The organism is Flavobacterium lindanitolerans (genome assembly GCF_002846575.1).
Lineage (GTDB): Bacteria > Bacteroidota > Bacteroidia > Flavobacteriales > Flavobacteriaceae > Flavobacterium > Flavobacterium lindanitolerans.
The window spans coordinates 1,786,149-1,843,819 of the sequence record NZ_PJND01000007.1 but is presented as its reverse complement, the minus strand read 5'-3'; the positions used below and the strand labels follow the sequence as shown (position 1 = coordinate 1,843,819).

Sequence of the window (57,671 nt, the reverse complement as noted above, 5' to 3'; positions counted from 1 at the left end):
CCTTCTGTGAGATATACTTACGACAATAAAAACCATCCTTTAAAAAATGTTACCGGATATAATAAGCTATCCCTGTATCATTATTTTTACAATTCGGTACATTTTAATGGCTTTACGACTAATGTGGGAAGCTCAAAAAACTGCATCAGCAACAGCCTTATTCAAGACCCGAGTGTAGTTGAAGTTATGAATACGTACGAATACAACGAAAACGGATTCCCGAAAGCCATCAACAAAGACAGCAATAGCGCTGCCGATTATTTATTCTATTAATCCTCTTATAAACACTTACCAGCAGCTATAGGTTTCATCTTATAGCTGCTTTTTATTTTAAAAAAAGAAGTTACTATCCATATATACAAATTCAATAGTAATAAAATTTGCGGCTCTGCGTCTTTGCGCGAAATAGTTTGCTCGCAAAGCCACAAAGCCAATAAAATATTTCCCAACTTATAAAATATCCGCGTTAAAATTTTACAGTTATTTACTGATTTCGCATTTATCAATCTTTTAATTACCAATTCCTTAAATCAAACGTTTTCGTTTTCTCTAAATTCTTTAATTCGTTATCGTTTTCATATATTTGCAATCCTTACAAACAAGAATAAACAAACAAATTTTTTTCGAAAATGTCAGATAAAGCTAAGATTTCTTATACAATTACGGACGAAGCTCCGATGCTTGCTACCCACTCATTCTTACCAATCGTAAAGGCCTTCACTGCTCCGGCAGGAATTACTGTTGAAACCAAAGATATTTCACTGGCCGGAAGAATCATCGCCAACCTTTCAGACTTTCTTACACCGGAACAGAAAATCAATGATAATCTTGCCGACCTTGGAAAACTGGCCACAACACCAGAAGCAAACATTATCAAATTACCTAACATTTCAGCTTCGGTTCCTCAATTGAAAGAAGCCATCAAAGAATTACAGGCACAAGGATATAACCTTCCTGAATTTCCTGAAAACCCTCAGACAGACGAAGAAAAAGCTATCAAGGCTAAATATGCTAAAGTACTTGGTTCTGCTGTAAACCCGGTTCTCCGTGAAGGAAACTCTGACAGAAGAGCTCCAAAAGCAGTAAAGAATTATGCTAAAAAACACCCGCATTCTATGGGTGCCTGGAGCGCAGATTCAAAAACCCACGTAGCCAGCATGAGCGAAGGTGATTTTTATGGAAGTGAAAAATCCGTAACTATCAAGGATTCCGATACTTTCAAAATTGAATTCGTAGGTAATGACGGCACTACAAAATTATTAAAAGACACTTCTCCGCTAAAAGCCGGAGAAATTATCGATAGCTCAGTAATGAGCATGAAAGCATTAAAAAGCTTTATCTCTAAAGAAATTGAAGATACCAAAGCAAAAGGTGTTTTATTTTCTGTACACTTAAAGGCAACGATGATGAAGGTTTCTGACCCGATTATCTTCGGAGCCATCGTAGATGTTTTCTTTGCTCCTGTTTTTGAAAAATACAAAGACCTGTTTGCAGAACTTGGCATCGATACTAAAAACGGATTGGGTGATGTATACGCAAAAATTGCCGGACATCCGAAACAGGCAGAAATAGAAGCCGCCCTGAATGCAGTTTATGAAAACGGGCCTGCTATTGCTATGGTAAATTCTGATAAAGGAATTACCAACCTGCACGTTCCTTCTGACGTAATCGTTGACGCCTCTATGCCGGCTATGATTCGTACTTCAGGACAAATGTGGAACAAAGACGGAAAAGGACAGGACACAAAAGCAATCATTCCGGACCGTTCTTATGCCGGTGTTTATGTTGCTACTATCGACTTCTGCAAGAAAAACGGGGCTTTTGACCCAAGAACAATGGGAAGCGTTCCAAACGTAGGTTTGATGGCACAGGCCGCAGAAGAATATGGTTCGCATGACAAGACTTTCCAGATGACAGCAGATGGAACCGTAAAAGTCATTAACTCAAAAGGAGAAATCCTGACAGAACAAAAAGTAGAAAAAGGCGATATTTTCAGAATGTGCCAGGTAAAAGACGCTCCAATTCAGGACTGGGTAAAACTGGCTGTAAACAGAGCCAGATTATCTGACACTCCTGCTATTTTCTGGTTGGATGAAAACAGAGCCCATGACAGACAGTTAATCGAAAAAGTAAAACTTTACTTAAAAGACCACGATACAAACGGATTGGACATTAAAATTATGAATCCGGTTGAAGCAACGAAACTTTCTTTGGAAAGAATCAAGGACGGAAAAGACACAATTTCTGTAACTGGAAATGTTTTGCGTGATTACCTGACTGACTTATTCCCTATTCTTGAACTTGGAACTTCAGCCAAAATGCTTTCTATCGTTCCGTTGATGAATGGTGGCGGTTTATTTGAAACCGGAGCCGGAGGTTCTGCACCAAAACACGTAGAACAATTCATCGAAGAAGGCTACCTGCGTTGGGATTCTCTTGGGGAAGTTTTGGCTCTTGGAGCTTCTTTGGAACACTTAGGACAAACCCTGAACAACTCCAAAGCATTGGTTCTTTCTGAAACTTTAGACCAGGCTACAGAGAAATTCCTAGACAATGACAAATCACCAGCGCGAAAAGTAGGACAGATTGACAACAGAGGTTCGCACTTTTACATTGCCTTATACTGGGCGCAAGCTTTAGCAGCTCAGAATAAAGATGCTGAATTGAAGGCAACCTTTACTGAAATAGCTAAAGAACTTACTGATAACGAAGCTAAAATCAATGAAGAATTAATTGGCGCTCAAGGAAAACACCAGGAAATTGGCGGTTATTACAAGCCTGATTTTAATTTGACCGACAAAGCCATGAGACCAAGCGAAACATTAAATAAAGCATTGGCTAAACTGGCTTAATCTTTTTAACTTATTTTATAAAAAAAGACGACTGTAAACGGTCGTCTTTTTTATATTTTTACGTTTCAATCATTTATCCGTAATTCATAATTCGCAATTCATAATTAAAAAATGTCAAGCCACCATATTGTCCGAGACGACCAGGAACCTGCTTTAATCATTGCCAATGGAGCTTCATGCAGCAGTGAACTAATGGGGCAATTGTTAGAATGGTCACCTTTAGTCATTGTTTTGGATTCTGCCATAGAAAGAGTATTGCCATTAGGCATTAAAGTCGATGTGCTGTTAGGCGATTTTGACAACGGTTTGGATATCGAATATTACAAGGCTCTGCAATTTCCGTTAGAAATCGTGTATGCACCCGACCAGGAAAAAACAGATTTGGAAAAGGCTTTCGACTATTTGGTCGAAAAAGGACACAAAGCCGTAAATGTTATATGGGCTACCGGACGCAGGGCCGACCATACCATCACTAATATGACCAATATTGTACGTTTTCAAGACAAGTTGAAAATCGTTATTCTTGACGACCATTCTAAAATTTTCCAATTGCCAAAACGATACGAAAAATGGTACCCTAAAGGGTTTCCTATTTCAATTATTCCGGTAGGAACTGTTCACGGCATCACGTCAACCAATCTCGACTACCTCCTACACGACGAAACCCTGACCATGGGCTATAGAACCGGAAGCAGTAACCATGCCGCGCAAGATGGCATAGTAACTATTGAGCACAAAGAAGGAGATTTATTATTAATGGAATGTTTTGATTAAGTATTAAAACCAAATCTCATACGATATGACCAACCCGGCTATAAAAATAAAAAGTTCTGAAATTCTTTCAGACAACTGGTACATCCTCAAAAAGATTGTCTTTGATTACCAAAAAAAAGACGGCAGTTGGGAAACCCAATCCAGAGAAGTCTACGACCGTGGTAATGGCGCTACTATTCTTCTTTACAACAAAACACAAAAAACGGTCATCCTTATCCGCCAGTTCCGTATGCCTACTTTTGTAAACGGTAATGAAAAAGGAATGATCATAGAAGCCTGTGCCGGGCTTCTGGAAGAAGAAAATCCTGAAGAATGCATCAAACGTGAAACCGAAGAAGAAACCGGATACAGCCTGACACAGGTTCGAAAAGTTTTTCAGGCCTATATGTCACCCGGCTCCGTTACAGAAATCATCTACTTCTTTGTAGCCGAGTATTCAAAAGACATGAAAGTAAGCGAAGGTGGCGGGCTTTCTACCGAGCATGAAAATATTGATGTTCTTGAAATTCCTTTTGAAAAAGCCATGCAAATGATTGAAACCGGAGAAATAAAAGATGCCAAAACCATCATGCTTTTGCAATATGCAAAAATCAACAACCTGCTGGAATAGGTACTTTTTATAAAGACATAACTTTTAAGGTTTCCTAAAGTTTTTTTCCTTTTTTCCTTTGTAACTTTGTTACTTAAACTTCAATCTCCACATGAAATTTCAAGTCGTATCTGATTACAAACCTACCGGCGACCAGCCACAAGCCATTGAAAAATTAAGCAAGGGTATTAAGGACGGAGAGCGCTTCCAGACGCTATTGGGAGTCACAGGTTCAGGAAAAACGTTTACGATGGCAAACGTTATTCAGGAAGTACAAAGACCCACACTTGTGTTGGCTCATAACAAGACACTTGCAGCCCAGCTCTATTCCGAGTTCAAGCAGTTTTTCCCAAACAATGCAGTAGAATATTTTGTTTCTTACTACGACTATTATCAACCGGAAGCTTTTATTCCTGTAACAGGTACTTATATTGAAAAAGACCTTTCCATTAATGAGGAATTGGAAAAAATGCGATTGAGTACTACCTCTTCCCTGCTTTCCGGACGCAGAGACGTTTTGGTTGTTTCTTCTGTTTCCTGCCTGTATGGTATTGGTAACCCTGTGGAATTCCAAAAAAATGTCGTTTCTTTAGAAAAAAACCAGGTAATTTCCAGAACAAAACTATTGCACAAATTAGTGCAGGCATTGTATGCCCGAACTGAAGCCGAATTCAATCCCGGCTCTTTTCGCATCAAAGGCGATACGGTAGAAGTATTTCCAAGTTATGGAGACGAACCTTTCAGAATACATTTTTTTGGTGATGAAATTGAAGAAATTGAAGCCTTTGACCCAAAAACCTCGATGGTATTGGAAAAATACACCAATCTGAATATTTATCCGGCCAATATGTTTGTGACTTCTCCCGAAGTACTGAACGGCGCTATCTGGGAAATTCAGCAAGATTTGGTAAAACAGGTAGATTATTTCAAAGAAATAGGAAAACATCTTGAAGCAAAACGTTTGGAAGAACGGACCAACTTCGACCTCGAAATGATTCGTGAATTAGGCTATTGTTCCGGTATTGAAAATTATTCGAGATATCTTGACGGCCGACTTCCGGGCACAAGACCTTTCTGTCTTTTGGATTATTTCCCGAAAGACTATCTTATGGTGGTAGACGAAAGCCACGTTACCGTTTCGCAGGTTCACGCCATGTATGGCGGTGACCGCTCCAGAAAAGAAAATCTGGTGGAATACGGCTTCCGACTTCCTGCTGCTATGGACAACCGTCCTCTGAAGTTTGAAGAATTTGAAGCCATGCAGAATCAGGTTATTTACGTATCTGCAACTCCGGCTGATTATGAATTGGAAAAATCAGAAGGTGTTTATGTCGAACAGATTATTCGCCCGACAGGATTACTGGACCCTATAATTGAAGTACGCCCAAGCCTGAACCAGATTGACGACCTTATTGAAGAAATACAACAGCGCGTTGAACTGGACGAAAGGGTTTTGGTGACCACACTTACAAAAAGAATGGCTGAGGAACTCACAAAATACCTTGCCAAAGTAGCCATTCGCTGTCGTTATATTCACTCTGAAGTAGACACACTGGAACGTGTAGAAATCATGCAGGATTTGCGAAAAGGACTTTTTGATGTGTTAATTGGTGTCAACCTGCTAAGGGAAGGATTAGACCTTCCGGAAGTATCACTGGTGGCCATTTTGGATGCCGACAAGGAAGGTTTTTTAAGAAATACACGTTCGCTCACCCAAACCGTAGGAAGAGCAGCAAGAAATATCAACGGAAAAGCCATTATGTATGCCGACAAGATTACAGCCAGTATGCAAAAAACCATTGACCAGACCAATTACAGAAGGGAAAAACAGATTAATTACAATAAAGAACACAATCTGGTACCAAAAGCCCTGAACAAGAAAATCGACAGTACCTTAGCCCGAAACTCCGTTTCCACCCAATATTTTGAAAAGCAGGCCATGAAAGCTGCCGAACCGGAAAGTCAATACCTTACAAAACCAGAAATTGAGAAAAAAATCCGTGAGGCCAGAAAAGCGATGGAAAAAGCAGCAAAAGATTTGGATTTTATGCAGGCGGCGAAATACAGAGATGAAATAAAGGCCTTGCAGGAAAAGATATAAGCTAATTCAACTGTTCCTTAAAAATTTCAATCAACATTTCAGGGTCTATCATTCCGTTTGGAGATTCCTCCATTGCTTTTAGAATTCTTTTAATAGCAAAAGGATTTAATCCCATATTCACACCCATCTGTTTGATGGCTATTACTTCTTTTTCATGCAATACGCCATCACAGTGCATCAATAAAGCCAGTCTGTAAAATTGCTGGATTCGTTGCTGTTCTGATTTTATAGGAAGCGCTTTTAATTCCTCATGGAAAAGATTTTTAAAGTCCTCACTTTTGACTTTTAGTTCCTGAGCAACAATACTTAAAAATTGATATTCTCTATCATGGAGTTTTCCGTCCACAATAGCAAAGGCAATCATTTCAGCAAGAAGGCTTAACTTTTGTTCGTAGGTGTTCATTAAATCCTTATTTTTAGCTAAAATATTCTTTTTTGTCCATCCCTAAAATTATTCCTTTGAGATATTTATTCACAATTTTCCTGTTCTGTCTTTTTCTGAATCTAAAAGCACAGGAAAGTACGGCCTCATCACAGGTCAGCACTTTTGAGATAGAAGCGCCCCAATTAAAAACCATAAAGAAAATATGGGTTTATCTTCCAAAGAACTACTTGACTTCCACTAAAAAATATCCTGTAATCTATATGCACGATGCACAAAACCTGTTTGATGCCAAAACTTCTTTTGCTGGCGAATGGAATGTTGACGAAACATTGGACAGCCTCAAAGCCCAGGTTATTGTTATTGGCATTGAACATGGAAACGAAAAACGGGTGGACGAACTCACACCTTTTCCAAATAAAAAACATGGTGGCGGCAAAGCTGATGATTATCTGGATTTTATTGTAAACACACTAAAACCCTATGTTGATAAAAATTACAGGACTAAAACCAATGCCAGCAATACTGTAATTTTCGGGAGTTCTTTAGGAGGGTTTGTTTCGTATTATGCCGTATTAAAATATCCGGAAGTTTTTGGAAAAGCGGGTGTTTTCTCACCTTCATTTTGGTTTTCAGACGAAATATACACCCTGACTGAAAAATCAGAAAAAATCAAAGCTAAAATCTATTTCCTGTATGGCGATTCCGAAAGTGACGATATGGTTATTGATGCCCAAAAAATAAAAAAACTTTTGGACCATAACAGGTGTTACTGCCTGAAGCTGGACAAAACCGTTATTGTAAAAGGCGGGCAACATGGCGAAAAATTATGGCGTGAAGGATTTGCGAAAGCTGTTTTGTGGTTGTTGTAAATAACCTTACCCTGGCAGGGTTTTAAACCCTGCCAGGGTAAGGTTATTAAAAATATAATCTATCTTTGCAACAAATCAAGGATATGAACAACAACGATATTTTCAAAAAGCTTCGCGTAGCTTTACAGCTTCGTGATGACCAGATAGTAGACATACTACAATTGGTAGATTTCAGAATCTCCAAAGCCGAATTAGGCGCTTTTTTCAGGGCACATGACCATCCAAACTATATGGAATGCGGGGACCAGGTACTACGCAATTTTCTAAACGGCCTGATTATTCATTTGCGCGGAACAAAAGAAAATCCTACCAACGCCATGGATGTAATCAATAAAAACAAGGCGCAGTTAAAATCGGCTACCAAAAAGGTTACTCCAAAAGAAACTCCCAAAAAACTAATTGTAAAATCTCCTGCAAAAAACTTTAAACCTAAAAAAGTTGAAAGCAAGTTCAATCCTGTAGAAAAAGTAAAATTCAACAACGGTAAAAACAAAAAAGCATAAGTTGATTGATTTTCTAACGATAGAATATCTTAAATCCGGAAATAACAGACAGCGGGAAGCCTATCAGACCTTAATGCAGCATGCGGTTCTTGAAAAACTTTCAGAGTTTAGTCCAGTACTGGTAGGAACGATTCCAATATCTATTGATATTTCCTCAAGCGATTTGGATATTGCCTGTTGTTGGACTAACAAAAATGCTTTCCATAATCATATTAAAGATACTTTTGGGAATAAAGCCGGGTTTCAAATTTCTGAAACCATAATCAATGGTCATGAAACGATAATCTCCAGCTTTACCCTGGACAATTTCGAAATAGAAATTTTTGGACAGGCTGTAGCTGTAGAAAAACAACATGGTTACCGCCATATGCTCATAGAACACACCATTTTAGAACAGCGAGGAGAAGAATTCCGTAAAAAAGTACTTGCACTAAAAGAACGGGGCTATAAGACTGAACCTGCTTTTGCACTGCTCTTAGGCTTACAGGGAAATCCCTATGAAGCATTGCTTCAACTGGAATAAAACAAAAAATCCTAATCTTTCGATTAGGATTTTTTTATTGGATAAAAATAGATTATTAGCTAAGTGCAGCCTTTACCTGGTCTGCTGCTTCCTGGAATTGTACTGCAGATAAAATCGGCATTCCAGAGTTGTCAATCATTTCTTTAGCAAGTTCTGCGTTAGTTCCCTGCAAACGAACAATGATTGGCACATTAATGCTGTCTCCCATGTTTTTGTAGGCATCAATAACACCTTGAGCAACACGGTCACAACGAACGATTCCTCCAAAAATGTTAATCAGGATAGCTTTTACGTTTGGATCTTTAAGGATAATTCTGAAAGCCAATTCCACACGTTTAGCATCAGCAGTTCCTCCTACATCAAGGAAGTTAGCCGGCTCAAAACCTGCGTATTTAATCAAGTCCATTGTTGCCATAGCAAGACCGGCACCGTTAACCATACAGCCTACAGTTCCGTCAAGGTCAACATAATTAAGACCAGCCGCTTTTGCTTCAACCTCGATAGGATTTTCTTCACGGATATCGCGCATTTCTGCCAAAGCCGGGTGTCTGTACAATGCATTGTCATCTAAATTAACTTTTGCATCAACAGCAATAATTTTGTTGTCAGATGTTTTTAAAACCGGGTTGATTTCAAACATAGAAGCGTCTGAACCAACATAAGCTTTGTATAGAGAATCTACAAACTGAACCATTTCTTTAAAAGCATTTCCGGAAAGCCCAAGATTAAATGCAATTCTTCTTGCCTGGAAAGCCTGCAATCCTACAGTAGGATCGATTTCTTCAGTAAAAATCAAATGAGGTGTTTTTTCAGCAACTTCTTCAATGTCCATTCCACCTTCAGTAGAATACATAATCATGTTACGGCCTTTACCTCTATTCAATAAAACTGACATATAGAATTCTGAAGTTTCGCTTTCACCAGGATAGTAAACATCCTCAGCAACCAAAACCTTGTGTACTTTTTTTCCCTCAGCAGAAGTTTGAGGAGTAATCAATTGCATTCCTATGATTTGTTCTGCCAACTCTTCTACCTGCTGTAAATTTTTAGCCAATTTCACACCTCCACCTTTTCCTCTTCCACCTGCGTGAACCTGAGCTTTAATCACGTGCCATCCCGTTCCTGTTTCAGCTGTTAACTGCTTTGCAACCGCAACAGCTTCCTGAGGATTATTGGCAACATAACCACGTTGAACTTTCACGCCGTAGCTGGCTAATATTTCTTTTCCTTGGTATTCGTGTATATCCATATTGAAGTTTTTTGACTTTTTAAAAGTGCCACAAAAATACAATTTTCATCTAATCAGCGAAAGAATTATTTCTTTTATTTGATACCTGTATGCCTATTTTGATATAACTTTTTTGTCTATTAACGAACTTCCGCTATTCCATATTTTTAATTAAAAACACAAATCAGAAGCAACTTTTTTATTTTTTTAACATCTTTATTATACATCAAAAACAAAAAAATCACTTATCAAAACAAATAATCATGAAAACACTTCAACTCTTAAGCCTGTTTGCAATGATACTGTTATCTGGTTGCAATAATGATGACGACAATACGAATGATACTTCATTACAAGGAACATGGAAATTGATAGAAGTCAATGGTACCATTGCCGGAATCAGGCATCAGTTTGAGCCGGGAACCATACAATGGAACTTTAATATATCCAACCATACTTTCACAGTCGTAAACAACAATACAGACGATTCCAAACAGGACGTTTTTGAGTCAGGCAATTACGGTTATTTTATCGAAAGCCATGATGTATCTCCGGGAACGTGTAACAAAAATATATTCCTTGAAGGAGTAAATTATGGTTGCTATTCTACAACCGCCGCCTCATTACAGATTAACCAGGGTGAAGCAGATGGATTAATTCTTAAATTTATTCGTTAAAAAACATTTATTTCAAATCATTAAAAGTTTAAAATAAAACAATTTGTTGTTTTTTGTTAATATTAGTTATTATTTTGCCTCATAAAGAATTAGATTATAGTTTTGCATATAAAGAATTAATGTTATGCAAACGAAAGATTTACTGCAATTATCAGAAGAATTCGGAAGTCCGCTGTATGTATATGATGCTGCAAAAATCCAGTCTCAATATACACGACTGACGGATGCATTTTCAAAGGTTGGAAGCCTGCGTATAAATTATGCTGTAAAAGCATTATCAAACATATCAATCCTAAAACTTCTAAAAGAAATGGGGTCAGGTCTGGACACCGTTTCCATTCAGGAAGTGCAGTTGGGATTGCATGCCGGGTTTTCGCCGGACAAAATCATCTACACTCCTAATGGTGTTTCCTTTGAAGAAATTGAAGAAGCGGCCCACCTTGGCGTTCAGATTAATATCGACAACTTATCGGTGCTGGAACATTTTGGAGCAAAATATCCATCAATCCCTGTATGCATCAGAATCAATCCGCATGTCATGGCTGGTGGAAATGCCAATATTTCTGTAGGACATATTGACAGCAAGTTTGGAATTTCGGTACATCAAATGCCTCACCTGTTACGAATTGTCGAAAACACGGGTATGAACATCAATGGAATTCACATGCACACCGGTTCCGATATTCTGGATATTGAGGTATTTCTGTATGCAGCCGAAATACTTTTTGATACGGCAAAACATTTCGGCAATCTGGAATTTCTTGATTTCGGCAGCGGTTTCAAGGTACCCTACAAAAAAGACGATATCGAAACCAATATTGAAGAGCTGGGCAAAAAATTAAGCAAGCGCTTTAATGCCTTCTGTAAGGAATATGGCCGTGATTTGACCCTTGCATTCGAACCCGGTAAATTTCTGGTTAGCGAAGCCGGTTTCTTCCTCGCAAAAGTAAATGTGGTAAAACAAACAACTTCTACTGTTTTTGCCGGAATCGATAGCGGGTTTAACCATTTGATAAGACCTATGTTTTACGGTTCGCAGCACCATATCGAAAACATTTCCAACCCGAAAGGTAAAGAACGCTTTTATTCTGTCGTTGGTTATATATGCGAAACAGACACCTTTGCCAACAATCGAAGAATTGCCGAAATCAAAGAAGGTGATGTACTGTGTTTCAGGAATGCGGGCGCCTATTGCTTTTCGATGTCATCCAATTATAATTCAAGGTTTAAACCTGCCGAAGTCTTATGGTATGAAGGGAAAGGGCATCTAATCAGAGAAAGAGAAAATTTTGAAGATTTAATAAGAAATCAGGTTGTCATGGAGTTTGACAAAAGCTACGAACTGGTTTCTAAAAATTAGTTAGGTTAAGTATATTTTGAGGAGAGGTCCCATAGCTTTTGCTTGGGGCTTTTTTTTTACAAAAGTTTCACAGATAAAATAACAAATAGTTAATCGCTGTAAAATGATTGTTCATTATCTTTGGGCTTCACAAAGATTTTACCACATGGATAGAAGGAAATTTTTCAAAAACGGTTCACTTTTTACAATCGGAACTGCAGTTTTGAATCCCTTTCAGGGCAACGCCAATGTTTTGGATTTTGAAACGATTAATAAAAATAAAAAAGCCAAAAATATTATTTTACTGGTTAGCGATGGAATGAGTACCGGAACACTTAATATGGCCGACTTATTCCTAAACCGAAAATATGGAAAAGGTTCCAATTGGATTCAATTATATAAAGACAATCGGGTTTCAAGAGCTTTAATGGACACGGCTTCTGCCAGTTCAATTGTTACGGATTCTGCAGCAGCCAGTTCCTCCTGGGGCGGCGGTTTTCGCGTAAACAATGGATCGTTGAATGTTGGCCCTGACGGGAAACCACACTTACCTATCTGGCAAAAATTCAAAAAAAGCGGAAAAATGGCCGGATGCGTCACCACAGTTCCAATCACCCATGCCACTCCTGCCGGATTTTGCGTCAACAGCAAGAGCAGAAACAGCCAGGATGATATAGCGGAAATTTATCTTGAGTTAGGATTTGATATTATGATGGGCGGTGGTAAAAATTATTTTTCACCACAAACGAGAAAAGATAAAAAAGACATGTTTGCCGCATTCGAGGCAAAAGGTTATCAGATTGCCAAAACACGTTCGGAAATGTTCAATACCTCAAATGACAAACCGGTATTAGGCGTTTTTTCTGATGATGCGCTTCCTTATTCTGTAGACCGAAATAGCAATGACGATTTAAAGAAAACAGTTCCTACCCTAGCCGAAATGGCCCAAAAGGCAATTGACCGTATGAAAGGTCACAAAAACGGATTCGTACTTCAGATTGAGGGAGGAAAAGTGGATTGGGCTGCCCATGCCAATGATATTGCAGCTTTGATAAACGACCAGATTGCTTTTGACGAAGCCGTAAAGGTTGCTATAGACTTTGCCGAAAAAGACAAAGAAACCCTGGTTATCATTACAACCGACCACGGAAATGCCAATCCGGGAGTTATCTACGGAAAGAATGCCAATGATAATTTTGACAGCATTCAAAAGTACACACAAACTAACGAATGGATACTGAACCAGATAAGCCCGAATTTTTCGATTTCGCAGGTAAAAGAAGTTATTGAAAAAGCAAACGGGCATACTCCTTCTGACGAAGAAGCCAAAACAATACTTAGCTATTATGACGGATTGCACAAAGAAGAAGGACTCTACAATTATAAAAAACTGCCTTACAAGGCTTATTCTGAAATGCAGCAAAAAACAAATTCTGTGGGCTGGATTAGTATGGACCACTCCGCTGATTATGTTGAATTGGCTATGTTTGGTCCTGGAAGCGAGCTTCTAAAGCCTTTTGTCAAAAACACAGACCTGCATTATTTAATGCTTCAGGCGGCAGAGGTTGAGAATAAGTTTTAAACCCTCATGAATTTAGAATTTACTTTTTATAAAAATCCTGTCTTGATAATCGGACAGGATTTTTTCTTATCTTCATTTATATTGTCTCTAAATTAATCAGAAAGAAAACAGGATAATAAAACCATAAACTTGACAATGGAGCAAAAGAAAAACCAACAAAGACCCACACCATTTGAACAAACCTATTTTCATGGAACAAAGGCAGACTTAAAAATTGGCGACCTGATTAAAGTAGGCTATACTTCAAACTACGGACAACAGAAAAATGCAAAATACATTTTTTTATCCGCAACATTGGATGCTGCAATCTGGGGTGCCGAACTAGCTTTTGGTGAAGGGCAGGAAAGAATTTATTTGGTAGAGCCTACTGGTGAAATAGAAGATGACCCGGATTTGACTGATAAAAAATTCCCGGGAAATCCAACAAAATCATATCGTTCAACTCAACCTTTCAAGGTGGTTGGAGAAGTAACCATTTGGCAAGGACACCCGGCAGACCAGGTTAAGACAATGAAAGACCATCTCGAAAAATTAAAAGCACAAGGTGTCAATTCATTAAATGACTAATAACAACTTTAAAATTTATGGGCTGGTGTGGACTAAGACAAAAATGAATATGACATCGGATTCAGATTCTACATAAAACATTGAAATATAAGGAATTGCTGCAGAAACAGCAAAAAAGCGTCTTGATTTTGGCTTTTATATTTCTGGAATAGAAAAAATAGTTGGGTAAGCCCTGAAAGACACTTTCGGTTCAATAAAAGTTCTTGAAAAAATTGGTATGACATTTAAGAAATTTTTTATTTTGAAGAACGAGAAGGGTAATTTACGAGCCAGCAAAAAAATGATAACTAAACACGTTTTGCATTAGGGCAAATCTGTAAGGTCTAACGGTAGACTTTCAATTAACAAATATCTCAAAATCTAATCTTGACTGAAAAAATAGAACATCCACAAATAGCATAAAAGCCAGAAAGCCATGAATAGTATTACAATTCCTGATGCATTACTTATAGACACCTCTCTACCCGTCCAGATTTTTGATTATTCCTCATCCCGGAAAATTTCCAAACAACAAATCATACTCAACCAAAACACTTTCAGTTTTCTGTTGGAAGGTTATAAAGACGTTATATTCGACAATTCCTCTTTATCGATAAACAACTCGAAATTTGTTTTGATGAAATCCGGGCACTGCCTCATGACCGAACAATTATCTGACAGGAATAATTACAGAAGTCTGCTGTTTTTCTTTTCGGACACTGCTCTTTCAAAATTTATAGAAAGTATAGAATTCACCAATACAGATTTCCAGAAAAACAGCTCCGTACATGCTTTTGAATACGATGAATTTATCAGGAACTTTATACAAAGTCTTACTGTCATCTTAAAACTTTCAGGTAAAATAAGGAACAATCTGCTGGAGGTTAAATTTCAGGAAATAATGCTATATCTCACAGAATTACACGGCACCCATTTTCTGAATTCCCTTATTTCAAATAATAATGATAGTACCCGAAAATTTATCCGCACCATAGAAAGTAACCAACTCAACAAACTAACCTTAAAAGAACTGGCCTTTTTATGTAATATGAGTATTTCTACTTTCAAACGCGAATTTGAAAAACAGTACGCACAATCGCCCGTAAAATGGTTTCAGAATAAAAGGCTTGAATATGCCCATCACCTGATTAGCAAAGAACACAAAAGTGCAACCGAAATCTATTTTGAAGTGGGCTACGAGAACTTATCCAGTTTTATTCAGGCCTATAAAATAAAATATGGAACCACGCCGGGGCAGCATCATAAAAGTTGAACTTCCGGCAACAGTTTTTGAACATCTCTCTAAGCTCCTCCTTTATTGCGAAAACTAACTTTGTTAAAATTTTAAAATCGTAATAAAATGAAAAAATTAAACTTTATTCTGGTAGTTTCCCTGCTGTTCTCAGTAACACTTTTTGCACAAAAAACATTTACCTTATCCAGTAAAGATCTTGGAGGAGAAGCTACAAAAATACAAGAGTTTGGTGGTTTTGGCTGTTCCGGAGACAACCAATCACCTCAATTATCATGGAAAAACGCACCCGAGGGAACAAAAAGTTTTGCCATTACCATGTATGATCCCGATGCGCCGACGGGAAGCGGATTCTGGCATTGGGTTGTATTTGACATTCCTGCAAGTACAAAAGAACTTGTGACCAATGCGGGCGTACAATTGAACTTGGCCCCAAAAGGAGCTATCCAAAGTATTACAGACTACGGCATCAAAGGATTCGGAGGTCCCTGTCCACCAAAAGGACACGGATTTCACCAATACATTATAACTGTATATGCCTTAAAAACCGATAAATTAGGACTGGACGAAAATACAAATCCGGCAGTAGTCGGTTTTAACCTTTGGAACCAGACATTAGCCAAAGCAAGTATAGTGGCTTATTATAAAAGATAAAATCTGATTGTGATATAAAGGTGCTGTCACAACAATCGGGACAGCACCGTTTTATTCAGGTTATCCAGCCAATTTATATTCAGGAATGTTTTTTGAAACGTGACTTTTTTTTTCGGGTTTATGTTAATTGATTATCTTTATCCTATAAAAATCTTCCAACTATATCGTATACTATGGAACTAGAAAAAGTATTCCGAAATAATGAAAAATGGATTGCTGAAAAATTGCAAAAAGATCCGGACTATTTCATAAACTTATCAAAGGGACAAAATCCGGATATTCTCTACATTGGATGTTCTGACAGTCGTGTTACTGCAGAAGATTTGATGGGTGTTTCTCCCGGAGAAGTTTTTGTACATAGAAATATCGCCAATATGGTAATCAGTATTGACCTCAACGTAATGTCTGTATTGAATTATGCCGTAAATTACTTGCATGTCAACCATGTTGTGGTTTGCGGGCATTATTTCTGCGGAGGAGTAAAAGCAGCCATGCAGGCTGAAGATTTGGGTGTACTCAATCCTTGGCTGCGAAATATACGCGATGTATACAGACTGCATAAAAATGAACTGAATGCTATTGAAGATGAAACTGCAAAATACAACAGGCTGGTCGAATTAAATGTACAGGAGCAGTGTGTTAATTTGGTTAAAACTGCCGAAGTGCAAAAAGCATACAACGAAAGAGGGCTTCAGATTCACGGTTGGGTTTTTGACATTCACTCCGGAAAACTGATTGACCTGAAACTGGATATTGACCGCATCATGAAAAACATCATGGAGATCTATAATCTTGGTCATGATTAAAAACAATGACTATCGGGAAGTTATACCAAAAAGGTAACGTTTAACGATTCTACTATTAACTTTGTGGCTCTGCGCCTTTGCGTGAAATAGTTGCTCGCAAAGACGCAGAGCCGCAAAGAAAGAAAACATAAACCTTGGTTTATTTTTTGGTGTAAAGTTCAGATAATCAATTAAAAAAGAATCCCTTTGCTCTGCAAAGGGATTCTTTTATAAAGAAACAGCTTCCTGTTTTGCTTTTTCAAATTCTGAAACCATATTCTGGACAATTTCTTTTACGGGTTTTATATCGTGAATCAGTCCTGAAATTTGGCCAATTTCAAGTTCGCCTTCCACTAAATCGCCTTCAAACATTCCTCTTTTAGCGCGGGCTCTTCCCAACAAAACTTTCAAATCATCTGTAGTCGGACATTTGGCGTAAAGCTCCTGAATATCCTGATAGAATTTATTTTTGATTAGTCGTACCGGTGCCAGTTCTTTCAAAGTTACCTGGGTTCCGCCTTCTTCCAAATCAACAATTGTCTGTTTAAAATCAGCATGTGACGAACTTTCGATTGATGCGGCAAAACGGCTTCCCACCTGAACGCCATCGGCACCCAAAACCATCGCCGCCAGCATTCCTCTTCCGGTTGCAATTCCTCCGGCCGCTATCAATGGAATTTGTATTTTTTCGCGAACCATCGGAATGAGAGTTAATGTAGTCGTTTCTTCCCTTCCATTATGTCCGCCAGCCTCAAAACCTTCAGCAACAACAGCATCAACACCTGCTTCCTGCGCTTTCAGGGCAAATTTTGAACTGCTGACAACATGAACGACTGTGATTCCTTTTTCTTTTAAAAAAGCAGTCCATGTTTTAGGATTTCCTGCAGAAGTAAAAACGATTTTTACGCCTTCTTCTACAATAATATTCATGATTTCTTCAATATTGGGATACAACATTGGAACGTTGACACCAAAAGGCTTATCTGTCGCCTTTTTACATTTCTGGATGTGTTCCCGAAGGACATCCGGATACATTGACCCTGCTCCTATTAATCCCAAGCCTCCGGCATTACTAACCGCACTTGCTAACTTATAACCGCTGTTCCATATCATGCCTCCCTGAACTATTGGATACTGAATATTGAAAAGCTGTGTAATCTTATTCATTTAATTTAGTTATGGTTTATTATTTGTTTTGTTTTTAAAGATACTATTTAACAGCCAATTTTCCTGTTTTATAATTATTGCCCGCTTTGATTTTATACCAATAGATACCCGATTGCAGGTTTTCTACAGAAAAAACCGGGTTTTCTCTTTTAATTTTACTATTCATTATTTCTTGTCCTAACTGGTTGTAAATAAAAATCCGGACTTCTTCATAAGATTCCGGAATAACCAGATTGACAACAGAATTAGCCGGGTTTGGATATACTAAAAATGAGTTTTCAGAAAAAACAGGAGTGTCTAAAGCATTAGCTAATGCCCTGCTAAAATCAGGAATTCCATAACCAAATTGATTGTTGGGCGTATTATATAAATGGGCCGACTGTTTGATTAGCTGTATAATTTCCGCATTTGTTTTATCTGGAAAAGCCTGCCATAAACAAGCTACCATACCTGAAATTATAGGCGACGAAAAAGAGGTTCCGTTAGCAGTAACAATATTTCCAAATGTATCAGAAACCACAGCCTGCTGTCCTTGTGCCATTATATCGGGTTTAACCCTGCCATCAAATGAAGGCCCGATAGAACTGAAACCGGCATAACTACTATCCGGCGCTACAGCACCTACAGCCAGCGCATTAACCGCATCCGCCGGAGCCGAAATATTAGGATTAGCCCCTGCTCCTGAATTGCCTGCCGAAACAACACAAATCATTCCCTTTGAAAAAGCAATATCTGCACCACGTGAAATAAAGGCTGTTGTGCCATTCATGTCAGCATATTCATAACTATAACCCGGGTTGTTATATATGAAATATCCCAGCGAAGTATTAATGATATCAACACCAAGGCTGTCTGCCATTTCAGCAGCTTCAACCCAATACGATTCCTCAACCGGATTTTCATCCGAAATATCCTCTGTTATAAAAAGATAATACGAAGCATCCGGCCCGGTTCCAACTAATTGATTTTCAACATAACCGCCCATAGTCGCAAGTACTAAGGTACCGTGTGTTCCACCTGTATAAAAATTCGTATTTCTGTTTACAAAATCGTAACCACCTAAAATTTTATTATTGGTAATAAGTCGTTGGAAAGGTTGGGCAGTATTTACATTGGGAAAACCGGCATCCATAACAGCGATTATTTTTCCGTTTCCGGTAAAATCCTGCTGGTGTAACTGATTGCCTTTTAGCATCTGAATCTGGTTGGCCGATGTTCCATATCCGAAACTTACCTGAGTTTCTAAATTTTTATTCCCATTTGCCAATTGCGACTGATGCATGGCACGGCCCGCAGTATTCAAAGTTGGATTGGCAAACTGGATATGGTCGACAAAAGTAAGATTTTCGAGGTTTTGAATGGCTTCTACCGTACCTCTGATATGCAATGCATTCATCCATTTTGATTTGGCCTTGACTGTAATTCCTGCCGAAGCCGTCACCTGATTAATATACGATACGGAAATAGGGACATCCTTTTCGTCTAATGCAATATTCTGTCTTGTTCTTCTGTCAAGTGCTCGCTGCGAAAGCATCTCCAGCGGGTTTGCCATGTAGTGAGCGGCATCAGGCTTATCTGTAAAATAAACCCAGGCATCTTCCTGAGCCACAGCCCAGAAACCTGACAACAAGACTATTAAAAAAGTAATTTTTTTCATAAGTTATTGAATTGGCTGTCCAAACTTAAACAAATTGCCGCTATCGTCAATAATATAAAATTCCCGCATTCCCCAAGGCTGGTTTTTAAGTGCTATCTTATCTCCAAGAATTTTTTTATACCGTTCAAAAACAGCTTCAATATCATTTACCCGAATGTAGCAGCTTGAATTTTCCGGAACTATTTTTTCATTGCATTTCCAAAGGTGTATTTCATTATCATCCCATAAAAAAATTAAAAGGTCTTCATATTCACCAACTAATTTACCGCCTAAAATTTCCTGATAAAATTGTTTGGATTTTTCAAAGTCTAAAGAAGGTAGCTGGGGAATAATTTGGGTTATTTTTGAATTCAAACCAATATTTTTTAGATATGAATGTCAAATTTACGAAAATGAAATTTTATAAAACACTTTAAAGCTGACTATTTAAAGCCTTTTACATCTAATTCAACGCCTTGAAAATCAATTAAATATAAAATATTTTATTTTTTATTAGGTTTTTAAAAAATTTATACTCTAAATTTGCAACCAAGTTCTTTAAAAGATTATTCTTATCCAGAAAGACCGAGGGAATTGACCCTATGACGTCTTGGCAACCTGTCCTTTTGAGGATAAGGTGCCACATTCAACCCTTGCTTTGGCAGGGAAAGATAAGCTTAGAAAATAGTACATAATAACTCGAGATATTATTTGCTCTTCTGACTTATCGGAGGAGCATTTTTATTTTATGCCCTTTCCGATATCTGGTTTCGAATATTTTTTTAAAAGCGAAAAAATATTAAATCTTAAAAACGAATCAAGATGAAAGAGCAAACTCAAATTTTAAACTACATTCCGGTTGATAAACTAACAGGTTCCATTTCGGTGCCAATTTACCAGACTTCTACTTTTGTTCAGGATGCTCCAGGCGTTCACAAAGGTTTCGACTATGCCAGAAGCAATAATCCTACACGAAAAGTTCTTGAAGACCTGGTAGCCAAACTGGAGAACGGAACCAACGGTTATGCTTTTTCCAGCGGATTAGCTGCGATAGATGCAGTAGTGAAATTACTATCGGCCGGAGACGAAATCATAGCCGTAGATGATATTTACGGAGGTGCTTTTCGCCTGTTTACCCATGTGTATGAAAAATTCGGGATACAGGTAACGTATGTTGATGCAACCGATGCAAAGAACGTTGCTGAGGCCATCAGTGACAAGACAGCCCTGATATGGATTGAATCTCCGACCAATCCAACATTAAAGATTTCAGATTTGCGTGCTATTGGGAAAATTGCAAAAGAAAACAACATCCTGTTCTGCGTAGACAATACCTTTGCCTCTCCTATCGCCCAAAAACCAATTGATTTTGGTGCCGACTTAATTGTTCACAGTGCTACAAAATATATTTCAGGGCACAGTGACCTGATAGCCGGTCTGGTCATTACTGCTACGGAAGAATTAGGTGCTAAAATTAAATTCATCCAAAATGCTTCCGGTGCTATTTTAGGTCCGTTTGACAGCTGGCTGGTTATTCGCGGTATTGAAACCCTTAATTTAAGAATCAGGCAGCATGCTGAAAATGCACAAAAAATTGCCGAATTCCTGACTACTGAAAAACTGGTCCGTAATGTTTATTATCCGGGCTTGAAAACCCACCGCAATCATGAAATTGCCAAAAGTCAGCAGAAATATTTTGGAGGTGTTGTGACTTTTGATTTGGTTATTGACGATAAGGAACTGGCTTCAAGAATTGTATCAGGAACGAAATTATTCCAATTGGCTGAAAGTTTAGGTGGTGTGAAAAGCCTGTGTTGCCTTCCATGTGAAATGACTCATAAATCAATTCCTGCTGAAAAAAGATACCAGTCTGGCGTGACCGACAGCCTAATCCGACTTTCTGTGGGTTTGGAAGATGCTGATGATTTAATTGCCGACATAAAACAGGCATTGGAAAATGCTGTGAAGGAAAATGCTACTGTTGAATTCCATAAAAATTAATTGTACGAACAATGTCAAGAAAAAAATTAAATATAGGATTATTTGGATTCGGATGTGTGGGTTTCGGATTGTATGAAGTTTTGCAGAAAACACCGGGGTTAAAAGCAGACATCAGAAAAATCTGTGTCAAGGATAAAAACAAACCACGCGAAATTGCAGCCGAAAACTTCACTTTCGATAAAAATGATATTTTCAATGACCCGAAAATCAATGTTATCGTCGAACTTATTGACGATGCAGATGCGGCTTATGAAATCGTTACAACTGCTTTAAAAAGTGGAAAAGCAGTAGTTTCTGCCAACAAAAAAATGATTGCAGAGCATTTTGAAGAATTGTTGGAATTGCAGCGAAAACACAAGGTTCCCTTACTTTATGAAGCTGCCTGTTGTGCCAGTATGCCTATTATCCGGAATTTAGAAGAATACTATGATAATGACCTTTTGGAATCTATACAGGGTATTGTGAATGGTTCAACCAACTATATACTTACCAAGACTTTTAAAGAGAACTTATCGTATGAGGAAGCTTTAAAAGAAGCCCAGGAAAAAGGATTTGCAGAAAGCAACCCTATTTTAGATACCGGCGGTTTTGATGCCAAATACAAACTGTTGATTCTTTTGGCTCATTCTTTCGGATATATTGCCAGACCTGAAAATCTCCTGAATATCGGGATTGATAATATTGGCGGCTTGGAATTGAAATATGCCCGTGAAAAAGGATTAAAAATCAAATTAGTTGCGCAGGCTTTTAAAAATACGGACGGAAACATTACTGCTTTCGTTATTCCGAAATTTGTGGATTCTGCAGACCGTCTGTTTAATGTTGATGATGTTTTTAATGGTGTGATTACTAAAACCAGTTTTGCAGACGAACAGTTTTTTGTGGGCAAAGGTGCCGGAGCACATCCAACGGCTTCGGCCGTATTGAGTGACATTTCTGCCTTGAGTTATGATTACCAGTACGAATATAAAAAAATTGCGCAACAGGAAGATTACAGCCTGTCTGACGACGTTAATCTGAAAGTTTTCCTAAGGCACCAGATAGAAGATGCGGTTACTTTAAAGAAACATTTTTCTGCTATAGACGAATCCTATCTGAATCATGAATCCGGTTATATTACAGGTACTATTTCTTTGGAAAAACTAAGAAATATCCATTTTGATGAGAGTATCGACAAGTCTTTTGTGCTGTTGGATATTGCTTAATTAGCTGTTTAGTTTTTGTTCGTTATATATTTTGTTCAAAAAAACCCGACAAGTGATTGTCGGGTTTTTATTTTATGATAGATTATAACTTTTTATAATAATCGAAAAGTTTACGCTAAAAAACTTAGCAACTTTGTCCCTCAGAACCTTAACACCTCATTAATCAACTTCGTATTTTAGAACGCGGATGAACACCGATTAAAATAATTACGCGGATTTTGGGAAATCTGAACCAAATGGAAGCAATTCCAAAAAGCCTGTTTTCAATGATTTCTCTTTTGCATACAAAAGCACGAGACTTAGCACCTTAGGAGCTTAGTACCTCAGAACCAACACCTCATTAAATCAACTTCGTATTTTAGAACGCGGATGAACACGGATTAAAATAATTACGCGGATTTGGGAAATCTGAACGAAATGGAAGCAATTCCAAAAAGCCTGTTTTCAATGATTTCTCTTTTGCATACAAAAGCACGAGACTTAGCACCTTAGGAGCTTAGTACCTCAGAAACTTAGGCTATTACCCCAGAACCAATCAATTCCTCTCCTAAATGCCAGGAAACAAATTGTCCTTCTGTAATGGCTGACTGGGCTTCTTCGAAAGCAACATACAGTCCGTTTTCAAACTGATACAATGTGGCTTTTTGCAATGGCTGTCTGTAACGGATTCTCGCCATTACTTCCATTGTTTCGCCGTCTTTCAATGCCAAATCTTCCCGTATCCAATGCACTTCAGAACGCTCTACAAAAAGTGCCTTTTTATAAAGACCCGGATGGTGATTTCCTTGTCCGGTGTAGATGATGTTATTTTCCACATCGGTTTCAATAATGAAAAGAGGCTCTACAGTTCCGCCTACATTCAGTCCTTTACGTTGCCCTTTTGTAAAATAATGGGCTCCCTGGTGTTTTCCAACTACTTTACCCATTTCCGGGGCATAAGGAATGGATGCCGCTTCATGAGCAAGTTCTTCCTGTAATGAATTAAACCCCGTTTTTTCTTTTTTATAGATTTCCTGATCGGCTCCAATTTCAAAAATCAATCCGTCTTTTGGCTGTAATTTTTGCTGAAGGAATTCCGGCAGGCGTACTTTCCCGATAAAACATAATCCTTGCGAATCTTTCTTTTCTGCTGTAACCAGTTCCATTTTGGCTGCAATTTCCCTAACCTCAGGTTTGGTCAATTCTCCAATAGGAAATAAAGATTTGGCCAATTGTTCCTGTGAAAGCTGACAAAGAAAATAGGATTGGTCTTTATTACCATCAACCCCGGCGAGTAATTGATATACCGGCTTACCATCCACTTCAATTTCTCCTTTTCTGCAATAGTGTCCGGTTGCCACATAATCGGCTCCAAGGCTCAGGGCAATTTTCATAAAGACATCAAACTTAATTTCACGGTTGCATAACACATCCGGATTGGGTGTCCTTCCTTTTTCATATTCGCGGAACATATAGTCCACGATTTTCTCCTGATATTGCTCGCTTAAATCAATTGTTTGAAAAGGAATGCCTAATTTCTCAGCTACCAGAAGTGCATCATTGCTATCTTCCAGCCAAGGACATTCGTTAGAAATAGTTACAGAATCGTCATGCCAGTTTTTCATGAAAAGGCCAATGACTTCATAGCCCTGCTCCTTAAGCAAATAAGCAGCGACACTGGAATCAACACCTCCGGAAAGACCTACTACGACACGTTTCATTTTCTTTATTATTTAATTCAAAAATATTTGACGCTGCAAAAGTACGCCAAAATAGAATAGTTTTTATATGCTCTGCATTTGTTTAATTTATAAACACATTTGAGAAATTTATCTGTTTGCAGGAGCATTTTGCGGCAATTTTCGGGCTCCTTTGTTTTTACTATTGATTTTGAATTTTTCCTTAACCGGTTTATTCGGGTTTTCTTCCTTGACCAATTTTCCGTTTTCGTAATATTTCCAGATACCGGATTTTTTACCATTTTTAAATTGTCCTTTTATAGTTTTTCCCGCATCATCATTATAAGTAACAGCTCCGTCAAATTCTCCGTTTTTGTAGATGGCATCCTCTAAAACGACTCCTCTTTCACTATACTTTTTATAAGGTCCGTTTTTGATTCCATCCTTATAGTTAGCTTCTTCGGCTATTTTTCCACTTTTGTAAAAAACTTTTCTAATGCCATTTAATTTTCCTTTGGAGTAGTTTTCAACTGTCATTATTTCTTTTGACTCCAAATGATAGTATTTCCATTCGCCTTCATAAAGTTTGTTTACTTCTTTTCCTTCACTTACTTTATTCCCTTTTTGGTCAAAGAATGTAGTATAAGCACTTCCGTCTTTTGCCGTAAAATCTCTGGTAGCTATAACTTTTAGTTCTTTAGTATCGTCAAAGAACTTAAAAACACCGGTTTCTTTTCCGTGTTCGAAAATTCCTTCATAGCGAGGTCTTTGGGATTCTGCATAAGTTCCTTTCCAAAGTCCGTGGCGCAAGCCTTTTTCGTCGAACTTATTAGTTTCCTGTGCAAATGCAGCCTGGAATATTGATAAAAATAGAATAAATGTTATGACAGGTAATTTCATACAATAGTGGTTTTATTATTCTTGTTAACTAAAAATATCAGTTTTTATTGCCGTGGTCTTCACTTCAAAAAGCCTGCCGAAACATTTGTGTCACAGACTGTGTCAGAATTTAAAAAAGCACCCTAATTGAGTGCTTTTTATTTTTTATTTCTTTTTTCTCTCGTCGAGTGATTTTTTCTTATCCTCCAGAGCTTTGTTTTTTTGCTTTTGCTGTTCCTGCGCCTGCTCCATCATTTCCTGCATTTTTTGCTGGAATTTGCTTTTAGGCTTTTCTTTGGTTTTATTCTCCTGAATTCTTGCATGGATTTTTTCATCATTAATGATGTAATTCTTAATTACCAGCATGATTCCAATTGTAATAGTGTTGGAGACAAAATAGTACAAACTCAATCCGGAAGCATTGTTGTTAAAGAAAATCATCATCATCAATGGCGACAGATAAATCATCATTTTCATGATTTTGCTCATATCCGGCATACCTTCCTGTGGTGGTGCACTCATTGTCTGGTCACCTGTTGTCATCTTCATGTAGAAGAAGATAGCAATTGCTGCCAAAATCGGGAACAAACTGATGTGGTTTCCGTAAAAACCTGAGATTACCGGAATGTGCTGCTTCCAAGAGAAAATAGCATCGAAAGAAGACAAATCTTCAGCCCAAAGGAAGCTTTTCTGTCTCAGTTCAATAGCCGAAGGGAAAAACTGGAATAAGGCATAGAATACAGGAATCTGCATTAAAGCCGGGAGACATCCCGCCATAGGATTGACGCCTGCCTTGTTGTACAGTTTCATGGTCTCCTGTTGTTTCTTCATCGGATCTTTTTTGAACTTCTCGTTCAATTCCATAATTTCCGGACGAAGTACTTTCATTTTTGCCTGTGACAGGTATGACTTATAGGTTACCGGTGACATTACCAAACGTACCAGAATAGTAAATACGATAATTGCGATTCCGTGTGATAAGAAAAGGCTCAGGAAATCATAAACCGGAATGAAAATCCAACGGTTAATCCAACCAAAGATTCCCCATCCTAAAGAAATCACTTCGTCAAGATTTTTGTCGTATTTGTTTAAGATTTTATAATCGGCTGGTCCGTAGTACCAGTTCATATTGTAATTCACTTCTCCACCTTTGAAAGCCAAAGGAACAGTAGCTTTAAACGATTTTGTGAAGATGGTGTCCTTCTCAATATCTTTTACCAGATTATCTGATTTCAACTCTGCTACCTTAAATGGTGTATCTGTCAAAAGAATTGAGGTAAAGAAATGTTGCTTGAATGCAATATAGGTTACGTCTTTAGCTTCGGTGTTGCTGGAAGATTGTCCTAAATAGTCGTCTTTTCCATTTTCATATTCGTACACCAATTCTGTATAACGGTTTTCATACGAAATACTCTTTTCGCTTCTGTAGGTCTTCATGGTCCATTCCAAAGGAAGCGGATTGGAAGTCAGCAGTACTTTGCTCAAACCTTGTGTTCTGATAGAGAAGTCAAGCATGTATTCTTTTGGCTTCAATACATAACGGTATTCCAGATATTGCTCCGGACCTGCTTTTAAACGCATGGTCAACACCTGGTTTTCACCTTCTTTGGTAAGAGCCGGCTCAAAATAAAGGTCTTTTGTATTTAAAACAAGATTGCCTTGTGTTTTAAGCTCGATATTTAATTTGGCATTATTGTCTTTAATTATTTTTACCAGTTCACCGGAACCTTTGCTAACGGCTTCGAAATTTTTCATTTCTGCACCAACAATATAACCTCCTTTGTTAGAAAAAGTAAGTTTTACCAAATCATTTTCTAAAGTCTGGATTTCCTGTTTTGCTGACGGAAGTGTTGCAGCATAAGCAAAACTGCCTAAAGAGCTTTTCAATTTTTCCAATTGAAGCGAATCTTTTGCCGTAGTATCAACTGCGGTTAATGCGGCTTCTTTTTCAGATGTTTTTGCTGCTGCTTTTTGTTTTTCTGCCTCAATTTTGGCTTTCGCATCAATTTCTTTTTGTGAAGGCTTATTGATATACATTACGCCCAACAAAAGCATAAAAATCAACAAGAAGCCAATAATTGAATTACGGTCAAACTTTTTTTCTTCCATTGTATTCTAAATAATTAATTTAATTACGCATCTAACGCGTGAGTTCTTTACTGAAGTTGCCTTCAAATACTATTTATTTTTATGTGTTACGGCCGCTTTTACAAAACTCACAAATAACGGATGTGGCTGTGCGACTGTACTCTTATATTCCGGATGGTACTGTACTCCGATAAAAAACGGATGTTTCTCAATCTCGATGATTTCCACCAAGTTCGTATCCGGATTTATACCCGATGCTTTTAATCCGGCATTTTCCAATTCTTCCAAATATTCGCCGTTAAATTCATAACGGTGGCGGTGACGCTCCTGAATCTGGTTTTTACCATAAATCTTTGAAGCCAGAGTATCCGGTTTTATTTCACATTTCCATGCTCCCAGACGCATTGTTCCACCTTTATCAGTAATCGTTTTCTGTTCTTCCATCAGATTGATTACCGGATGTGCTGTTCCCGCATTCATTTCTGTTGAATTGGCATCTGAATACCCCAAAACATTTCTTGAATATTCAATTACAGCCATTTGCATTCCTAAACAGATTCCAAAAAACGGAATATTATTTTCTCTTGCATAACGAACCGTATCAATCTTTCCTTCAATTCCTCTTTCACCAAAGCCCGGCGCTACAAGAATACCGTCTAAATCCCTTAGCTTGTCGGCAATATTTTTCTCATCTACATATTCAGAGTGAATGCTCACTACATTGACTTTGGTTTCATTGGCAGCTCCTGCATGAATAAAGGCTTCTAAAATGGATTTATAAGAATCCTGCAATTCAACATATTTCCCAACCAAACCGATATTTACGATGTGTTTCGGATTTTTCAGTTTTTGCAGGAACTCGTTCCATTGTTTCAAATCCGGAGTTGCTTTTTCCGGCAAATCCAATTTTTTCAACGCTACTTTGTCAAGACCTTCTTCCAACATCAGGTTTGGAACATCGTAAATTGTTGAAGCATCAATCGATTGGATTACGGCTTCTCTTTTTACGTTACAGAATAAAGCCAGTTTCTGACGCAATTCATCAGAAAGTTCATGTTCTGTTCTGCAAACCAAAATATCGGCTTTAATTCCGCTTTCCATCAATGCCTTAACAGAATGCTGTGTCGGTTTCGTTTTTAGCTCACCTGCCGCTGCCAAATAAGGCACTAATGTCAGGTGAATTACAATTCCATTGTTTTCACCCAATTCCCAAACCAGTTGACGAACGGACTCAATATAAGGAAGTGACTCAATATCGCCAACAGTACCTCCAATTTCAGTAATCACTATGTCAAATTCGCCAGTTTTTCCAAGCAGCTGCATTCGCTCCTTGATTTCATTGGTGATATGCGGAACCACCTGAACGGTTTTGCCTAAAAACTCTCCTCTTCGCTCTTTTTCAATTACAGAAAGATAAACCCTTCCTGTAGTCACATTATTTGCCTGCGAAGTAGGAACGTTTAAGAAACGTTCGTAGTGTCCAAGATCCAAATCGGTCTCGGCTCCATCATCCGTCACATAACATTCTCCGTGCTCATAGGGATTCAAAGTTCCCGGATCCACATTAATGTAAGGATCAAATTTCTGGATTGTCGTTCGATAACCTCTGGCCTGTAATAATTTTGCTAGAGACGCAGCAATAATCCCCTTTCCTAAAGAAGAAGTCACACCGCCTGTAACAAAAATATATTTTGTCTGATTCATTGTGCTGTTGTTTGTCGTTGTAGTTGTGTAAAAAAACGTGGCAAAAGTACAAATTATTAATTGATAATTGAGAAGCGGGAGCCTACATTATTTTTTTTGAAAAAATTTAGTGGCTGTTTGGTTGGCAAAAAAGATTTTACATTAATTTATTTTAAATAAATTCAATTTTGTTAAAATAATTTGTATTTTAGTCTATAATCAACCAAATAAAAATTATTATGACAGAAGTATCAAAATTAAATCGATTTCTTGGGATCTTTATTGACGGTATTATTGCGTACATCCCAATGTTTGTGTTTTCTTTTATAGCGGTTCTTGCCGGTATTGGGATAATCTCCTACATAGGATGGCTACTTGGCATTGGCTATTACCTGTTAAGAGATGCGCTCCCGGGCGGGCAAAGCATTGGCAAAAAGCTGATAAAGTATGCAGCCGTTAAACAAGATGGTTCTTCTTTAGAAGGAGACTATGCTACCAGCGCCACAAGAAATATAACTTTATTTATTCCGTTACTTGATGCTATTCTGGTGCTTATCGATAAGCCAAGACTGGGTGACGACTTAGCAAAAACAAGAGTGGTCAACAAATAATTTTTAAACAAAAGATAAAGCCTGTGAAATTTCACAGGCTTTTTTTGTTGCTGCCAACTCAAGGTTTGGCGTATTGTTTCTTTATATTTCTGACGAGTTCTTCCAATCCGTTTAATTTCAATTCATAAACCAATTGCAATTGCTGTCCTAACTCTCCTTTTGGAAAACCTTTATTGCTGTACCAAACAACATAGTATTCCGGCAAATCTATCAGATACCGGCCTTCATACTTTCCGAAAGGCATTTTGGTATGGGCTAATTTTATGAGAAGCTTTTTCTGTTCGTCCATTTATTTGGAAAAATAGATTCTGACTCCAATCCAAAACACAAGAGAAATTATACTTAGTGTCAGGATTCTGCCACCTTGTTTCCTGTCGGATTCGATATAATTATAAACACGGTCGCCGTTTGGGAGTGTTTTTCTATGGGTTTTCAAATACCATCCTATAAAAATCCCCATAAATCCGCCTAAAAAAGCCATGATATAGCCAATGATAATCCAGGTAGTCTGACGTTCTTCCGGCTTAGCCAAATCTTCCAATCGTTGCTTTCTGTGCCTTTCTATTTCTTCCGGGGCTATTTCATGTCCTCTTTCCTTAAGAATCTTTTGGGCCAGCAAATAATCCAGGTGGCTCCATTCATCTTTCTTAACGATGATTTCTTTTAGCTCTTCATCTGTAAAATCATGCAGATAATGGTCTGAACCAATAGTTTCTACCAGATTAGACGAAAGCTGTAGCAAAAGAACATCGGCTTTTTCAAAATCTTCCTTTTGCAGTTTTATCAGGTAATCCTTTGTCAGTTCTGAACCTCCAAAATTACCATCCAAACCGGAAGAAACATCTTCAATGCGGTACTCTATCTTGCTTTCTTTTAAAAAATTAGCCAGTTCGACAGCATCTTCTTTAAGATTGAATTTCTGAAAAGTAATGAATTGAGAATTTTCCAATGATTATTTCCAGTTAAAGGTGATTACTTTTTCGATATCCGGATTCAGGCTAAGAATAACCGGGCAATTCATTGCTGTTCTTTCCAATATAGTCCTGGTTTTATCATCGGCTGCAACCGACATATTCATCACGATTTCAATCTTCGCAATTTTTCTTGGTTCTGCCTGCATGATTTTGGTTACTTCAACAGTCGAACCTATCAGGTTTATGTCCATATCTTTTGATTTGATTGCCATAATCGAAATCATACAGCTACCCAACGCATTGGCCAGTAAATCTGTAGGGGAAAAAGCTTCACCTTTTCCATGGTTATCGGTTGGCGCATCGGAAAGAATTTCGGTTCCTGATTGCAGATGTACGGAAGAAGTTCTTAAATCTCCCAGGTATGTTACTTTTGATGTCATTATTTTGCTTCTTTAACAGACAGGTCTTCATCATAATAAAGAATGTAAACACCTTTATTAGAGTAGCCTCCCGCCGGATTTCTATTATAGTTGAATTTATTTTCTACTTGTTCTGTAGCCACATCATAGATGGTTTCTTCAAAGCTTTTTTCTTGCGAAAGTCGCAACATGGCATCAAATGTAACATCAAAACCACGGGTTGCATACTGGTTTGGCAGGATGTTGTTTTTCTTTTTGTACATTTTCGCAAAAATCAATGCTTCGGGCGTATCATTTTCACGTGTCACGGCAGGATACATCATTTTTAGCTTAGCAAGATTGGAAACTAAAATTTCATCAGAATCCAGGGCTTCATTCGATTCCAAAATAACCAATTGCAACTGGTATTCGGATTGCGCTGCCAACAAGGCTGTAATTGTAGACTTAATCATCCAGATACTAGCCGTTTCCATAACAACATAGTTCATCTGATTTGGTTTAAGCAATGATTTCAGGCTTTCTGCAGACAATCCTCCTTTATCGGTAAAAGTAGCAAATCGGACATTGCCATAGTTGTCTGAAATATATTTTCTGGTCGTTGCTTTTTTAGGGTCGACAACGGCCACTATATTACCATTTTTGCTGTTCATGTAATCAAACATCGCATTTCTCAGATATTCCGGCGTTGGCATTGACTGGTATAGGTTGCTATACAGTTTGGCACTATCTTTTGATAATGGTGAAATTACAGGAACATTGCTTTGGTTCAGCATTTCTGCCGTTTTTTCGGCATGTGCCTGATAAAATGGCCCGATTACCACATCCGCTTTCGTTAGATTATTCTGTACAAAAGTGCTTGAAATATTGGATGTATTTTTATTTTCCTGTGAGTCAAAAATCTTTACGTCAATATTCAGTCCTAATGTTTTTGCAGAGTCAATAGCCATCAAAGCTCCTGAGTAAAAATCGAGAGTCATATTTAAGAATCCGTCTTTCTTAAGTCTTGTCTGAACAGTTGATGTCGAATCTCCACTTATTTTTGCCAGGTTAAAAGGCAGCAACAATACCAATTCCTTTCTATCTTTTTTCGAAAGTGTTTTAGTCAAATCCGTAAAATTTTTAGTCGAAGCGCCTGATACCGGCAACGTATTAGGAACTTTCAGCATCATTCCAACTTTTACGCCATCTTTCAGTTCCGGATTCAAATCAATCAACTCGTTTTGGCTTAAGCCAAATTGTCTGGAAAGGCTGTAAAGTGTTTCTTTAGGTTTTACTTCATATTTGTCGAAATTTGAATCTGCGGTTTCCTGTTTTGGAGCTTCCTGTCTGGTTTCCGATTTTTTATCAGCAGTTTCCACTTTTGAAGGATTACCTTTAATAATCAATACCTGCCCTATTTTCAAACCTTCTTTGATTTCAGGATTTCTCTTTTCCAATTCTTCAAGAGTAATTCCGTATTTTTTAGCAATAGAATATTTTGTTTCTTTTGGCTGTACTTCGTGAGTAAAATCCTGTACCGTATTTTTGAGCTCTTTCTTTTCTTCTTTTTCAGCTTTCTTTTCTGCCTTCTCCGCTTTTCTTTCCTCTTTCTTAGTAGGCTTTGTTTCTTGTGGTGGAGCTTGTTGCTCTTTTTTAGGTATTGTAAGAACCTGACCTATTTTTAGCCCGTTTTTTATTTCCGGATTTGCTTTTTCTAAATCAGAAACAGAAATATTGTACTGCTTCGCAAGACCGTAAACGGTTTCTTTTGGAGCAACGGTATGTGTTCCGTTTTTCTTTTGGGATGGCGTATCTGTAACTTTTTGCTCTTTAACCGGAATCTTAACCGTTCCTTTGGAAGGAATCAACAAAACCGAATTTTCCTTTAGGCCATTTCTCGCATCAGGATTAAGCGTGTAAATATCCAGAGGTGTAACTTTATATTTCTGCGCAATCTGTGTTACTGTTTCACCGCTCAACACCGTGTGTTTCACATTTTGCTGTGCCTTTGCTGTAAAGGACACTAAAAACATTAATACAAGTACATAAAAAAACTGCTTCATTTTATTCTTTCTTTAAAGGCTATATAAGTTTTATAAGCTATTAAGTCGTTACTAATTTAGAGAAAAGCAACGACTTAATTAATTTAATTTTTCAATTTCTTATTCCCACTCAATTGTGGCAGGCGGTTTTGAGCTGATGTCGTATACAACTCTGTTCACACCTTTTACTTTGTTTATAATTTCGTTTGAAATCGTCATCAAAAATTCATACGGTAAGTGTACCCAGTCTGCCGTCATTCCGTCTGTTGATTCAACTGCTCTCAGGGCAACTACTTTTTCATAGGTTCTTTCATCTCCCATGACACCTACGCTGTTTACAGGAAGCAGAATTGCGCCTGCCTGCCAAACCTTGTCATATAACCCATGTGATTTCAATCCTTCAATAAAGATAGAGTCTACTTCCTGAAGGATTCTCACCTTTTCCGGAGTGATATCGCCTAAGATTCGGATGGATAATCCCGGTCCGGGAAAAGGATGCCTTCCTAATAATTCCGGAGAGATTCCCAATGTAGCACCTACTCGTCTTACTTCATCTTTGAAAAGCATACGCAATGGCTCTACAACTTTTAGTTTCATGAAATCCGGCAAACCTCCCACATTGTGATGGGATTTAATGGTTGCCGATGGTCCTTTCACAGAAACCGACTCGATTACATCAGGATAAATAGTTCCCTGGGCAAGCCATTTCACGTCTTCCAATTGATGAGATTCGTCGTCAAAAACTTCAATGAACACACGTCCGATTGTTTTTCTTTTTGTTTCAGGGTCTTCTATTCCTGCCAACTCACCCAAAAAACGTGCCGAAGCATCTACTCCCTTAACATTGAGTCCCATTCCTTTGTATTGTTCCAGGACGTTTTCGAATTCATTTTTGCGCAATAATCCGTTATTTACAAAAATACAGTATAGGTTTTCACCAATGGCCTTGTTTAACAAAACTGCCGCTACGGTAGAATCAACACCACCTGATAAACCAAGAACTACTTTATCGTTTTTGATTTTTTCCTGAAGTTCGGCTACGATTTCTTCAACAAATGCATTTGGCGTGAAGTTTTGAGGCACTTTTGCAATCTTAACCAAGAAGTTTTCTAAAATCTGTTTTCCATCGGTTGAGTGGTATACTTCCGGGTGGAATTGAATAGCATAAGTCGTTTCTCCTTCTATTCTATAGGCCGCATTTTCTACATCTTTGGTACTTGCCAGCCTTACGCCATTTTCAGGCATTTTTTTGATAGTATCGCTATGGCTCATCCAAACCTGGCTGTTAAGATGTACATCATCAAAGAAATCTTCATCGTCTTTGATAAAAGTCAGATTGGCTCTTCCGTATTCACGAATATTGGAAGGTGCTACTTCACCTCCTGAAAAGTGGGCAAGATATTGTGCTCCATAACAAACGGCAAGCATTGGCAGTTTACCTCTGATTTGTGACAGGTCAGGATGCGGTGCATCTTCTGCTCTTACAGAAAAAGGACTTCCTGATAAAATTACAGCTTTATAACTGGATAAATCACTCGGAAAATGATTGTATGGGAATATTTCGCAGAAGATATTTAATTCGCGAACCCTTCTCGCAATCAGTTGTGTGTATTGCGATCCGAAATCTAAAATAAGTACGTTGTGTTGCATGCGCAAAAATACTATTACTATTTGAAATTAAAAACGCATCGGCAAAAAAACAAAAAAGTTTTTTTGTAGTATTGCATTACTGTTTACAACCAATTTTTTAATCAGGCACTTGTTTTTTGTCTTTTTATAATACCAGAAATTGTTCCGGTTGCTAAATGAACGAACCCATGAACATGGAATCAACAGGTATTCAAAATCATTTATCTTCTTTTTTCAAATGGATAATAATCTGTTTGCTTACAGGAATACTTTCAGGATTAGCTTCGGCCCTCTTTCTTTTCTTGCTTGAATGGGCTACTTCTTACAGAGAAAATAATTATTGGATTATTTCCTTATTGCCTGTTGGAGGCCTGATGATAGGGCTTCTGTATTACTATTATGGCAAAGAAGCAGTAAAAGGAAACAATCTGATTTTAGAGGAATATGATAATCCGAAGAAAACCATTCCTTTTATAATGGCACCACTGGTGTTAGCAGGAACCATCATCACACATCTTTTTGGCGGTTCTGCCGGACGTGAAGGAACTGCCGTTCAAATGGGCGGTGCCCTATCCGACCAGTTTACACTTCTGTTTAAATTACAGCCTGAAGAACGAAAAACGATATTAATAATAGGAATAAGTGCGGGATTTGCTTCCATTTTTGGAACACCATTGGCCGGAGCCCTCTTTGCTCTTGAGGTTTTGTATTTCAGCAAAATACGAATCAACAGCATCGTTCCATCTTTTATGACCGCCTACATTGCTTATTATACGGTAGAGCTATTGCCTGTAAAACACACCCACTATTCCATTCCTTTTGTTCCGGAGCTTACTGCCATGAATTTATTTTGGATAGTTCCTGCCGGCATTCTTTTTGGACTCGCAGCTATGCTATTTTCAAGAACAACTCATTTTTGGGGACGCCTTTTTTCGAAATACATTCCATATCCACCTTTAAGACCATTTGTGGGTGGAATTATCCTTGCGATTGTTATTTTCAGCTTCCATACTACAAAATTTATCGGATTGGGGATACCTGCCATTGTGGATTCTTTCCAAAACCAGAGTGACAATTTTGATTTTTTACTTAAAATACTTTTTACCGGATTTACGTTAGGCGCCGGATTTAAAGGAGGCGAAGTGACACCTTTGTTTTTTGTTGGTGCAACCTTAGGGAGTGCACTTTCAGGTTTGATTCCGCTGCCTGTGGCACTTTTGGCGGGTATGGGTTTTGTTGCTGTTTTTTCGGGCGCCACACATACGCCTGTTGCCTGTAGCATCATGGGAATGGAACTCTTTGGAGTAGATTGTGGAATTTATGTCGCATTGGCCTGCCTGGTGGCTTATTTCTGTTCAGGTTCTGTAGGAATCTATCACTCTCAAATCGTTAAAGGACCAAAACATATTGTTTATCAGAAAATCAGGCGAAAAGACCTGAAAGATTTATAATGCATTTGTATTACTACATTCCTTAATTTTATTAATTATTATAGCAAAAAAATGTAATTTCGCAATCTATGAAAGAAGAAGATATTAAAGGGATACAGGAATTATTGGTATCGCCTAAAAAGATTGCAATTATTCCGCACCGAAGTCCAGATGGTGATGCTATGGGGTCTACCCTTGGATTATGCCACCTGCTAAAAAAACTAGGCCATGATGCCGTAGTGATTGCTCCAAATGAATTTCCTGAATTTCTGGCCTGGCTGCCCGGTTCTGAAGCCGTACTGATTTATGAAAAAGACAAAACAAATGTTACAACAGTTCTCCAAAAAGCAGAATTAGTCTTTACGTTAGATTTCAATGCACTTCACAGAACGGGAGAAATGGAAAGCGTATTATCGAAGTTAACAGTGCCGTTTATTATGATAGACCATCATCAGAAACCGGACAATTATGCGATTTATACTTATTCTGATACAAATTTCGGATCTACTTGCGAGATGATTTATAATTTCATCTTGTTTTTAGGCCATAAAAACCTGATTGACAAAACTATTGCTTCCTGCCTGTATACGGGAATAGTAACAGATTCCGGTTCTTTCCGTTTCCCTTCAACAACCAGTATGACCCATCGCGTTGTGGCTGAGTTGCTGGATATTGGCGTAGAAAACGGAGACATCCACAATTCATTGTTTGACAACAATTCTTATCACAGGCTTCAGCTTTTGGGAAGAGCATTGCAAAATATGAAGGTGCTGCCGGAATACAAAACCTCCTACATCAAACTGACACAGCAGGAACTCGATGAGTTTCATTATGTGAAAGGTGACACGGAAGGCATTGTAAACTATGGACTGACCATACGTGGAATTATTTTCACAGCCATATTTATCGAAAATAAAGAAGAAGGAATTATTAAGATTTCATTCCGTTCGCAGGGCAACTTTGATGTCAACCAATTTGCCCGCGACTATTTTAACGGTGGAGGGCATATTAATGCGGCTGGAGGAAAATCAACCCTATCTTTAGACGAAACCGTAAAACAATTTGAATCTATTTTACCAAAACAAAATTTTAATGTGTAGGCCTATGAAATTTTTCAAGCTTATTTTGGGTATTACAGCCGGGGCTCTACTGGTTACGGGCTGTACACAACAACAGGCCAGAAAGCCTATTTCGAATTCATCAGGAACTTTTATGAAAGAATCTGTTGAGCGAAACAAAAAACTGATTGCCGGTGAGGAAGCCGAAATCGAAGCCGTTATCAAAAAAGATACGGCAGCCAAATATATAGCCACAGCAAAAGGTTATTGGTATAAATACGATTTAAAAAGTACGTTGACCGATACGCTGACTCCAAAAAAAGGAGATGTTGCTTATTTTGATTATGAAGTCAAAGACCTGAACGGCAACATGATTTATACAGAATTAGAACTTCGTCCACAGGTATATCGTGTCGATAAGCAAAATATCATGATGGGAATGCGTGACGGTATCAAGCTGATGAAAAAAGGGGAAAAACTGACTTTCCTTTTTCCTTCGCATATGGGCTATGGCTATCATGGCGATAACAGGAGAATTGGCCACAACCAGCCTTTGATGGTTACAATTACCCTAAAGGACATCAAACCGGAAAAAGACGCTAAGGCAACTGCTAAAGATGCAAAAACGACGGTCCCACTAACTACCGAGACTCCAAAAACAACAGAAACAATCAAACAATAAACCGACTATTCACTATGAAGAAAATAACAAGTTTACTTTTAAGCCTTAGTGTTTTATTTTTATCCTGCGACAAGTCTAACAGCAATCTGCCTGATGGTATGTATGCTGAAATCGAAACAGACAAAGGAACCATTATGGTGGAACTGGAGTATAAAAAAACACCTGTTACGGTTGCTAATTTTGTATCGCTTGCCGAAGGAAAAAATCCTGTAGTAAATGAAAAATACAAAGGAAAACCCTTCTATGACGGATTAAAATTTCACAGGGTGATTCCTAATTTTATGATACAGGGTGGTGACCCCGACGGAAATGGTTCCGGAGGACCGGGTTACCGTTTTCAAGATGAAATTGTTCCGGAACTAAAACATGACAAAGGTGGTGTGCTGTCTATGGCAAACGGAGGTAAGGCTACAAACGGAAGTCAGTTTTTCATCACACACCAGGCCACACCATGGCTTGATGGCATCCATACTATTTTTGGCCATGTCATGGGTAACGGAATGGAAGTTGTGAATGCTATACAACAAGACGATGTTATTAAAAAAATAACCATTATCCGTAAGGGTCAGGATGCCAAAAAGTTTGATGCTCCTAAAATTTTTAAAGATGGTTTTGACAAACAAACTGAAGAGCTAAAAAAACTTGAAGAAGAGCAATTAAAGATGAGGGAGAAGTATTCTGCTGTCATTAAAGAAAAGGAGGCTCAATTCCAACAGTTAAAAGCGCAATCAACCAAAACCCAATCCGGATTACAATATAAAATAATTACCAAAGGAAAAGGCAAAAAGCCTGTAGCCGGAACTCCGGTTTCTATTAACTATGCCGGTTACTTTGAAAATGGTGATTTGTTTGACACCAATATCGAAAGTATCGCTACAATTTTCGGGAAATTAGACCCTAACAGAGCTGCTGCGAAGGCTTATTCTCCAATTCCCTTCACTATTGGAATGAAAGAAGGCATGATTCCGGGCTTTATTGAGGGCATTGAACAATTATCGCCTGGAGATAAAGCAGTTATCTTTATCCCTTCTTATCTTGCCTATGGAGAAAGAGGGGCTGGTGGTGTTATTCCTCCAAATGCTAATATTATTTTTGAAATTGAAATGCTGGGAGCTACTCCTGCAAACTAATAGATTCTTAAAAACAGTATAGAAAACTTAATCTGATACACAATGAAATTAAAATTTATTTGCTTATTGTTTCTGGCCATGACAACTGGTCTTAGCGCCCAGACAAAATCAGCCGCTCCAAAGAAAGCCGCAACAACTAAAAAAGCAGGAGCTACGGCTCAAGACGCGGGCATTTATGCTCAGATAGAAACAAACAAAGGAAGAATAGTCGTGAAGTTGGAATACCAAAAGACACCTATCACAGTGGCCAACTTTATCTCACTTGCAGAGGGAACCAACAATGCCGTAAGCGCAAAATATAAAGGAAAACCTTTCTATACGGGAATTAAATTCCACAGAGTAATTAAAGATTTTATGATTCAGGCCGGTGACCCGGACGGTAATGGTTCCGGCGGTCCGGGCTATCGTTTTGCAGATGAAATTGTTCCGGAATTGAAACATGATTCAGGCGGTGTACTTTCTATGGCTAATGCCGGGGTTGGCACCAACGGAAGCCAGTTTTTTATCACTCATAAAGATACTCCGTGGCTTGACGGAAAACATACTGTTTTTGGTAAAGTAGTCAGCGGTATGGATGTGGTAAATGCTATTGAGCAGAATGATGTAATCATGGAAGTAAAAATCATCCGCAATGGTGCCGAAGCTAAAAAATTCGATGCTGCAAAAGTTTTTAATGATTACTTTGTTAACAAGGATGAAAATGAGAAAAAACAGCTTGCTGCCGAAGCCGAGAAAAAAAGAGCATTGGAAGCTGAGTATGCTCCTGTAAAGGCTAAAAAAGTTGCTGAATTTGCAGCTATGAAAGCTACTGCCAAAAAAACAGAATCAGGTTTACAGTATGCCATTACACATAAAGGAACCGGAACCAAACCTACATCAGGAACAGTTTACGTTGGTTATGCAGGTTATCTGGAAGACGGAAGCCTGTTTGACAGCAGTAATGCAGAAATATCAAAAGCATTCGGAAAATATGACGCTAACCGCGATGCACAAGGCGGCTACCAGCCATTTCCTTTTGACATTACAAACAAAGGAGGCCTGATTCCTGGTTTCCTTGAAGGAATTAACCTTATGTCATTTGGAGATAAGGCTACGTTCTTCATCCCGTCTAATCTCGGTTATGGCGAAAGAGGTGCTGGCAACGTAATTCCACCAAACTCCAACATTATTTTTGAAGTAGAGCTTTTGGAAGCACCAAAACAATAATTAGCTTTTAAATACAATACAAAAAAAGGGATTTTCTAAATGAAAATCCCTTTTTTTATTTTTTGAACTTCCATTCAAATTCATCCTTGTCATTGATGATGGCTCCAATTTCTACCTTTACCACCTCATCAAATTCAGCTTGCAGTATTGTCCAGTTAGCTTCGTTAAAAAAGTTTTCCAGCGTGTCAAATTCTTCCTTTTCCCATTTTGCCCATCCGGCAGTTTCAAGTTCTTTTTGTACTTGAGCAATTGGACGGCCTATAATTTTTTTATCGAAAAGCAAAACTTCGGGATTGGATGTGATAAGATAGCCCAACCTGAAATCTTCATCCTTGTAAAAAGTCAGTCGGATTTTCTGCTTGTTGTACTGTAGTATTCTATTACCATCTTCATCTGTAGAAGTCTTATCGGGTTTGCCGTATACTTCTTCTACATCTTTTTGCAACATCCCGAAGACCAGTTTGTCTATTCCTGTTTTTGGATTGATTTTCATATTTTATTTGTTATTTATTTTATCAAGCAGCCTTTGTCTGGCTCCTTCCTCCCATTCGTTTTTCAGTATGCTCAAAATTATGGAATCGCGTCTGTCATCGCTATTGAGTTTGGGCATATGGCTTCGCAATATTCCCTCTACCTGGCAGCCAATACTTTTCATTGCCGCTATGCTTTTGGCATTATTACTGTCTGCCCTGAATTCGACCCTTTCCATTTTCAAAACCTCAAAAGCAAATTGCAACATCAGGAATTTGCAGTGTTTGTTGAGTCCGGTGCCCTGAAAATCTTTCCCATACCATGTATATCCCAGCTGCAGGCTGCTAAACGGAAAATTAATATCATAAAAGCGTGTGCTTCCGGCGTAGCGCCCTGTTTTCTTGTCTATAACGATAAAAGGAAATTCTGTCTTGTTTTCGCGAGCTTGTATTGCCAGGTTGATGTAGTTTTTCAGATTTTCACTTCCACTAGCCGCTATGCTTGAAAATGTCCAGATTTCAGGCTCATTGAGTGCAAAATAGAGCAGGTTTTCAAAATCCGAATGTTGCAACGGGCGCAACAAAACGATATCATCTTCCAAAACAAGGTTTTGTGAAAAGTCAAATTCTTTAATTAATGCCATAAAAATTATACGATTTAGGGTTGCATTTAGGCGTAAAAAAGCTTCGTGAAGATATAAAATATTAATAGGTATTTTTTACTGATTCCAATAAATTATTGCAGTCGCTTTTTCATTCAAAAGAAAACATTTTAGTTTATTACAGAAACATCTGCAAAAGCATCTAAAGACATTGTAAACATTAAATAAATTAACAAATAAACCTTTTGAAACAGTCCTTTTTGTAATTTACTTATAATAAAAATAAATTAATTTGTTTATTTATAAATTATTTTTTGTAGTATTGTATCACTCTCACGCCAAAATAACTAATTAAAAACCAAACAGTATGAAACAAAGAGCTAAACTTTTAAAGAGTCTCCTTTTTATTTGGAGCATGTTGTTATTAAGTTGTCAGACAGACGAAACTCAGGAAATTTCCGGTGAAAATAATTCTGTTTCGCCTATAGTCAGCAAACCATTTACCGATTTTAAAAAACTTCCTGATTTACTTTCGGAAGCGCTCCCGGGCGACCTGCTTAGGGCAGCAAGAAACAGTAATCCTAACGCTGATTCTAACTATCAATTTGAAATCGACAGTACGTCTGTAACACAAATCACGAACAATGGCATTGAGTATTATACAATGGCTGTTACCCGTGAAACAACCGAAGAAGGAACATTTGAAAATCTTGTTGTTTTTAATATCGGAAATGAGAAAAAAGCAGTACTTATAAAATATAAGCCTGACGATTCTTACCTTTCCCGCTATAAGGCTGATCCTCAAACCCAGTTTACCGGTAAATTCAACATGACAGAGATAAGCAGGACTTCTTTTCTTTCCAGAAGTGCTACTGCAACTAAATGTTTTATAAGCACCCAACTATATTGTACCAATAATAACCCGCCAACCTTAGCCGGCCAGGGCTGTTATAAAAACAAAGACGGCGGAGCCCATGTGAAATCGGTAATATCAATTAATTGCTTCGAAGTGGTCATGAATAACCCTGAGCCCTATCTTGAGAACAAATTCGTTCTTGAACCCGTTACCGATGCCGGCGGTGGAAATCCTGACATTGCAATTCCTATAGCTACCCAACCGATTTTTCTCGGAAATATTCAATTTAATTTTATAAGACGTTTAACTCCGGAACAAAAAGACTGGTGGGACAGTCCTGCTAACAATAAAGCCGTAGTATCAATTCTTAACCATCTAAACCAAAACACATTTGACGGGACTATTAATCCCGAAGCAATGGTATTTGCCAAGAAATTAATTGATTATTCTATTGCAAACGGACTCTCATTCGAATTTGACGGCAGAATAGAACCGTCCGGTACCAGAACAATAAATAGCCTGGAAGAACTGGCTGAATCTTTAAACCAACTGGAAATAAATTCAGTTGAAATGGAACAGCAACCTAATATAAGCAATACTTTTTTAGGCAGCTACAAATTCAAAATCAATCTTTTTACAGGATTAAGATTGAATGTGAAATTTTCTGTTTCCAGACAACAACGACATACCGTTACCAATGTAACTTCTGAAGAATATGGTGCATCACTTGGAGAATGGAGCCAAAGCGACTATTTCGTTGATATACTGCCCAACGGAAACATTAAAGTTGAAGTTATCGGCTCTATGAAATATGATTATTCTATAGAAGGCTGGGGAATCAAAGTCTTCAAAGGAATACGTCTGACCTTAATCCTGAATCCGATGGATGCCACTATCGTAAGCTCATCATGGCGTTACAATTAACATTAAAAATCCAACTATGAAACAACAGGTCTTTGAAACAGAAACAGTATACAATCTGCCTTTTATTTTAGGCACTTTGTGGGAAGTAATCAGCCTTCTTTTTCTTGCCGTAATTATTTATTTTATAATAAAACTGTATCGGAAATTAATTAAGTTTTTAGATAGAAACACTCCTGATTAATCAATTATACTTAACTAAAAACGGCGGGAAATTCCCGTCGTTTTTTATTTAACTCTCTCACTTTAATCACTTTCTGTTGCGATTTTGTATAAATAAAAATAAAATTTATTACTTTAGAAAGGTAAATCATTGATTTTCAAATCTAAACAGCAACACTTAACAACAGAGATATGAAAACTTTTCTATTTACTTTATTCGCAACAGCAATTGCCCCTTTTGCTTTTGCACAAGAGCCGGACAAGGCGTTGATTCGTGTAAGATATGCCTTTTCACATGTACGGGATACTACAAACAGGGAAAATTATTATCGGGAAAACATGATGCTGATAGCCGGTAAAAATGCTTCTGTATATTTAAGTTATGATAAAATAATACAGGATATAGAAGCCAAAGAAGTGTTTGAAAAACAAAAACGTCAGCAGGCTAATGTAGAAACTCCCACATTTGTTTCTCCGCCCAAAAAAAGACAATTCAATAGCATGGAGATTTTCTATTTTGCCAATCGGCATAAGTTTATAATAAAAGAACAATTGGTGGCCTTTTATCTTACAGAAGAAAAAGTAGAAAAAATCGACTGGAAAATCTCAACCGATACCCGTATTATTGAAGGCCTGAATTGCAAAAAAGCAACAGGCTATTTTAGAGGCAGGAACTGGACAGCCTGGTTTGCGGAAGAGTTACCTTTTTCAACCGGGCCATGGAAACTGGTAGGATTGCCCGGACTAATTGTTGAAGCTTATGATGAGGATGCAGAGGTGAGTTTTATCTTTTTAGGATTGGAGAAAATTGACGAAAAGGCAAAACCGGTTCGAAACCCATCAAATGATTATACCATCAGAAAAATAGGAAGCAGCAATGTCCTTTCAGAAACTGAAATTCAATTGCCTCCGGATGCTATTAAAGCAACTCCGGAAGAAATAAAGAAATTAAAGGAAACCCGCGATAAGGACCCAAAGAAATTCCTGCAAACCCAAATGGAATTAGTAGGACTTGGCAGCCTCAAACAAATTTCGCCTGGCAAAAACACTGGCATTCCTGCACAAATGCCCGTATTTAACAATCCGATAGAGCGTCCAAAATCTCTACATCCTTACCCATGATGATTTTTGATGGAATGGCTACAATGAAAACAATAGTTCTTCTCCTACTTTTATTTTCATGCTCCAATCTTGCTGCTCAAGACCTGAGCAACGTACTCTTGTATGAACAGCGTTTTTTTGACAGTGACACCTGCTGCTGGAGAAAACTTGCCAATACTAAAGAATATGAAAAAGCGGGCAATATGATTGTTTCGTATCTTAAAAACAATAAAACCCATACTAACAGTCAATCCTTACAATGGCATGCCGGGCAAATGTTTGCAAAGGCGCAAAATGATAAACAGGCCATATTTTATTTTAAAAAAACCTATAACTTTTTATACCGGTTGTTTGGAGGTGACGAGGGAAAAGCATGGTATTTCTATGCAAAGGGAACTGTTGCTTTTATAAAACGGGATAAAGAAAAACTACAAAAGATGATACAGGAATGGGATAAAAATCTTCCAAAAGACAGGAATTATGATGCCTTAGTACAGCTTTATGAAAATTGGGATAAAAAATATTTAGAGGCGACGGAGTGATGAAGTTATAAAGTTGGAAAGTCATAAAGTCATAAAGTTGCAAGGTTAGATGGCTGAAAGTAGTATTTACGATACACATTCCTATCTGATAATTTTAGGATTTTACAGCCAATAATTTGCCTTATATTTGTGAGAAAGCAAAATTATAACTGATGAAAAACACTTTCTTAAAACAATCAATCTTATTATTTTTTATGCTATTTGCTGTTGCTTCATTTGGACAGGAAGGCAAGAAAAACCAAAAAGCAGTTATCAAAACCAGTATTCATTGCGACCATTGTAAGGAATGTGAAACCTGCGGGTCAAAATTTCAATCCAATATGCTAAAGATAAAAGGCGTACGAATGTATGAACTGGATGAAAAAAACAGTACACTTACGGTGTATTATAATGCTACAAAAACGGATTTACAGACTATTAAAACGGCCATCTCTAAATTAGGCTATGATGCAGACGATATCAAAGCTGATGCAGTTGCTTATGAAAGCTTAGACAATTGCTGTAAAAAAGCTTAACAAACTTAGTATGGATACAAAAAACAAAGAACATTGGGAGGCCGTCTATCAGAATAAAGGCCCGGAAGAAGTAAGCTGGACACAAGAAATTCCAAAAACTTCATTGAATTTTATCCATTCTTTTAATTTAAATAAATCCGCTAAAATCATTGATATTGGCGGTGGCGATAGCAAATTGGTTGACTTTTTACTCGATGAAGGTTTTGAAAATATCAGCGTACTGGACATTTCTGCAAAAGCACTGGAAAAAGCAAAATTACGTTTGGGGAATAGGTCAGAAAAAGTAAACTGGATTGTAAGCGACATATTGGATTTTAAACCCGATACTACCTTTGATGTGTGGCATGACAGGGCTGCATTTCATTTCCTCAATACAAAAGAACAGGTAGGAAAGTATATCGAAATCGCCCAAAGTGCCGTTTCCGGATACCTTACAATTGGTACTTTTTCTGAAAACGGACCAAAAAAATGCAGTGGCCTTGATATAAAACAATATAGTGAAGAAACCCTGCATGCTGTATTAGAAAACAGATTTGAAAAATTACACTGTATTTACGAAGACCACAAAACACCTTTTAATACTACACAAAATTTCTTATTCTGTAGTTTTAAGAGAAATAGGAATTGAGTATGACAGCGAAACCAGATAATATAGACGAGTATATTGCGACTTTCCCACATGACGTACAAAAGATTCTGGAAGAAGTTCGCTCCACCATACAAAAGGCTGCCCCTGAAGCCACCGAAGCGATTAAATATGCTATTCCTACTTTTGTACTAAATGGTAATCTTGTGCATTTTGCTGCTTTTAAAAACCATATTGGTTTCTATCCGGCACCGGAAGGTATGGAAGAATTTGACAGAGAACTCACTGCTTACAAAAAAGGGAAAGGTTCTGTACAGTTTCCTTTTGATCAACCCATACCACTCGACTTGATTGCAAGAATCACCGCATTTAGAGTAAAACAGAATTCTGAAAAAAAGAAATAATATAATGATGCAATTCCAGACGCTTGAAAAAAGCAGTACAGAAGAAATTCTGGAAGTTTTCAATAGTTCATTTTCAGATTATATTGTTCCTTTTCGGCTGACCTTACCACAATTAGAAGGGAAAATCACCAATGACAGTGTTCGTCTGGAATTGTCTGTCGGAGCTTTTGAAGCCGGCAAATTAGTCGGGTTTATACTCCATGGTTATGATAAGATTAATGGGGAAACTGTGGTTTACAATGCCGGAACGGGAATCATACCTGAAAAAAGAGGAAATGGACTCACTGCCCAACTTTACGAATATATTCTCCCTTTTCTAAAGACTGAAAATACAGACATTGTCAGACTTGAGGTACTTACGGAAAATATTCCCGCGCTAAAAACCTATGAAAAAACAGGTTTTAAGATAGTCCGAAATCTCGATTGTTATAAAACATCACTACAAATAGAAGGTCAAGACAAAGACTATGACATTAGAGAGCTAAAATCGTTTGACTGGCAAAACATGAGACTGTTTTGGGATTGGGAACCTTCATGGCAAAATTTAATCACTGCAGTAGAAAATTTAAAAGAATCCAATCATTCGGTTGGAATTTTTGACGAGGAACAATTACTCGGTTATCTGATTTATAATCCTGCTGCGAAAAGAGTACAGCAGTTTGCTATTAAAAAAGAATTCCGTAGAAAAGGATTGGCAGGGCAGCTTTTCGGCTATATTGCTTCTAATTTTGGTAACGAAATAGCATTAATCAATATCGATGGTAATTCTAAAGAAACCGCGGCTTTTTTGGAATCTTTGGGATTCGAAAAATTTATAAGCCAATATGAAATGGAATTAAAATTAGATGGCTTGCGGGAAGTTTATACAGGATAGTAAAGTTTAGTATTTCTATTGGAAACGAGGAAAATAAACTTATTGAAATAAAAAAACTCCCGAACAGCGGGAGTTTTTTATACTAGGACTTTGATTAATATTCAAAAGTTCCGAATTCACTTTTTATTGTCAGCTTCTTGTTTTCTGAGGCTTCAACCCTACCTACAATCTGCGCTTCTATGTTAAACGACCCGGAAATTGCTATGATTTCATTGGCTATTTCCTGTGGCACGTAGATTTCCATCCTGTGTCCGCAATTGAATACCTGATACATTTCTTTCCAGTCTGTCTTTGATTGTTCCTGAATAAGCCTGAAAAGTGGCGGTATCGGGAATAAATTGTCTTTTATCACATGTACGTTATCAACAAAATGTAAAACTTTGGTCTGAGCACCTCCGCTGCAATGAACCATTCCGTGGATTTGTTCAGGAGAATAGGTATCCAGGATTTTTTTGATAACAGGCGCATAGGTTCTTGTTGGAGAAAGTACCAGTTTTCCGGCATCAATTGGAGCGCCTTTAACTTCGTCTGTTAGTTTCACATTACCGGAATATACCAAATCTGCCGGTACAGAAGCGTCAAAACTTTCAGGATATTTCTGAGCAAGATAGTTATGGAATACATCATGACGCGCTGATGTCAATCCGTTACTGCCCATTCCTCCGTTATACGATTTTTCATAAGTTGCCTGACCAAAAGAAGCCAAACCAACAATCACATCGCCTGGTTTGATATTGGCATTATCAACTACTTTATCTCTTCTAATTCTTGCCGTTACGGTAGAATCGACAATTATGGTACGTACCAAATCACCTACATCTGCCGTTTCGCCACCTGTTGAATGAATGGTAACACCAAAAGATTTTAACTCTTCAATAAGTTCTTCAGTTCCGTTAATGATGGCAGAAATTACTTCGGCCGGAATGAGGTTTTTGTTCCTCCCAATAGTGGAAGACAGCAATATATTGTCTGTAGCGCCAACGCACAACAAATCGTCAATATTCATAATGAGGGCATCTTGAGAAATGCCTTTCCAAACAGACAAATCGCCCGTTTCTTTCCAGTACAAATAAGCTAAAGATGATTTTGTTCCTGCTCCGTCTGCATGCATAATGAGGCAGTAGTCTTCGTCATTGGTTAAGTAATCCGGAACAATTTTGCAGAAAGCTTTTGGAAATAATCCTTTGTCTATGTTTTTAATTGCGTTATGGACATCTTCTTTTGAAGCAGAAACTCCTCGCAAATTATAGCGTTTGCTGGTATCAGAACTCATAAAAATAGGTTGTGTTGTTGTGCCGCAAAGATAATCAGTTTTTTTGAGTTTCAATTGGCAGACAGTCATAGATTTTCAAGCTACCTGCTTTTGCAAAACATGGGCTAATTCTCTATGATTTCAATTTCAACACGTCGGTTTGCAGCCCTTTCTTCCTCACTTTTTTCCGGAATGGCAAAAAGCGGTTCGGTTACTCCAAATCCTTTATAGGTCACCCTATCTTTATCAATTCCGTTCATTTCCAAGAATCTGGCAATGGCTTTGGCTCTTTTGGTCGAAAGGTCCTGTTTGTCGTTTTGCATACAGCAAATATGCCCCTGAATCTGTATTTTCATCTGCGGATTTCTTTTCATGACTTCCAGCAATTCATACATTTTGGGTCTTGAGTCATTAGTAATAGCAAATGTGTTCAACTGAAAATTAAGGTTCTCCAGTTTTATTTTTTCGCCGGGTTTTGCAACCGTCAGTTTTTCCATAAAGGCAACATCAAAAACCAATTCACTGGTAGTGCCATTAGGATTCTGTAGGGTCATCTTTTGCGGATATTTAGGCATTTCCCTCTGTTTTTTCACCACGGGTTCTTCCTTAATTCCAAGAATTTCGTTTTCTCGTGGCAGGTCTTTAGCCAAAAGGAAATAAATGGTAACCTTTCTGTTTTCGGATTTTATTTTTGATTGCCTGTGTCTTTCTCCAAAGCTTCTGGTCTTGAAATCATCCCTGATTTTAAGTTTTCCGTTTATTACGCCATAAATAAAATCGACTCTTTTTTGCGCAAGCGTGTCGTTAAAAGCTGTGGTTCCGTCTTCATCAGTATAACCATTGATTGCTACAATTTTGACCTCTTTATTGGTATTGATAAAATTTTGCAGCCTTTCGTTTTCCTGTTTTTTGAGTTCATATTTATTACTGTCAAAATAGACTGAAAATTCTTCCTGTGCCTGTGCTACTAACGAAAAAAATAAAAAAAAGATATATAGAGCCGTATTTTTCATGGACTGGAGTTTATAAATAAAAACGAAGTAACAAATTATTTATTACATAGGAAAATCTGCCGGAACATCCAATATTGCTACTTACTGTCAAGTATTACAATCTCTACTCTCCTGTTTTCATTGCGCTCCTGCTCATTCCTTTCCGGTATCTGGTGAATGGGCCTTGAACTGCCAAATCCTTTATATTGCAGCCTGTCTTTACTGATGCCGTTTTCAATCAGGAAATTATAAATTGCCCTTGCCCTTATGGTGGCGATGTTTTCTAAATCTGTTCCCAACTGACAGCATATATGCCCTTGTATTTCTATTTTCAAATCGGGTCTTTCAACCATTACACTTAGCAATTCCTTTAATATAGGTTCAGATGATGGCACTATAACTCCGGAACGGTTGTAAAAATTAAGATTTTTTAGCGTGAACTTATCACCGGTTTTTAAGTTTTTTGTTTCTTCTGAAAGATTCTCTTTTGCAACGGGCTCTTCTTTTTTAGCCGGAATAGTATAATAAACTACTGCTTTACGGTTGGCTGATGCCAAACCAGGCTGGGTCAACCGTTTTCCAAAACCTTTTATTTCAGCTTTCCCGCTTATTTTTATATTGCTACTTTTAAGTTTTTCCAAAACATAATTAGCCCGTTTTACAGAAAGCACATCATTATACTCCAGACTGCCAACCGAGTCGCAATAGCCATAAATTTTTTCAACTTCTGCTGTAGGATTATCACTTATCCATTCTTGCAATTTGGTCGTTGAGGCGGTATTCGTTTCTGAAATATCAAAATCAAAAAACACTTGGAATTGTTGTTCCTGAGCATATAGGAGTACAGAAAACAATAAGAGGAAAGTTGTGGTAAATTTTTGCTTCACGTTATATTTTTTTAAATTAAACGGAAGATTCAGAATTTTATTACGATTAAATAAAAAGTGAGACAGCTTTCGCTATCTCACCAGTTTTAGAATTAATTTGCTGGGAAAAATTAGAATTTAGGTTCACCCGGTAAAGGGCTTGTATTTCAAACTCAAATCCTAAAGCAAATTAAAATATTTATTTACGATGGGGGTAAATAAATAAGTATAAGTACAAAACTTATGGGGTAAAGTTCTATCGAACGAACTCTTATTTTCATCACTAATTTAAGTTAAAACAGTATAGTTTTTCAGAATTTTGGCGGATAATCGATTAAATGCAATATTCTTAGCCAAAACACTTTACCTACTTATTTTACTCCCAATCCGGCATTGAGGCATTCGTAAATAGCGTGGTCCTTGAGGCTACTATGCCAATCAGGTATTTCTGTATATTCCTCGCACTAATAAAATCATTTGAGGTGTTTACAAAAATTACTTCCGCTTCATTAGGCGAATATCTGGCATCAATGTCTACCGTTCCGGCCGGTTTTTCGGTATTGATTTCTGCGGTTGTATTGGTACTGAAAGTATGCTGGAAAATTCGCGTATCCAATTGCCTGTAGTCCGGATTTTCAAAACCGGAAATATCCCGGGTAAAAAGTAATTTTTGTCCTGTGATTGAAAAATTAAGACTTCCAACAGCTCCATTCACTCCCGAAATAACCAGGTCTGTAATGCTACCTTCGGACGTAATCACATATATTTCGGCATTATAACCGCTGGCATCATTAACCTTTAAGGCAATTTTTGAGCCATCATAACTCCAATCACATTCTGAAATAAATTTACCATTTGGCGTATGGAAGATTTCAGTCAGCCCGCTCCCATTACTGTTTATCCTATACAGTTTGTCAAAACTCGGATAGATAATCTGACTACCGCTGGTGTTCCATGAAAAATTGATAAACTCAGGATTAAATCCTGCAACGGGCACTGAATTTGTCACTTTGAATACTCCCGAACCATCCGGATTCATGATATAAATATGGTTTTGGGCTCCGTTGGAACGGATAAAAGCTATTTTATTCGATTGGTTGTTTTTTCTGGGTCTCCAGCTATTGGTTTCTGAACTCGTCAGTTGTATCTGATTGCCGGAATTGTCACCTGCATATATAACATTATTCTCGCTAAGCTTTTTGACAAAGAGGAAACGGGTATCCGGAAAAGAAGTTGTCGTGAATGTTCGTACCGTACTCATAACAGGAGCATTTACTCCGTCAGAAGCTGAAACCTGCCAAAAATATTTGGTTCCGAAAGCAAGATTTTGCAAAGTAAAAGTTGGCGTACTGATATCCGAATAAACTACCACATCATCTGTAGCATCGTTTCTGAGTATGACTTCATAGGTGAGCGAATCCTGTTCAGGGTCTGTAGCCGTCCAGGTCAAAACAACCTGGCGGTTCTGGTTGACCGCATTGTCAGCCGGAAGTGTTAATGTTGGAGCAATGGGCGGGCGGTTGCCGCTCGTGGAGACAGACAATTCAAAAACGATTTCTGTTGTACTATTGTTCACAACATTTGCTGCTTCAAACTTGGTCAGATAGCCGTCTTTTTGAGCCTGAAAAGAATATTGGCCTACTACAACTTTAGGAACTGTAAACCTTCCGTCTTCATCTGTAAAAACAATACTTGATGTTGGATTGGAGAAAACTTTTGCATTCGCCAAAGGCTCAAACGTATTGGCTACGACTACTCTTCCTGTAACGGTTCCGAAATCTTCTCCATCGACTTTTTCCTCACTGCACGATAGCAGCAGAAGCAAAAGAACAAATCCTGATTTTATAAGAATATTTTTCATGACTTTAAAGATTAAAAATTATTGCTTCAGCGGATTTTGGGCTTCTTCAATGATGTATTTCTCATAGATTTTCTGATTTTTTCTTGGGAAATAATATGTCAGCCCTAACCCAAACCGGAAATAATAATCATCGCGCACGCCTCTTTCCAAATAATCTATAGTGTCGCTAAAGTTGAGATTGTGTTCGGCATACACTTTTATTCCGATTGTTTTGGAAGCCAGATATTCCAGTCCGGCACCGTATTGCACTTTTGCATGCGTATTTTCGAAAAGACGGTTGGCTCCAAATCCGACACCTCCAAAAACATACGGACTCAGTTGTTCTTTAGGCAGTAAAATCAGTTCGGCATTCAGGTCAAAAGTCAGATAGCCTACATCCAGACGGTCTTTGTTTGCCAGGTTAATAACATTTGTGGAACCGCTAAGGTTAAAACCCGGAGTGAAAAAATATTTCAATGCCCCACGACCCATCGGACGAAGTAATGATTTGTCATAATCGCCATCAATAAGCGTGGCTCCTCCCGCTAATTCTATCGCAAACCGTGACCTTCTTTCTGTTTTGTATCTTCCGTAGATTCCGGTAGCATCTGCCACTTCTTTTTCCATTTCATATTTTGAAATAAGCGAATCTACTTCTTCTTTACTGGCATCTGCTTCCCAAATTTTATCCTGAATTCCTTCCAGTACCAAAGACTGTACTGCTTTTTCAATAGCTTCTGTCACAGCCATCTGTACAGGTTCGTTTGTAGAATATCCTGTTTCGACTTCGAGCAATCTTTTAAATTTGACATATCTGAAAAAGCTCTGGTCAATGGCCTGCGACAAAATAGTCTTGGAAACATATACTGATTTCAGGATTTTTCCGCTTGCCGTAGAAATCATCCTAAGGTAAATGGTCACACGGTCCTGCCTGTATTTTGTAGAACCTCCTACTCCAAAATATCTTGCCCCGAAACCTCCCGTTATGATGTTCGTATCATAGGAAACAATACCTCCTTCTAACAAAACTCCTGCATACAAAAGCGGCGTTAGCTGTTCTGTTGAATTTGGATTTTTAGAATATTCCTGCCTCGTAGAGCGAATCAGGTTTCTTTCCTGCAAAAGATTTCCAATGTTTTCGCGCTCAATCGGAACAAACCATTTGGAATCTTCCAAAGCCTTGATTAATATAGAGGTCGCTCCCTGAGTTACGGCAGTACTGAAGGTACTTCCGTTATCCGAAGCTTTATATTGTCCTGTTTGGTCCCTAAATTTATAAATCCCAACTACCACGGGTTCTTTAGGTTTTGGCAATTCCCTTAAAAGTGTTGTTGCCGAGGTGATTTCTCCCAACGATGCTTTTTCAATCTTCAATGGCTGATTGTAATAAGCGCCACATCCGGAGAGCAACAGCATCAGGACTATCGCAAAGTAATATCTGATCTGCATATTATGATTTTGGGATGATAACTTGTGTTTGTTCTCCTGTATTTGTATCCAGGATAGTTACGGTCAATCCGTTTTCTGACGGAAAAATTTCAACAGACAGGCTGCCAAAAGTGTAGCTCCCTTCTGAAATTCCGTTATTTCCAAATTGTTGTGTGAACAGGGATCTGGAAACCAAATTCAGCAATTGTGAGTTCAGGTTTTCAGTAAAACTCTCCAGTTCGGTTTTTGTTTTGGTCGTGACCGTATTATCTTTTAGTTTGTTTTGGGCTTCGGCTGAACTCAGAAGCCACTGGTAGTTAAAAGTATCTCCTCCAAAATTTGGGTTTCTGGGCTTGTAGACCAGATCCTGAGCATTTGCTGCATAGGCCAGCAAAATGATAATTGCAGTTGCTAGAGGTTTCATAATTAATAGAATAAGATTAATACTGAGTGAGATATCGGTTTTGCTTTTCCAGATTTTTCAGATAAGCAGAAGTAACATTTACAGCATCTTCGGCTACGAGACTTAAAAATTCTTCATCGGGATTTACTAAAAACTCATAAATGGGATTAGTATCTATGCTGATCGTAATTTTTGTATTTCTGGCAAAACTCAATTCTTCAGTTATGGTAACAATCTTTTTGGAATTGATTTTCAGATCGCTATACTTAAAAAAATATAAGTCATAAAAATCTTTACCTGCTTTGGTTTTGGTATCATCGGTTACTATCCCGGACAATTCAAAACCGTCTACAGGAACTATTCCTTCATCCTTTTTTTCTTCACCAATGACAATCCTGTCTTTTCCCACCAGTTTTTTATCACTATCATAAAAAAGGAGCATGACAATAACTTCATCATTCTCATTGACATTGATTTGGGTTGATGACAGCTTTTTTGTCTCGTTCGGATCTAAAGTAAAAAGCCCTTCCTGAGCATTATTGGATTGATTGCTGTTTATCTTATTCTTTCTTATTACTGATAATTTATACGATAGGCTTTGAACGATATCGGTTAAATTTTCCGCAGTACCGGTAATCTTTATATTTCCTTCAATTTCTTCCAGGTGTATTTTTGCCTTGACCTGGCTGTTCGTCAGTTGCGAATAGGCGGCAGGAGCAAAAAGCATCAGCATGAAAAAACTATAGGAAAGATATTTTGGCATGGTTTATTGGTTTATTATAATTACCGAAGAACCATTTCCGGACTGTGTGACTTTCATGTCTTTTGAAAGGGAATTGGTTCCATAATTTTGTATGTTCTGATTATTACCTTGCTGGATCATCTGCGTATTCACATCATATTTCGTGTAATAGGTAAAATCCTGAATACCGTTATTTTTCCCGGATTGTATGATATTCTGTGTTATTGTGTTGGCCTGCTTAGAGAGCGAAATAGCATTATCATCACCGTTTTGAAGTACAGAAACATTGACTTCATTCGCTTTTAAGTTTGCATTGAACAAATTGTAATCTCCTATTTGCCGGACCAGAATATCTCCTTTCTGAAACAAGGAATTGGCATACTGTTTTGGATTCATGCTTGAAACCACAAACAGGGTCTCTTCCTTCGAATCAAAGACAGAAGAACTGTATTGATCGAAGCCCGGGTTTTCTTCTTCCTGTGCCAAAGCAACCTGAGAAAAAAGTACCAGGAGCAATAGCTTAAAAAATAAGGGTTTCATAATCTTTTGTTTTATAAAAAATGGGGCTACCTGAACCGGCTGCCCCATTTTTATTCTTCAACTAGTTCGATTGAGTAACGTTGTTGATGTTAGAGTTTCCTTTTTGAACGTTCATGCTGGTTTGGTTGTTACCGCTTTGCATTACGTTAGAATAGTTAAAGTTTCCTATTTGAAGTGTGTTGTCTAAATGACCAAATCCGTTTTGAGTAGTCAGAGCGTCATTTTCCTTACCATATTGATAGTGGCTTGCCTTATTGGCACCGGAAGCAGCTACAGCATTGCTTGTTTGAGTAATTTTAGAGTCGTTCATTTCACCACCCTGGCTAGTGTAGGCAATGTTGAAATCTCCATTTTGAGTTTGTAAAGCATCATTATATCCGTGTGGCATAAATGGCACAGCAACAGCACTTACAAATCCTAATGCTTCTGCACTGAACGGAGCTCCGGATGGCATTTCGTTTCCGCTGGTGCCCTGGTCAATAGTAGCTTTGTTGTTGTTTCCTGTCTGAACCTGTTTTGCCCAATCATGACCGTTTCCGGCAACAGGGTTTAGCTGATCCTGCCAGATAGTAGCCTGGTTGCTGTTTCCTGTCTGAACCTGATAAGCTTCATTGTAAAGATTGTTTTGTGATACAAAAGCGTTGTTTGAGTTTCCAACTTGTTTTACGTCTGCTTTGTTATGATTGGAAGCAGAAGAAAGGTTTGGATTAATTCCTTGTGTAACATTAGAAACGTTGTTGTTTCCTTGTTGTCTTACATCCGAATCCTGATACGATCCTTTTTGATTAACAGCCGAGTTGTTGGATCCGCCCAACTGCAAAACATTGCTGTCATTAAATTGTGCAAAAGAAACTGCACTTACCAGCATCACTGAGATGCTCAAAATCACTTTTTTCATAATAAAAATATTTAATTGGTTATAATTACAATTTAATATTTGGGGGACGAAAAAAGTCTTAGAGGGAAGCTGCTAACAGCTTGTGAATGAAGTATTTTTGGATTACAATTGTGGTATCTTGCTTTTCAAAGTTATTTCTTTTTTCTAAAAAGCAATACGGGAAACCGTAAAAATTACATACTAATTCTTATTTTTCTATGAATTGTTTAAAAAATCGGATGAAATGCATGATTTTTAATTTATACCGTCAAAATTAATTATCAAATTCATATTTACAGGCTATTTATTTAACTTTTTAGTAAGATTAAGAGTTCAATTTATTTTTCACCAAAAATAATATGTAGAATTTTTCTTCTACTTAAAATAGAATATCGTCTGAATTTCAATTATTACCCTCCTATGTAATAGCTAAAAAAAATACCTGCCATTGGGCAGGTACTTTTCAGGTGTTGTGTTGTTGTTTGTAGTATATTATTTTGTAAATAATAATTCTCTGTATTTGGTTAATGTCCAGATTTCATCATCTACCAAAAGCTCCAGCTTGTCGCAGTGCTTTCTGATAATTTCAAAATAAGGCTTCACCTTGTTGCAGTAGGCAAAAGCCATTTTTTCTGTATCAGAAAGGTTATTGGCTTTTTTACGTTCCTGAGTCATTTCTTCTACCTTAGTATTGATTGCTTCGATGTGTCCGGAAATTTCTTTGATTAATGCAATCTGTTCTTTTGCGATGGTTTCATATTCTTTACCAAAGATGTCTTTCAAACCTCTTACATTTTCAATCAAAAGGTTTTGGTAACGGATTGCCGTTGGCACCACGTGATTTCTGGCAATATCTCCAAGAACTCTTCCTTCAATCTGGATTTTCTTAGTATATTCTTCCATTTCGATTTCATAGCGAGCCTCTACTTCCACATGGTTCATTACTCCTAATTCGCCAAACAATTCGATAGCTTTTTTAGAAACTTTTGCTTTTAAAGCCTCAGGAGTCGTTTTATGGTTGCTCAATCCTCTTTTAGCCGCTTCTTTCTGCCAGGCATCGCTATAACCGTCGCCTTCAAAAAGGATGTTTTTTGTTTCTTTGATGTATTCTCTCAAAACATTGAAGATAGCATCGTCTTTCTTCATGTCCTTCCCTTCAATCAAGGCATCAACTTCTTTCTTGAAATCGATAAGCTGTTTTGCTACGATAGAGTTTAGTGTAGTCATAGCATTGGCACAGTTTGCAGTTGAACCTACAGCCCTGAACTCGAATTTATTTCCTGTAAATGCAAACGGAGAAGTTCTGTTTCTGTCTGTATTGTCAAGCAATACATCCGGAATTTTTCCTACTACATTTAATTTAAGGTCTGTTTTTTCTTCAGGAGATAATTTTCCGTTTGATACGCCTTCCAATTCTTCCAAAACTTTGGTAAGTTGTTGTCCGATAAAGACAGAAATAATTGCCGGAGGCGCTTCGTTAGCTCCTAAACGGTGGTCATTGCTGGCTGTAGCGATAGAAGCACGCATTAGTTCTTCATAAGTCTGTACTGCCTTAATCGTATTGATAAAGAAAGTCAGGAACTGAAGGTTGCTCATTGGCGTTTTTCCAGGACCAAGCAAAT

At 37.8% G+C, this 57,671-nt stretch carries 57 protein-coding genes and 1 riboswitch (2 of these 58 cut by a window edge); of the genes, 31 read left to right on the top strand and 26 right to left on the bottom strand.

Features of this window, described 5'->3' with window-relative positions; all coding sequences use genetic code 11:
- The 5 genes from B0G92_RS08130 to uvrB form a co-directional block, all read left to right on the top strand.
- Positions 1 to 273, top strand: the final stretch of a protein-coding gene (locus tag B0G92_RS08130) for a hypothetical protein (RefSeq protein ID WP_101471735.1). The gene continues 489 nt to the left of window position 1, outside the view; the window shows 273 of its 762 coding nt (coding positions 490-762); its start codon lies beyond the left edge, outside the window; it ends in the stop codon at positions 271 to 273.
- Between the two features lie 356 nt (positions 274 to 629).
- Complete coding sequence (locus tag B0G92_RS08125; RefSeq protein WP_101471734.1) at positions 630 to 2,852, top strand: NADP-dependent isocitrate dehydrogenase; 2,223 nt, start codon at positions 630 to 632, stop codon at positions 2,850 to 2,852.
- 111 nt (positions 2,853 to 2,963) lie between these two features.
- On the top strand, positions 2,964 to 3,626 hold the full coding sequence (locus tag B0G92_RS08120) for a thiamine diphosphokinase (RefSeq protein ID WP_056070452.1): 663 nt from the start codon (positions 2,964 to 2,966) through the stop codon (positions 3,624 to 3,626).
- 25 nt (positions 3,627 to 3,651) lie between these two features.
- Positions 3,652 to 4,236: a GDP-mannose pyrophosphatase NudK gene (gene nudK / locus B0G92_RS08115; RefSeq protein WP_101471733.1), complete on the top strand. Its 585-nt coding sequence runs from the start codon at positions 3,652 to 3,654 to the stop codon at positions 4,234 to 4,236.
- 91 nt (positions 4,237 to 4,327) lie between these two features.
- Positions 4,328 to 6,316, top strand: coding sequence for an excinuclease ABC subunit UvrB (gene uvrB / locus B0G92_RS08110; protein ID WP_056070447.1), 1,989 nt, complete (start codon positions 4,328 to 4,330; stop codon positions 6,314 to 6,316).
- 1 nt (position 6,317) lies between these two features.
- Here uvrB and B0G92_RS08105 read toward each other — a convergent pair whose 3' ends face one another.
- Positions 6,318 to 6,719, bottom strand: coding sequence for a TerB family tellurite resistance protein (locus tag B0G92_RS08105; protein WP_056070445.1), 402 nt, complete (start codon positions 6,717 to 6,719; stop codon positions 6,318 to 6,320).
- Between the two features lie 50 nt (positions 6,720 to 6,769).
- On the opposite strand from B0G92_RS08105, the gene B0G92_RS08100 reads away from it, so the two are divergent.
- The 3 genes from B0G92_RS08100 to B0G92_RS08090 all read left to right on the top strand — a co-directional run bounded on the left by B0G92_RS08100 (position 6,770) and on the right by B0G92_RS08090 (position 8,596).
- Positions 6,770 to 7,570: an alpha/beta hydrolase gene (locus B0G92_RS08100; protein ID WP_375153605.1), complete on the top strand. Its 801-nt coding sequence runs from the start codon at positions 6,770 to 6,772 to the stop codon at positions 7,568 to 7,570.
- Positions 7,571 to 7,653: 83 nt separating this feature from the next.
- Complete coding sequence (locus tag B0G92_RS08095) at positions 7,654 to 8,073, top strand: DUF1456 family protein (RefSeq protein WP_056070440.1); 420 nt, start codon at positions 7,654 to 7,656, stop codon at positions 8,071 to 8,073.
- A gap of 1 nt (position 8,074) precedes the next feature.
- On the top strand, positions 8,075 to 8,596 hold the full coding sequence (locus B0G92_RS08090) for a DUF4269 domain-containing protein (RefSeq protein ID WP_101471732.1): 522 nt from the start codon (positions 8,075 to 8,077) through the stop codon (positions 8,594 to 8,596).
- A gap of 55 nt (positions 8,597 to 8,651) precedes the next feature.
- Here B0G92_RS08090 and sucC read toward each other — a convergent pair whose 3' ends face one another.
- Positions 8,652 to 9,845, bottom strand: a complete 1,194-nt coding sequence (sucC, locus tag B0G92_RS08085; RefSeq protein WP_056070435.1) for an ADP-forming succinate--CoA ligase subunit beta — start codon at positions 9,843 to 9,845, stop codon at positions 8,652 to 8,654.
- Between the two features lie 242 nt (positions 9,846 to 10,087).
- Between sucC and B0G92_RS08080 the strand changes: the two genes are divergently transcribed.
- From B0G92_RS08080 to B0G92_RS08050, 7 genes are all read left to right on the top strand, one after another.
- The gene (locus B0G92_RS08080) at positions 10,088 to 10,501 is read left to right on the top strand and encodes a hypothetical protein (RefSeq protein WP_143395005.1); all 414 of its coding nucleotides are present in this window, start codon (positions 10,088 to 10,090) and stop codon (positions 10,499 to 10,501) included.
- Positions 10,502 to 10,625: 124 nt separating this feature from the next.
- Positions 10,626 to 11,861, top strand: coding sequence for a diaminopimelate decarboxylase (gene lysA, locus B0G92_RS08075; RefSeq protein ID WP_056070430.1), 1,236 nt, complete (start codon positions 10,626 to 10,628; stop codon positions 11,859 to 11,861).
- Between the two features lie 145 nt (positions 11,862 to 12,006).
- Positions 12,007 to 13,422 (top strand): alkaline phosphatase, encoded by a 1,416-nt coding sequence (locus B0G92_RS08070; protein ID WP_101471730.1) that lies wholly within the window; start codon positions 12,007 to 12,009, stop codon positions 13,420 to 13,422.
- A gap of 135 nt (positions 13,423 to 13,557) precedes the next feature.
- Positions 13,558 to 13,989: an NAD(+)--rifampin ADP-ribosyltransferase gene (arr, locus tag B0G92_RS08065; protein WP_101471729.1), complete on the top strand. Its 432-nt coding sequence runs from the start codon at positions 13,558 to 13,560 to the stop codon at positions 13,987 to 13,989.
- Between the two features lie 415 nt (positions 13,990 to 14,404).
- The gene (locus tag B0G92_RS08060; RefSeq protein WP_056070420.1) at positions 14,405 to 15,241 is read left to right on the top strand and encodes a helix-turn-helix domain-containing protein; all 837 of its coding nucleotides are present in this window, start codon (positions 14,405 to 14,407) and stop codon (positions 15,239 to 15,241) included.
- 87 nt (positions 15,242 to 15,328) lie between these two features.
- Positions 15,329 to 15,874, top strand: coding sequence for a YbhB/YbcL family Raf kinase inhibitor-like protein (locus B0G92_RS08055; RefSeq protein WP_101471728.1), 546 nt, complete (start codon positions 15,329 to 15,331; stop codon positions 15,872 to 15,874).
- Positions 15,875 to 16,047: 173 nt separating this feature from the next.
- Complete coding sequence (locus B0G92_RS08050) at positions 16,048 to 16,680, top strand: carbonic anhydrase (RefSeq protein WP_056070414.1); 633 nt, start codon at positions 16,048 to 16,050, stop codon at positions 16,678 to 16,680.
- A 207-nt stretch (positions 16,681 to 16,887) separates the two neighbouring features.
- On the opposite strand, the gene B0G92_RS08045 is transcribed toward B0G92_RS08050, so the two are convergent.
- Genes B0G92_RS08045 through B0G92_RS08035 form a run of 3 tightly spaced genes read right to left on the bottom strand, consistent with a single transcriptional unit; the run spans position 16,888 to position 19,837 of the window.
- Positions 16,888 to 17,826 carry an NAD(P)H-dependent flavin oxidoreductase gene (locus B0G92_RS08045; protein ID WP_101471727.1) on the bottom strand — a complete coding sequence of 313 codons (939 nt, stop codon included), beginning with the start codon at positions 17,824 to 17,826 and terminating at the stop codon, positions 16,888 to 16,890.
- A 43-nt stretch (positions 17,827 to 17,869) separates the two neighbouring features.
- Positions 17,870 to 19,483, bottom strand: coding sequence for a S8 family serine peptidase (locus B0G92_RS08040; RefSeq protein WP_101471726.1), 1,614 nt, complete (start codon positions 19,481 to 19,483; stop codon positions 17,870 to 17,872).
- Positions 19,484 to 19,486: 3 nt separating this feature from the next.
- The gene (locus B0G92_RS08035) at positions 19,487 to 19,837 is read right to left on the bottom strand and encodes a bleomycin resistance protein (protein WP_056070406.1); all 351 of its coding nucleotides are present in this window, start codon (positions 19,835 to 19,837) and stop codon (positions 19,487 to 19,489) included.
- Positions 19,838 to 20,031: 194 nt separating this feature from the next.
- Positions 20,032 to 20,140, top strand: a riboswitch (SAM riboswitch).
- A 144-nt stretch (positions 20,141 to 20,284) separates the two neighbouring features.
- Between B0G92_RS08035 and B0G92_RS08030 the strand changes: the two genes are divergently transcribed.
- Together B0G92_RS08030 and B0G92_RS08025 are read left to right on the top strand one after the other, a co-directional pair.
- Positions 20,285 to 21,463 carry a trans-sulfuration enzyme family protein gene (locus B0G92_RS08030; protein ID WP_101471725.1) on the top strand — a complete coding sequence of 393 codons (1,179 nt, stop codon included), beginning with the start codon at positions 20,285 to 20,287 and terminating at the stop codon, positions 21,461 to 21,463.
- Positions 21,464 to 21,474: 11 nt separating this feature from the next.
- Positions 21,475 to 22,668, top strand: coding sequence for a homoserine dehydrogenase (locus B0G92_RS08025; protein ID WP_101471724.1), 1,194 nt, complete (start codon positions 21,475 to 21,477; stop codon positions 22,666 to 22,668).
- Between the two features lie 512 nt (positions 22,669 to 23,180).
- Here B0G92_RS08025 and mnmA read toward each other — a convergent pair.
- The 4 genes from mnmA to B0G92_RS08005 all read right to left on the bottom strand — a co-directional run bounded on the left by mnmA (position 23,181) and on the right by B0G92_RS08005 (position 28,997).
- Positions 23,181 to 24,368, bottom strand: a complete 1,188-nt coding sequence (mnmA, locus tag B0G92_RS08020; RefSeq protein WP_101471723.1) for a tRNA 2-thiouridine(34) synthase MnmA — start codon at positions 24,366 to 24,368, stop codon at positions 23,181 to 23,183.
- A 108-nt stretch (positions 24,369 to 24,476) separates the two neighbouring features.
- Positions 24,477 to 25,226, bottom strand: a complete 750-nt coding sequence (locus tag B0G92_RS08015; protein WP_101471722.1) for a toxin-antitoxin system YwqK family antitoxin — start codon at positions 25,224 to 25,226, stop codon at positions 24,477 to 24,479.
- A 144-nt stretch (positions 25,227 to 25,370) separates the two neighbouring features.
- On the bottom strand, positions 25,371 to 27,314 hold the full coding sequence (gene yidC / locus B0G92_RS08010; protein ID WP_101471721.1) for a membrane protein insertase YidC: 1,944 nt from the start codon (positions 27,312 to 27,314) through the stop codon (positions 25,371 to 25,373).
- A 69-nt stretch (positions 27,315 to 27,383) separates the two neighbouring features.
- The gene (locus B0G92_RS08005; RefSeq protein WP_101471720.1) at positions 27,384 to 28,997 is read right to left on the bottom strand and encodes a CTP synthase; all 1,614 of its coding nucleotides are present in this window, start codon (positions 28,995 to 28,997) and stop codon (positions 27,384 to 27,386) included.
- 218 nt (positions 28,998 to 29,215) lie between these two features.
- Between B0G92_RS08005 and B0G92_RS08000 the strand changes: the two genes are divergently transcribed.
- On the top strand, positions 29,216 to 29,587 hold the full coding sequence (locus tag B0G92_RS08000) for an RDD family protein (RefSeq protein ID WP_101471719.1): 372 nt from the start codon (positions 29,216 to 29,218) through the stop codon (positions 29,585 to 29,587).
- A 58-nt stretch (positions 29,588 to 29,645) separates the two neighbouring features.
- Here B0G92_RS08000 and B0G92_RS07995 read toward each other — a convergent pair whose 3' ends face one another.
- The 5 genes from B0G92_RS07995 to guaA form a co-directional block, all read right to left on the bottom strand.
- Positions 29,646 to 29,876 carry a DUF3820 family protein gene (locus B0G92_RS07995; RefSeq protein WP_056070380.1) on the bottom strand — a complete coding sequence of 77 codons (231 nt, stop codon included), beginning with the start codon at positions 29,874 to 29,876 and terminating at the stop codon, positions 29,646 to 29,648.
- Positions 29,877 to 30,536 carry a hypothetical protein gene (locus B0G92_RS07990; RefSeq protein ID WP_056070377.1) on the bottom strand — a complete coding sequence of 220 codons (660 nt, stop codon included), beginning with the start codon at positions 30,534 to 30,536 and terminating at the stop codon, positions 29,877 to 29,879.
- Positions 30,537 to 30,539: 3 nt separating this feature from the next.
- A complete protein-coding gene (locus B0G92_RS07985; RefSeq protein WP_101471718.1) occupies positions 30,540 to 30,941 on the bottom strand; it encodes an OsmC family protein in 402 nt (133 codons plus the stop codon).
- Positions 30,941 to 32,962, bottom strand: a complete 2,022-nt coding sequence (locus tag B0G92_RS07980) for a LysM peptidoglycan-binding domain-containing protein (protein ID WP_101471717.1) — start codon at positions 32,960 to 32,962, stop codon at positions 30,941 to 30,943. Before B0G92_RS07980 ends, B0G92_RS07985 begins: the two co-directional genes overlap by 1 nt.
- A gap of 99 nt (positions 32,963 to 33,061) precedes the next feature.
- Positions 33,062 to 34,591 (bottom strand): glutamine-hydrolyzing GMP synthase, encoded by a 1,530-nt coding sequence (gene guaA, locus B0G92_RS07975; RefSeq protein ID WP_056070369.1) that lies wholly within the window; start codon positions 34,589 to 34,591, stop codon positions 33,062 to 33,064.
- 173 nt (positions 34,592 to 34,764) lie between these two features.
- Here guaA and B0G92_RS07970 point away from each other — a divergent pair, with 173 nt between their 5' ends.
- The 5 genes from B0G92_RS07970 to B0G92_RS07950 all read left to right on the top strand — a co-directional run bounded on the left by B0G92_RS07970 (position 34,765) and on the right by B0G92_RS07950 (position 40,076).
- Positions 34,765 to 36,021: a voltage-gated chloride channel family protein gene (locus B0G92_RS07970; protein WP_101472054.1), complete on the top strand. Its 1,257-nt coding sequence runs from the start codon at positions 34,765 to 34,767 to the stop codon at positions 36,019 to 36,021.
- 68 nt (positions 36,022 to 36,089) lie between these two features.
- Positions 36,090 to 37,100 carry a DHH family phosphoesterase gene (locus tag B0G92_RS07965; RefSeq protein WP_101471716.1) on the top strand — a complete coding sequence of 337 codons (1,011 nt, stop codon included), beginning with the start codon at positions 36,090 to 36,092 and terminating at the stop codon, positions 37,098 to 37,100.
- Between the two features lie 4 nt (positions 37,101 to 37,104).
- A complete protein-coding gene (gene gldI, locus B0G92_RS07960) occupies positions 37,105 to 37,740 on the top strand; it encodes a gliding motility-associated peptidyl-prolyl isomerase GldI (protein ID WP_101471715.1) in 636 nt (211 codons plus the stop codon).
- 14 nt (positions 37,741 to 37,754) lie between these two features.
- Positions 37,755 to 38,870, top strand: coding sequence for a peptidylprolyl isomerase (locus B0G92_RS07955; RefSeq protein ID WP_056070364.1), 1,116 nt, complete (start codon positions 37,755 to 37,757; stop codon positions 38,868 to 38,870).
- Positions 38,871 to 38,912: 42 nt separating this feature from the next.
- Positions 38,913 to 40,076 (top strand): peptidylprolyl isomerase, encoded by a 1,164-nt coding sequence (locus B0G92_RS07950; RefSeq protein WP_101471714.1) that lies wholly within the window; start codon positions 38,913 to 38,915, stop codon positions 40,074 to 40,076.
- Positions 40,077 to 40,131: 55 nt separating this feature from the next.
- Here B0G92_RS07950 and B0G92_RS07945 read toward each other — a convergent pair whose 3' ends face one another.
- Positions 40,132 to 40,569 (bottom strand): hypothetical protein, encoded by a 438-nt coding sequence (locus B0G92_RS07945; RefSeq protein WP_101471713.1) that lies wholly within the window; start codon positions 40,567 to 40,569, stop codon positions 40,132 to 40,134.
- A gap of 3 nt (positions 40,570 to 40,572) precedes the next feature.
- Entirely contained in the window at positions 40,573 to 41,190 is a 618-nt protein-coding gene (locus tag B0G92_RS07940) for a GNAT family N-acetyltransferase (RefSeq protein ID WP_101471712.1), read from the bottom strand.
- Between the two features lie 325 nt (positions 41,191 to 41,515).
- Between B0G92_RS07940 and B0G92_RS07935 the strand changes: the two genes are divergently transcribed.
- The 8 genes from B0G92_RS07935 to B0G92_RS07905 all read left to right on the top strand — a co-directional run bounded on the left by B0G92_RS07935 (position 41,516) and on the right by B0G92_RS07905 (position 47,109).
- The gene (locus tag B0G92_RS07935; RefSeq protein WP_143395004.1) at positions 41,516 to 42,928 is read left to right on the top strand and encodes a hypothetical protein; all 1,413 of its coding nucleotides are present in this window, start codon (positions 41,516 to 41,518) and stop codon (positions 42,926 to 42,928) included.
- A gap of 16 nt (positions 42,929 to 42,944) precedes the next feature.
- Positions 42,945 to 43,109 carry a hypothetical protein gene (locus B0G92_RS16670; RefSeq protein WP_180326415.1) on the top strand — a complete coding sequence of 55 codons (165 nt, stop codon included), beginning with the start codon at positions 42,945 to 42,947 and terminating at the stop codon, positions 43,107 to 43,109.
- A gap of 170 nt (positions 43,110 to 43,279) precedes the next feature.
- A complete protein-coding gene (locus tag B0G92_RS07930; RefSeq protein WP_101471710.1) occupies positions 43,280 to 44,209 on the top strand; it encodes a GLPGLI family protein in 930 nt (309 codons plus the stop codon).
- A complete protein-coding gene (locus B0G92_RS07925) occupies positions 44,206 to 44,730 on the top strand; it encodes a hypothetical protein (protein WP_101471709.1) in 525 nt (174 codons plus the stop codon). The genes B0G92_RS07930 and B0G92_RS07925 overlap by 4 nt, the downstream gene beginning before the upstream one ends.
- A 152-nt stretch (positions 44,731 to 44,882) precedes the next feature.
- Entirely contained in the window at positions 44,883 to 45,245 is a 363-nt protein-coding gene (locus tag B0G92_RS07920; RefSeq protein ID WP_101471708.1) for a heavy-metal-associated domain-containing protein, read from the top strand.
- A gap of 10 nt (positions 45,246 to 45,255) precedes the next feature.
- Entirely contained in the window at positions 45,256 to 45,873 is a 618-nt protein-coding gene (locus tag B0G92_RS07915) for a class I SAM-dependent methyltransferase (RefSeq protein ID WP_101471707.1), read from the top strand.
- 2 nt (positions 45,874 to 45,875) lie between these two features.
- Positions 45,876 to 46,235: an iron chaperone gene (locus B0G92_RS07910; protein WP_101471706.1), complete on the top strand. Its 360-nt coding sequence runs from the start codon at positions 45,876 to 45,878 to the stop codon at positions 46,233 to 46,235.
- A 4-nt stretch (positions 46,236 to 46,239) separates the two neighbouring features.
- Positions 46,240 to 47,109: a GNAT family N-acetyltransferase gene (locus tag B0G92_RS07905; RefSeq protein WP_101471705.1), complete on the top strand. Its 870-nt coding sequence runs from the start codon at positions 46,240 to 46,242 to the stop codon at positions 47,107 to 47,109.
- Between the two features lie 94 nt (positions 47,110 to 47,203).
- On the opposite strand, the gene B0G92_RS07900 is transcribed toward B0G92_RS07905, so the two are convergent.
- From B0G92_RS07900 to B0G92_RS07855, 10 genes are all read right to left on the bottom strand, one after another.
- The gene (locus B0G92_RS07900; protein WP_101472053.1) at positions 47,204 to 48,382 is read right to left on the bottom strand and encodes an AIR synthase related protein; all 1,179 of its coding nucleotides are present in this window, start codon (positions 48,380 to 48,382) and stop codon (positions 47,204 to 47,206) included.
- 104 nt (positions 48,383 to 48,486) lie between these two features.
- The gene (locus B0G92_RS07895) at positions 48,487 to 49,374 is read right to left on the bottom strand and encodes an OmpA family protein (protein ID WP_101471704.1); all 888 of its coding nucleotides are present in this window, start codon (positions 49,372 to 49,374) and stop codon (positions 48,487 to 48,489) included.
- 77 nt (positions 49,375 to 49,451) lie between these two features.
- Positions 49,452 to 50,240: an OmpA family protein gene (locus B0G92_RS07890; protein ID WP_101471703.1), complete on the bottom strand. Its 789-nt coding sequence runs from the start codon at positions 50,238 to 50,240 to the stop codon at positions 49,452 to 49,454.
- Between the two features lie 355 nt (positions 50,241 to 50,595).
- Positions 50,596 to 52,080 carry a carboxypeptidase regulatory-like domain-containing protein gene (locus tag B0G92_RS07885; protein ID WP_101471702.1) on the bottom strand — a complete coding sequence of 495 codons (1,485 nt, stop codon included), beginning with the start codon at positions 52,078 to 52,080 and terminating at the stop codon, positions 50,596 to 50,598.
- Between the two features lie 18 nt (positions 52,081 to 52,098).
- Positions 52,099 to 53,508 carry a CsgG/HfaB family protein gene (locus tag B0G92_RS07880; protein WP_101471701.1) on the bottom strand — a complete coding sequence of 470 codons (1,410 nt, stop codon included), beginning with the start codon at positions 53,506 to 53,508 and terminating at the stop codon, positions 52,099 to 52,101.
- A 1-nt stretch (position 53,509) separates the two neighbouring features.
- A complete protein-coding gene (locus tag B0G92_RS07875; RefSeq protein WP_056070260.1) occupies positions 53,510 to 53,911 on the bottom strand; it encodes a curli production assembly/transport component CsgF in 402 nt (133 codons plus the stop codon).
- A gap of 16 nt (positions 53,912 to 53,927) precedes the next feature.
- On the bottom strand, positions 53,928 to 54,653 hold the full coding sequence (locus B0G92_RS16775) for a curli production assembly/transport protein CsgE (protein ID WP_245867738.1): 726 nt from the start codon (positions 54,651 to 54,653) through the stop codon (positions 53,928 to 53,930).
- 3 nt (positions 54,654 to 54,656) lie between these two features.
- Entirely contained in the window at positions 54,657 to 55,172 is a 516-nt protein-coding gene (locus B0G92_RS07865) for a hypothetical protein (protein WP_121366413.1), read from the bottom strand.
- A gap of 61 nt (positions 55,173 to 55,233) precedes the next feature.
- Entirely contained in the window at positions 55,234 to 56,070 is an 837-nt protein-coding gene (locus tag B0G92_RS07860; RefSeq protein WP_101471699.1) for a hypothetical protein, read from the bottom strand.
- Positions 56,071 to 56,541: 471 nt separating this feature from the next.
- Positions 56,542 to 57,671: the 3' portion of a glutamine synthetase III family protein gene (locus B0G92_RS07855; RefSeq protein ID WP_101471698.1), read on the bottom strand. Its footprint extends 1,060 nt past the window's final position; only the last 1,130 of its 2,190 coding nucleotides appear in the window; the start codon falls outside the window, past its right edge; it ends in the stop codon at positions 56,542 to 56,544.

Bases quoted from the DNA above. Each gene is read 5' to 3' on its own strand.
- B0G92_RS08125 (WP_101471734.1), top strand. From the start codon at position 630: ATGTCAGATAAAGCTAAGATTTCTTATACAATTACGGACGAAGCTCCG.
- B0G92_RS08120 (WP_056070452.1), top strand. From the start codon at position 2,964: ATGTCAAGCCACCATATTGTCCGAGACGACCAGGAACCTGCTTTAATC.
- nudK (WP_101471733.1), top strand. From the start codon at position 3,652: ATGACCAACCCGGCTATAAAAATAAAAAGTTCTGAAATTCTTTCAGAC.
- uvrB (WP_056070447.1), top strand. From the start codon at position 4,328: ATGAAATTTCAAGTCGTATCTGATTACAAACCTACCGGCGACCAGCCA.
- B0G92_RS08105 (WP_056070445.1), bottom strand. From the start codon at position 6,719: ATGAACACCTACGAACAAAAGTTAAGCCTTCTTGCTGAAATGATTGCC.
- B0G92_RS08095 (WP_056070440.1), top strand. From the start codon at position 7,654: ATGAACAACAACGATATTTTCAAAAAGCTTCGCGTAGCTTTACAGCTT.
- sucC (WP_056070435.1), bottom strand. From the start codon at position 9,845: ATGGATATACACGAATACCAAGGAAAAGAAATATTAGCCAGCTACGGC.
- B0G92_RS08080 (WP_143395005.1), top strand. From the start codon at position 10,088: ATGAAAACACTTCAACTCTTAAGCCTGTTTGCAATGATACTGTTATCT.
- lysA (WP_056070430.1), top strand. From the start codon at position 10,626: ATGCAAACGAAAGATTTACTGCAATTATCAGAAGAATTCGGAAGTCCG.
- B0G92_RS08070 (WP_101471730.1), top strand. From the start codon at position 12,007: ATGGATAGAAGGAAATTTTTCAAAAACGGTTCACTTTTTACAATCGGA.
- arr (WP_101471729.1), top strand. From the start codon at position 13,558: ATGGAGCAAAAGAAAAACCAACAAAGACCCACACCATTTGAACAAACC.
- B0G92_RS08060 (WP_056070420.1), top strand. From the start codon at position 14,405: ATGAATAGTATTACAATTCCTGATGCATTACTTATAGACACCTCTCTA.
- B0G92_RS08055 (WP_101471728.1), top strand. From the start codon at position 15,329: ATGAAAAAATTAAACTTTATTCTGGTAGTTTCCCTGCTGTTCTCAGTA.
- B0G92_RS08050 (WP_056070414.1), top strand. From the start codon at position 16,048: ATGGAACTAGAAAAAGTATTCCGAAATAATGAAAAATGGATTGCTGAA.
- B0G92_RS08045 (WP_101471727.1), bottom strand. From the start codon at position 17,826: ATGAATAAGATTACACAGCTTTTCAATATTCAGTATCCAATAGTTCAG.
- B0G92_RS08040 (WP_101471726.1), bottom strand. From the start codon at position 19,483: ATGAAAAAAATTACTTTTTTAATAGTCTTGTTGTCAGGTTTCTGGGCT.
- B0G92_RS08030 (WP_101471725.1), top strand. From the start codon at position 20,285: ATGAAAGAGCAAACTCAAATTTTAAACTACATTCCGGTTGATAAACTA.
- B0G92_RS08025 (WP_101471724.1), top strand. From the start codon at position 21,475: ATGTCAAGAAAAAAATTAAATATAGGATTATTTGGATTCGGATGTGTG.
- mnmA (WP_101471723.1), bottom strand. From the start codon at position 24,368: ATGAAACGTGTCGTAGTAGGTCTTTCCGGAGGTGTTGATTCCAGTGTC.
- B0G92_RS08015 (WP_101471722.1), bottom strand. From the start codon at position 25,226: ATGAAATTACCTGTCATAACATTTATTCTATTTTTATCAATATTCCAG.
- yidC (WP_101471721.1), bottom strand. From the start codon at position 27,314: ATGGAAGAAAAAAAGTTTGACCGTAATTCAATTATTGGCTTCTTGTTG.
- B0G92_RS08005 (WP_101471720.1), bottom strand. From the start codon at position 28,997: ATGAATCAGACAAAATATATTTTTGTTACAGGCGGTGTGACTTCTTCT.
- B0G92_RS08000 (WP_101471719.1), top strand. From the start codon at position 29,216: ATGACAGAAGTATCAAAATTAAATCGATTTCTTGGGATCTTTATTGAC.
- B0G92_RS07995 (WP_056070380.1), bottom strand. From the start codon at position 29,876: ATGGACGAACAGAAAAAGCTTCTCATAAAATTAGCCCATACCAAAATG.
- B0G92_RS07985 (WP_101471718.1), bottom strand. From the start codon at position 30,941: ATGACATCAAAAGTAACATACCTGGGAGATTTAAGAACTTCTTCCGTA.
- B0G92_RS07980 (WP_101471717.1), bottom strand. From the start codon at position 32,962: ATGAAGCAGTTTTTTTATGTACTTGTATTAATGTTTTTAGTGTCCTTT.
- guaA (WP_056070369.1), bottom strand. From the start codon at position 34,591: ATGCAACACAACGTACTTATTTTAGATTTCGGATCGCAATACACACAA.
- B0G92_RS07970 (WP_101472054.1), top strand. From the start codon at position 34,765: ATGGAATCAACAGGTATTCAAAATCATTTATCTTCTTTTTTCAAATGG.
- B0G92_RS07965 (WP_101471716.1), top strand. From the start codon at position 36,090: ATGAAAGAAGAAGATATTAAAGGGATACAGGAATTATTGGTATCGCCT.
- gldI (WP_101471715.1), top strand. From the start codon at position 37,105: ATGAAATTTTTCAAGCTTATTTTGGGTATTACAGCCGGGGCTCTACTG.
- B0G92_RS07955 (WP_056070364.1), top strand. From the start codon at position 37,755: ATGAAGAAAATAACAAGTTTACTTTTAAGCCTTAGTGTTTTATTTTTA.
- B0G92_RS07950 (WP_101471714.1), top strand. From the start codon at position 38,913: ATGAAATTAAAATTTATTTGCTTATTGTTTCTGGCCATGACAACTGGT.
- B0G92_RS07945 (WP_101471713.1), bottom strand. From the start codon at position 40,569: ATGAAAATCAATCCAAAAACAGGAATAGACAAACTGGTCTTCGGGATG.
- B0G92_RS07940 (WP_101471712.1), bottom strand. From the start codon at position 41,190: ATGGCATTAATTAAAGAATTTGACTTTTCACAAAACCTTGTTTTGGAA.
- B0G92_RS07935 (WP_143395004.1), top strand. From the start codon at position 41,516: ATGAAACAAAGAGCTAAACTTTTAAAGAGTCTCCTTTTTATTTGGAGC.
- B0G92_RS16670 (WP_180326415.1), top strand. From the start codon at position 42,945: ATGAAACAACAGGTCTTTGAAACAGAAACAGTATACAATCTGCCTTTT.
- B0G92_RS07930 (WP_101471710.1), top strand. From the start codon at position 43,280: ATGAAAACTTTTCTATTTACTTTATTCGCAACAGCAATTGCCCCTTTT.
- B0G92_RS07925 (WP_101471709.1), top strand. From the start codon at position 44,206: ATGATGATTTTTGATGGAATGGCTACAATGAAAACAATAGTTCTTCTC.
- B0G92_RS07920 (WP_101471708.1), top strand. From the start codon at position 44,883: ATGAAAAACACTTTCTTAAAACAATCAATCTTATTATTTTTTATGCTA.
- B0G92_RS07915 (WP_101471707.1), top strand. From the start codon at position 45,256: ATGGATACAAAAAACAAAGAACATTGGGAGGCCGTCTATCAGAATAAA.
- B0G92_RS07910 (WP_101471706.1), top strand. From the start codon at position 45,876: ATGACAGCGAAACCAGATAATATAGACGAGTATATTGCGACTTTCCCA.
- B0G92_RS07905 (WP_101471705.1), top strand. From the start codon at position 46,240: ATGATGCAATTCCAGACGCTTGAAAAAAGCAGTACAGAAGAAATTCTG.
- B0G92_RS07900 (WP_101472053.1), bottom strand. From the start codon at position 48,382: ATGAGTTCTGATACCAGCAAACGCTATAATTTGCGAGGAGTTTCTGCT.
- B0G92_RS07895 (WP_101471704.1), bottom strand. From the start codon at position 49,374: ATGAAAAATACGGCTCTATATATCTTTTTTTTATTTTTTTCGTTAGTA.
- B0G92_RS07885 (WP_101471702.1), bottom strand. From the start codon at position 52,080: ATGAAAAATATTCTTATAAAATCAGGATTTGTTCTTTTGCTTCTGCTG.
- B0G92_RS07880 (WP_101471701.1), bottom strand. From the start codon at position 53,508: ATGCAGATCAGATATTACTTTGCGATAGTCCTGATGCTGTTGCTCTCC.
- B0G92_RS07875 (WP_056070260.1), bottom strand. From the start codon at position 53,911: ATGAAACCTCTAGCAACTGCAATTATCATTTTGCTGGCCTATGCAGCA.
- B0G92_RS16775 (WP_245867738.1), bottom strand. From the start codon at position 54,653: ATGCCAAAATATCTTTCCTATAGTTTTTTCATGCTGATGCTTTTTGCT.
- B0G92_RS07865 (WP_121366413.1), bottom strand. From the start codon at position 55,172: ATGAAACCCTTATTTTTTAAGCTATTGCTCCTGGTACTTTTTTCTCAG.
- B0G92_RS07860 (WP_101471699.1), bottom strand. From the start codon at position 56,070: ATGAAAAAAGTGATTTTGAGCATCTCAGTGATGCTGGTAAGTGCAGTT.